Source organism: Pseudomonas asplenii, from assembly GCF_001293465.1.
Lineage (GTDB): Bacteria > Pseudomonadota > Gammaproteobacteria > Pseudomonadales > Pseudomonadaceae > Aquipseudomonas > Aquipseudomonas fuscovaginae_B.
Genome location: NZ_JSYZ01000007.1, coordinates 55,972 through 111,385, shown reverse-complemented (window position 1 = coordinate 111,385; position 55,414 = coordinate 55,972). Strand labels below are relative to the sequence as shown.

The 55,414-nt window shown below is 64.3% G+C and carries 54 protein-coding genes (1 of these 54 cut by a window edge); 27 read left to right on the top strand and 27 right to left on the bottom strand.

Annotated features, from left to right (window positions below):
* The first annotated feature begins 279 nt into the window (after window positions 1-279).
* From PF66_RS10250 to gabP, 6 genes are all read left to right on the top strand, one after another.
* On the top strand, window positions 280-1,335 hold the full coding sequence (locus PF66_RS10250; protein WP_054060787.1) for an NAD(P)-dependent alcohol dehydrogenase: 1,056 nt from the start codon (window positions 280-282) through the stop codon (window positions 1,333-1,335).
* Between the two features lie 227 nt (window positions 1,336-1,562).
* Complete coding sequence (locus PF66_RS10245; RefSeq protein WP_241494330.1) at window positions 1,563-3,569, top strand: ATP-binding cassette domain-containing protein; 2,007 nt, start codon at window positions 1,563-1,565, stop codon at window positions 3,567-3,569.
* 8 nt (window positions 3,570-3,577) lie between these two features.
* Window positions 3,578-4,624, top strand: a complete 1,047-nt coding sequence (locus PF66_RS10240; protein ID WP_054062600.1) for a glycine betaine ABC transporter substrate-binding protein — start codon at window positions 3,578-3,580, stop codon at window positions 4,622-4,624.
* Entirely contained in the window at window positions 4,621-5,532 is a 912-nt protein-coding gene (locus PF66_RS10235; RefSeq protein ID WP_054062599.1) for a homocysteine S-methyltransferase family protein, read from the top strand. The genes PF66_RS10240 and PF66_RS10235 overlap by 4 nt, the downstream gene beginning before the upstream one ends.
* Window positions 5,529-5,987: a peptide-methionine (S)-S-oxide reductase MsrA gene (gene msrA / locus PF66_RS10230; protein WP_054059664.1), complete on the top strand. Its 459-nt coding sequence runs from the start codon at window positions 5,529-5,531 to the stop codon at window positions 5,985-5,987. The genes PF66_RS10235 and msrA overlap by 4 nt, the downstream gene beginning before the upstream one ends.
* A gap of 264 nt (window positions 5,988-6,251) precedes the next feature.
* Complete coding sequence (gene gabP / locus PF66_RS10225; protein ID WP_054059663.1) at window positions 6,252-7,658, top strand: GABA permease; 1,407 nt, start codon at window positions 6,252-6,254, stop codon at window positions 7,656-7,658.
* A 67-nt stretch (window positions 7,659-7,725) separates the two neighbouring features.
* Here gabP and traD read toward each other — a convergent pair whose 3' ends face one another.
* On the bottom strand, window positions 7,726-9,828 hold the full coding sequence (traD, locus tag PF66_RS10220; protein ID WP_054059662.1) for a type IV conjugative transfer system coupling protein TraD: 2,103 nt from the start codon (window positions 9,826-9,828) through the stop codon (window positions 7,726-7,728).
* 178 nt (window positions 9,829-10,006) lie between these two features.
* On the opposite strand from traD, the gene otnI reads away from it, so the two are divergent.
* A complete protein-coding gene (otnI, locus tag PF66_RS10215; protein WP_054059661.1) occupies window positions 10,007-10,792 on the top strand; it encodes a 2-oxo-tetronate isomerase in 786 nt (261 codons plus the stop codon).
* A 15-nt stretch (window positions 10,793-10,807) separates the two neighbouring features.
* Here otnI and PF66_RS10210 read toward each other — a convergent pair whose 3' ends face one another.
* The 5 genes from PF66_RS10210 to PF66_RS10190 form a co-directional block, all read right to left on the bottom strand.
* A complete protein-coding gene (locus tag PF66_RS10210) occupies window positions 10,808-11,827 on the bottom strand; it encodes a DNA topoisomerase IB (RefSeq protein WP_054062598.1) in 1,020 nt (339 codons plus the stop codon).
* 70 nt (window positions 11,828-11,897) lie between these two features.
* On the bottom strand, window positions 11,898-12,986 hold the full coding sequence (modC, locus tag PF66_RS10205) for a molybdenum ABC transporter ATP-binding protein (protein WP_054062597.1): 1,089 nt from the start codon (window positions 12,984-12,986) through the stop codon (window positions 11,898-11,900).
* Window positions 12,987-12,989: 3 nt separating this feature from the next.
* Window positions 12,990-13,670 (bottom strand): molybdate ABC transporter permease subunit, encoded by a 681-nt coding sequence (gene modB / locus PF66_RS10200; RefSeq protein ID WP_054062596.1) that lies wholly within the window; start codon window positions 13,668-13,670, stop codon window positions 12,990-12,992.
* Entirely contained in the window at window positions 13,671-14,438 is a 768-nt protein-coding gene (gene modA, locus PF66_RS10195; RefSeq protein ID WP_054062595.1) for a molybdate ABC transporter substrate-binding protein, read from the bottom strand.
* A gap of 134 nt (window positions 14,439-14,572) precedes the next feature.
* Window positions 14,573-15,637, bottom strand: a complete 1,065-nt coding sequence (locus tag PF66_RS10190) for an NAD(P)H-dependent flavin oxidoreductase (RefSeq protein ID WP_054062594.1) — start codon at window positions 15,635-15,637, stop codon at window positions 14,573-14,575.
* Window positions 15,638-15,835: 198 nt separating this feature from the next.
* On the opposite strand from PF66_RS10190, the gene PF66_RS10185 reads away from it, so the two are divergent.
* Together PF66_RS10185 and PF66_RS10180 are read left to right on the top strand one after the other, a co-directional pair.
* Complete coding sequence (locus PF66_RS10185) at window positions 15,836-16,471, top strand: TetR/AcrR family transcriptional regulator (protein WP_054062593.1); 636 nt, start codon at window positions 15,836-15,838, stop codon at window positions 16,469-16,471.
* Between the two features lie 47 nt (window positions 16,472-16,518).
* Window positions 16,519-17,502: an MDR family oxidoreductase gene (locus tag PF66_RS10180; RefSeq protein ID WP_054059666.1), complete on the top strand. Its 984-nt coding sequence runs from the start codon at window positions 16,519-16,521 to the stop codon at window positions 17,500-17,502.
* On the opposite strand, the gene alkB is transcribed toward PF66_RS10180, so the two are convergent.
* Genes alkB through PF66_RS10170 form a run of 3 tightly spaced genes read right to left on the bottom strand, consistent with a single transcriptional unit; the run spans window position 17,492 to window position 18,689 of the window.
* Window positions 17,492-18,157, bottom strand: a complete 666-nt coding sequence (gene alkB, locus PF66_RS10175; RefSeq protein ID WP_054062592.1) for a DNA oxidative demethylase AlkB — start codon at window positions 18,155-18,157, stop codon at window positions 17,492-17,494. The genes PF66_RS10180 and alkB overlap by 11 nt on opposite strands.
* A gap of 31 nt (window positions 18,158-18,188) precedes the next feature.
* Window positions 18,189-18,350: a hypothetical protein gene (locus PF66_RS33110; RefSeq protein WP_162491336.1), complete on the bottom strand. Its 162-nt coding sequence runs from the start codon at window positions 18,348-18,350 to the stop codon at window positions 18,189-18,191.
* A gap of 33 nt (window positions 18,351-18,383) precedes the next feature.
* Entirely contained in the window at window positions 18,384-18,689 is a 306-nt protein-coding gene (locus PF66_RS10170) for a DUF1883 domain-containing protein (protein WP_017906757.1), read from the bottom strand.
* 211 nt (window positions 18,690-18,900) lie between these two features.
* Here PF66_RS10170 and PF66_RS10165 point away from each other — a divergent pair, with 211 nt between their 5' ends.
* Window positions 18,901-19,260, top strand: coding sequence for a hypothetical protein (locus PF66_RS10165; RefSeq protein WP_054059653.1), 360 nt, complete (start codon window positions 18,901-18,903; stop codon window positions 19,258-19,260).
* Window positions 19,261-19,280: 20 nt separating this feature from the next.
* Here the strand turns inward: PF66_RS10165 and PF66_RS10160 are convergent, their stop codons facing one another.
* Together PF66_RS10160 and PF66_RS33140 are read right to left on the bottom strand one after the other, a co-directional pair.
* Window positions 19,281-19,562, bottom strand: a complete 282-nt coding sequence (locus PF66_RS10160; RefSeq protein ID WP_054059652.1) for a hypothetical protein — start codon at window positions 19,560-19,562, stop codon at window positions 19,281-19,283.
* A 19-nt stretch (window positions 19,563-19,581) separates the two neighbouring features.
* Window positions 19,582-19,758 (bottom strand): hypothetical protein, encoded by a 177-nt coding sequence (locus PF66_RS33140; RefSeq protein ID WP_192842751.1) that lies wholly within the window; start codon window positions 19,756-19,758, stop codon window positions 19,582-19,584.
* Window positions 19,759-20,038: 280 nt separating this feature from the next.
* Between PF66_RS33140 and galU the strand changes: the two genes are divergently transcribed.
* The 6 genes from galU (at window position 20,039) to PF66_RS10135 (ending at window position 25,080) form a co-directional block, all read left to right on the top strand.
* A complete protein-coding gene (galU, locus tag PF66_RS10155; RefSeq protein ID WP_054059651.1) occupies window positions 20,039-20,878 on the top strand; it encodes a UTP--glucose-1-phosphate uridylyltransferase GalU in 840 nt (279 codons plus the stop codon).
* 131 nt (window positions 20,879-21,009) lie between these two features.
* Complete coding sequence (gene gorA, locus PF66_RS10150; protein WP_054059650.1) at window positions 21,010-22,368, top strand: glutathione-disulfide reductase; 1,359 nt, start codon at window positions 21,010-21,012, stop codon at window positions 22,366-22,368.
* A gap of 2 nt (window positions 22,369-22,370) precedes the next feature.
* Window positions 22,371-23,138 carry an AraC family transcriptional regulator gene (locus PF66_RS10145; RefSeq protein ID WP_054059649.1) on the top strand — a complete coding sequence of 256 codons (768 nt, stop codon included), beginning with the start codon at window positions 22,371-22,373 and terminating at the stop codon, window positions 23,136-23,138.
* 105 nt (window positions 23,139-23,243) lie between these two features.
* Entirely contained in the window at window positions 23,244-23,417 is a 174-nt protein-coding gene (locus PF66_RS31915) for a DUF1427 family protein (RefSeq protein ID WP_017906538.1), read from the top strand.
* Window positions 23,418-23,451: 34 nt separating this feature from the next.
* Window positions 23,452-24,411 carry a quinone oxidoreductase family protein gene (locus tag PF66_RS10140; protein WP_054062591.1) on the top strand — a complete coding sequence of 320 codons (960 nt, stop codon included), beginning with the start codon at window positions 23,452-23,454 and terminating at the stop codon, window positions 24,409-24,411.
* Between the two features lie 210 nt (window positions 24,412-24,621).
* A complete protein-coding gene (locus tag PF66_RS10135; protein ID WP_054056451.1) occupies window positions 24,622-25,080 on the top strand; it encodes a DUF2214 family protein in 459 nt (152 codons plus the stop codon).
* Window positions 25,081-25,090: 10 nt separating this feature from the next.
* Here the strand turns inward: PF66_RS10135 and PF66_RS10130 are convergent, their stop codons facing one another.
* Window positions 25,091-25,636 (bottom strand): DUF4946 domain-containing protein, encoded by a 546-nt coding sequence (locus PF66_RS10130; protein WP_054056452.1) that lies wholly within the window; start codon window positions 25,634-25,636, stop codon window positions 25,091-25,093.
* Window positions 25,637-26,124: 488 nt separating this feature from the next.
* Here PF66_RS10130 and PF66_RS10125 point away from each other — a divergent pair, with 488 nt between their 5' ends.
* Window positions 26,125-27,402 carry a serine/threonine transporter gene (locus PF66_RS10125; RefSeq protein ID WP_054062590.1) on the top strand — a complete coding sequence of 426 codons (1,278 nt, stop codon included), beginning with the start codon at window positions 26,125-26,127 and terminating at the stop codon, window positions 27,400-27,402.
* A 387-nt stretch (window positions 27,403-27,789) separates the two neighbouring features.
* Here the strand turns inward: PF66_RS10125 and PF66_RS10120 are convergent, their stop codons facing one another.
* Window positions 27,790-28,614, bottom strand: a complete 825-nt coding sequence (locus PF66_RS10120; protein ID WP_054056454.1) for an aspartyl/asparaginyl beta-hydroxylase domain-containing protein — start codon at window positions 28,612-28,614, stop codon at window positions 27,790-27,792.
* 296 nt (window positions 28,615-28,910) lie between these two features.
* Here PF66_RS10120 and PF66_RS10115 point away from each other — a divergent pair, with 296 nt between their 5' ends.
* The 4 genes from PF66_RS10115 (at window position 28,911) to PF66_RS10100 (ending at window position 32,564) form a co-directional block, all read left to right on the top strand.
* Window positions 28,911-29,570, top strand: a complete 660-nt coding sequence (locus PF66_RS10115; RefSeq protein WP_054056455.1) for a ribonuclease T2 family protein — start codon at window positions 28,911-28,913, stop codon at window positions 29,568-29,570.
* A gap of 117 nt (window positions 29,571-29,687) precedes the next feature.
* Window positions 29,688-30,386: an AzlC family ABC transporter permease gene (locus PF66_RS10110; protein ID WP_054062589.1), complete on the top strand. Its 699-nt coding sequence runs from the start codon at window positions 29,688-29,690 to the stop codon at window positions 30,384-30,386.
* Window positions 30,386-30,697, top strand: coding sequence for an AzlD domain-containing protein (locus PF66_RS10105; protein WP_162491338.1), 312 nt, complete (start codon window positions 30,386-30,388; stop codon window positions 30,695-30,697). Before PF66_RS10110 ends, PF66_RS10105 begins: the two co-directional genes overlap by 1 nt.
* Before the next feature lie 265 nt (window positions 30,698-30,962).
* Window positions 30,963-32,564 carry an ABC-F family ATP-binding cassette domain-containing protein gene (locus PF66_RS10100; RefSeq protein ID WP_054062588.1) on the top strand — a complete coding sequence of 534 codons (1,602 nt, stop codon included), beginning with the start codon at window positions 30,963-30,965 and terminating at the stop codon, window positions 32,562-32,564.
* Window positions 32,565-32,567: 3 nt separating this feature from the next.
* Here PF66_RS10100 and PF66_RS10095 read toward each other — a convergent pair whose 3' ends face one another.
* From PF66_RS10095 to PF66_RS10085, 3 genes are read right to left on the bottom strand one after another with little or no spacing between them, the layout of a single operon-like run.
* The gene (locus PF66_RS10095; protein WP_054062587.1) at window positions 32,568-33,869 is read right to left on the bottom strand and encodes an NAD(P)/FAD-dependent oxidoreductase; all 1,302 of its coding nucleotides are present in this window, start codon (window positions 33,867-33,869) and stop codon (window positions 32,568-32,570) included.
* On the bottom strand, window positions 33,866-34,954 hold the full coding sequence (locus PF66_RS10090) for a polyamine ABC transporter substrate-binding protein (RefSeq protein WP_054062586.1): 1,089 nt from the start codon (window positions 34,952-34,954) through the stop codon (window positions 33,866-33,868). Before PF66_RS10090 ends, PF66_RS10095 begins: the two co-directional genes overlap by 4 nt.
* Before the next feature lie 45 nt (window positions 34,955-34,999).
* Complete coding sequence (locus PF66_RS10085) at window positions 35,000-36,358, bottom strand: glutamine synthetase family protein (RefSeq protein ID WP_054056461.1); 1,359 nt, start codon at window positions 36,356-36,358, stop codon at window positions 35,000-35,002.
* Window positions 36,359-36,530: 172 nt separating this feature from the next.
* Here PF66_RS10085 and PF66_RS10080 point away from each other — a divergent pair, with 172 nt between their 5' ends.
* Window positions 36,531-37,433, top strand: coding sequence for a helix-turn-helix domain-containing protein (locus PF66_RS10080; protein WP_054056462.1), 903 nt, complete (start codon window positions 36,531-36,533; stop codon window positions 37,431-37,433).
* Window positions 37,434-37,440: 7 nt separating this feature from the next.
* On the opposite strand, the gene PF66_RS10075 is transcribed toward PF66_RS10080, so the two are convergent.
* Both PF66_RS10075 and ampC read right to left on the bottom strand, forming a co-directional pair.
* A complete protein-coding gene (locus PF66_RS10075) occupies window positions 37,441-37,842 on the bottom strand; it encodes a hypothetical protein (protein WP_054062585.1) in 402 nt (133 codons plus the stop codon).
* A gap of 43 nt (window positions 37,843-37,885) precedes the next feature.
* Window positions 37,886-39,055 (bottom strand): class C beta-lactamase, encoded by a 1,170-nt coding sequence (ampC, locus tag PF66_RS10070; protein ID WP_152972997.1) that lies wholly within the window; start codon window positions 39,053-39,055, stop codon window positions 37,886-37,888.
* A gap of 207 nt (window positions 39,056-39,262) precedes the next feature.
* Between ampC and PF66_RS10065 the strand changes: the two genes are divergently transcribed.
* Window positions 39,263-40,135, top strand: coding sequence for a LysR family transcriptional regulator (locus PF66_RS10065; protein WP_054056465.1), 873 nt, complete (start codon window positions 39,263-39,265; stop codon window positions 40,133-40,135).
* 219 nt (window positions 40,136-40,354) lie between these two features.
* Here the strand turns inward: PF66_RS10065 and PF66_RS10060 are convergent, their stop codons facing one another.
* Entirely contained in the window at window positions 40,355-40,981 is a 627-nt protein-coding gene (locus PF66_RS10060) for a hypothetical protein (RefSeq protein WP_054062583.1), read from the bottom strand.
* 396 nt (window positions 40,982-41,377) lie between these two features.
* On the opposite strand from PF66_RS10060, the gene PF66_RS10055 reads away from it, so the two are divergent.
* On the top strand, window positions 41,378-42,733 hold the full coding sequence (locus PF66_RS10055; RefSeq protein WP_054056466.1) for an MATE family efflux transporter: 1,356 nt from the start codon (window positions 41,378-41,380) through the stop codon (window positions 42,731-42,733).
* An 11-nt stretch (window positions 42,734-42,744) separates the two neighbouring features.
* Here the strand turns inward: PF66_RS10055 and PF66_RS10050 are convergent, their stop codons facing one another.
* The gene (locus PF66_RS10050) at window positions 42,745-43,959 is read right to left on the bottom strand and encodes an MFS transporter (protein WP_054062782.1); all 1,215 of its coding nucleotides are present in this window, start codon (window positions 43,957-43,959) and stop codon (window positions 42,745-42,747) included.
* 217 nt (window positions 43,960-44,176) lie between these two features.
* Here PF66_RS10050 and PF66_RS10045 point away from each other — a divergent pair, with 217 nt between their 5' ends.
* Window positions 44,177-44,788 carry a LysE family transporter gene (locus tag PF66_RS10045; protein ID WP_054062582.1) on the top strand — a complete coding sequence of 204 codons (612 nt, stop codon included), beginning with the start codon at window positions 44,177-44,179 and terminating at the stop codon, window positions 44,786-44,788.
* A gap of 66 nt (window positions 44,789-44,854) precedes the next feature.
* Window positions 44,855-45,835 carry an arsenic resistance protein gene (locus PF66_RS10040; protein ID WP_054062581.1) on the top strand — a complete coding sequence of 327 codons (981 nt, stop codon included), beginning with the start codon at window positions 44,855-44,857 and terminating at the stop codon, window positions 45,833-45,835.
* 7 nt (window positions 45,836-45,842) lie between these two features.
* Here PF66_RS10040 and PF66_RS10035 read toward each other — a convergent pair whose 3' ends face one another.
* Both PF66_RS10035 and PF66_RS10030 read right to left on the bottom strand, forming a co-directional pair.
* Complete coding sequence (locus PF66_RS10035; RefSeq protein ID WP_054062580.1) at window positions 45,843-46,241, bottom strand: hypothetical protein; 399 nt, start codon at window positions 46,239-46,241, stop codon at window positions 45,843-45,845.
* A gap of 227 nt (window positions 46,242-46,468) precedes the next feature.
* Window positions 46,469-47,914: a SulP family inorganic anion transporter gene (locus PF66_RS10030; protein ID WP_054056470.1), complete on the bottom strand. Its 1,446-nt coding sequence runs from the start codon at window positions 47,912-47,914 to the stop codon at window positions 46,469-46,471.
* Window positions 47,915-48,100: 186 nt separating this feature from the next.
* Here PF66_RS10030 and ggt point away from each other — a divergent pair, with 186 nt between their 5' ends.
* A complete protein-coding gene (ggt, locus tag PF66_RS10025; RefSeq protein WP_054056471.1) occupies window positions 48,101-49,828 on the top strand; it encodes a gamma-glutamyltransferase in 1,728 nt (575 codons plus the stop codon).
* Between the two features lie 55 nt (window positions 49,829-49,883).
* Here ggt and PF66_RS10020 read toward each other — a convergent pair whose 3' ends face one another.
* The 5 genes from PF66_RS10020 to PF66_RS10000 form a co-directional block, all read right to left on the bottom strand.
* Complete coding sequence (locus PF66_RS10020; protein ID WP_054056472.1) at window positions 49,884-50,408, bottom strand: DUF2867 domain-containing protein; 525 nt, start codon at window positions 50,406-50,408, stop codon at window positions 49,884-49,886.
* A 96-nt stretch (window positions 50,409-50,504) separates the two neighbouring features.
* Window positions 50,505-52,070 (bottom strand): ArnT family glycosyltransferase, encoded by a 1,566-nt coding sequence (locus PF66_RS10015; RefSeq protein ID WP_054062579.1) that lies wholly within the window; start codon window positions 52,068-52,070, stop codon window positions 50,505-50,507.
* Complete coding sequence (arnT, locus tag PF66_RS10010) at window positions 52,067-53,758, bottom strand: lipid IV(A) 4-amino-4-deoxy-L-arabinosyltransferase (protein ID WP_054062578.1); 1,692 nt, start codon at window positions 53,756-53,758, stop codon at window positions 52,067-52,069. Before arnT ends, PF66_RS10015 begins: the two co-directional genes overlap by 4 nt.
* Before the next feature lie 282 nt (window positions 53,759-54,040).
* The gene (locus tag PF66_RS10005; RefSeq protein ID WP_239687877.1) at window positions 54,041-54,631 is read right to left on the bottom strand and encodes a histidine phosphatase family protein; all 591 of its coding nucleotides are present in this window, start codon (window positions 54,629-54,631) and stop codon (window positions 54,041-54,043) included.
* Between the two features lie 370 nt (window positions 54,632-55,001).
* Window positions 55,002-55,414: the 3' portion of a CBS domain-containing protein gene (locus PF66_RS10000; RefSeq protein ID WP_054056475.1), read on the bottom strand. It continues 31 nt past the right edge of the window; 413 of the gene's 444 nt are visible here — the last part of the coding sequence; its start codon lies beyond the right edge, outside the window — the gene reads right to left on this strand; it ends in the stop codon at window positions 55,002-55,004.

The window sequence follows — 55,414 nt, the reverse complement described above, 5'->3', positions numbered from 1 at the left end:
CTGGCCTGCTGCCTGTGCAGCAGCGCCGTCCCGGTTCATGCCGGGCCTGCCCGGGCAGGAGAAGATTTTCGACCCGTTGTGGCGGATCAGGACCTGCGCTCCATGCCGATCGGCCGATAGTCCAGTGTCCTCTCCGGTCTTGCCTGTGCTATCGAGAGGATCAGGCAAGAATACGACCGGATTGCGCTACTGCGGTCCGCCGCCTCCCTGTGAATATGGGTAGCCGGGTCGTTGCCGCGTGCAACCGCCCGTTCGATTCACGGCCAGAGGAAAATTCCGATGCAAGTGCATGCCTATGGTGCCCATGCGGGCGATAAACCACTCCAATCCCTGCAGATCACCCGTCGTGCGCCCGGTGCCCACGATGTCCAGATCGACATCGCCTTCTGCGGCGTCTGCCATTCCGACCTGCACCAGGTGCGTTCCGAGTGGGAGGGTACCCGTTATCCCTGCGTACCCGGCCACGAAATCGTCGGTCGCGTCAGTGCGGTCGGCGCCCACGTCAGCGGCTTCAAGGCCGGCGACCTGGTCGGGGTCGGCTGCATCGTCGACAGTTGCAGGCATTGCGCCGACTGCGACGAGGGCCTGGAGAACTATTGCGACGGGATGATCGGCACCTACAACTTCCCGACGCCCGATGCCCCGGGCTGGACCCAGGGCGGCTACTCGGAAAAAATCGTCGTGCATGAACGTTATGTCCTGCGCATCGCTCACCCGGAAAACCAGTTGGCCGCTGTTGCGCCGCTGCTGTGTGCCGGCATCACCACCTATTCGCCGTTGCGGCACTGGAATGCCGGGCCCGGCAAGAAGATCGGTGTGGTCGGTATCGGTGGCCTGGGGCACATGGGTATCAAGCTGGCCCACGCCATGGGCGCGCACGTGGTGGCCTTCACCACCTCGGCCTCCAAGCGCGAGGCCGCCCAGGCGCTGGGCGCGGATGAAGTGGTGGTGTCGCGTGATGCCCACGAGATGGCCGCCCATGCCAAGAGCTTCGACCTGATCCTCAACACGGTGGCTGCCCCGCACGACCTCGATGCGTTCCTGGTCCTGCTCAAGCGTGACGGTGCCCTGTCGCTGGTCGGCGCACCGGCTTCGCCGCATCCGTCGCCCAACGTGTTCAACATGATCATGAAGCGTCGCACCATTGCCGGCTCGATGATCGGCGGCATCCCCGAAACCCAGGAAATGCTGGATTTCTGCGCCGAACACGGGATTACCGCCGACATCGAACTGATCCGCGCCGACGAGATCAACGATGCCTACGAGCGCATGCTCAAGGGCGAGGTGAAGTACCGTTTCGTCATCGACAACGCCACCCTGAACCCGCAGCGCTGATCGCCGACTGAAGTGCAAACGCTGTTCGCCAGCCAACAGTTGGTGGGCAGCGATGCTGGTTTAGCAGCAGGCGCGTTGCGCTGATATGTTGGCAAGTCATTGTATTTCAATGATTTTATGGTTGGCATGAAGTCTGCCATGTACACCTGGAAAGTTCATGAATTCCAGGGGCACACGTGAGCGCTAGTGAATACCAACTGATTGCCAGGGGCCGGGAGAGTGCCGCCGTGCCGGTGCCTTCCCACGCGCCAACCCTCTCCCCGCTGCCGTCCTCGGCCTGCGATATCGCGTTGGAGTTCCGCGGCGTGACCAAGTGCTATGCCGGCAATGGGCGGCACACCTCGAACAATGCCGTGGAGCACGTGAGCCTGGCGGTACGGCGCGGCGAAGTGCTGTGCCTGATGGGTACATCGGGCAGCGGCAAGTCGACACTGTTGCGCCACGTCAACCGGTTGATCGAACCGAGCAGCGGCGAGGTGCTGATCGAGGGCACGGCCCTGGGCAGCCTGTCGGCCCAGGCGCTGCGCGAGTTGCGCTCGCAGCGCATCGGCATGGTGTTCCAGCATTTCGGCCTGTTGCCCCATCGCAGCGTGCGTGACAACGTGGCCCTGCCCCTCGAACTGCGCGGCGAGCCGGAGGCCGCCCGGCTGGCTGCGGCACAGCGACAATTGCAGGCGGTGGGGCTGGCGGAGTGGGGCGAGCATTTTCCCCATGAGCTGTCCGGCGGTATGCAGCAACGGGTCGGACTGGCGCGGGCGTTGGTGACCGAGCCCGACATCCTGCTGATGGATGAGCCGTTCAGCGCCCTGGACCCGACCATCCGCCGCGACCTCCAGGGGCGCTTCCTGCAACTGGTACGTGAGCGCGGCATCACCACCTTGCTGGTCACCCATGACCCGGGCGAGGCCCTGCGCCTGGCCGATCGCATTGCCGTGTTGCGCGCTGGCGAGCTGATCCAGGTCGGCACGCCGCAGGAACTGCTCGAACACCCGGCGGATGCCGGCGTGGCGGACTTCTTCGATGAGCGGCCGCGCGCTGCCGCGCCGTTGGCGGTGCCCGGCGCGCCAGAGGACGCAGCACCGGCGCACGTGACGCAGACCGTATCGGGCAAGACGGGCCTCACTTCCTGGCTGCTGGGCCCGGCTGCGTTGGCCGCGGTCGGACGCAATGGGCTGTTCTGGCTGGCACTGCTGATCGAACTGGCATCGTTGGCATTGCTTGGCGGCAGTTGGCGCAGCGGTTCCAGCGTGGGCGTGGCCGTTGCCCTGGCCGTACTGCTGGGCAACCGCGCCGCCAGTGCCGGGTTGAGCCGTCACGCTCAGGGCCGTGCGCCGCACGCCTGGGCATTGCCCGCAGCCGCGGCCGGTGTCTGGCTGCAGTTTCCGGCCGACCGCGACAGCATGCTGGCGATTGCGGGTGGCATCGACCGGTTGATCGGCTGGTCCCAACTGACCTTCGAAAGCGCCTTCGTCGGGGTGATTGTCGCGGTGCGCTCGGTCATCGAGGGCGTGGAAGGCGCATTGAGCTGGATCCCCTGGCCGGTGCCTGCGCTGGCGCTGGTCTACCTGGCCTGGCGCAGCGCCGGTGCGCCGCTGGCCCTGACCTGTGCCCTGGCTCTGGGCTATATCGGCCTGTTCGGCTTCTGGGAACACACCGTCTCGACCATCGCCCTGGTTGGCGCCTCCGTGCTGCTGTCGCTGCTGATCGGCATTCCCACCGGCATCCTGCTGGCCAAGCGGCCCCTGGCGCGGCGCCTGATCACGCCATGGCTGGACGTCATGCAGACCCTGCCGACCTTCGTCTACCTGATTCCGGCGGTGGCGTTCTTTTCCGTGGGCAAGACGCCTGCGGTCATCGCCACGGTGGTCTTCGCCCTGGCACCGATGATTCGTCTCACCGCTCTCGGCATCCAGGAGGTGCCCAAGGCGGCGGTGGAGGCAGCCGTGGCCCATGGGGCGACACCCTGGCAGACGCTGACCCGGGTCGAGTTGCCCCTGGCGGCCGGTTCGCTGCTGCTGGGCGTCAACCAGACCATCGTCATGAGCCTGTCGATGGTGGTCGTCGCAGCGCTGATCGGCGCGGGCGGCCTGGGCTACGACGTCATGACCGCGCTGCGCAACATCAAGGGCGGTGAGGGCGTTCTCGCCGGCATCGCCATCGTTTTTTGTGCCCTGGTACCGGACCGGATCATCCAGGCTTCCCTTCGCAAACGTCATCGTTTCATTCAGGAGTAACCCCGTTCATGCCCAAGTTCCTCTCCCGCGCCCTGGCCGGCGCCGCTCTGCTGGGGGCCTTGCTGCCGGCCACGGCAGCACTGGCCAAGGACAAGATCGTCATCGGCGAGCAGAACTGGACCGGCGCCGTCGCCATCCAGTACATCCTCGGCGACATTATCAGTTCCCGGCTCGACGGCGATGTCTCCTATCTGGCCGGTGACGTGCCGGTGCTGTTCGCCGCCGCGGCCAAGGGCGATGGTTCGGTCGACGTGCTCACCGACATCTGGCTGCCGAACCAGTCGGCGGCATGGGCCAGGTACGTCACCGGCGGTACCCGTTCGCTGGTCCCCAACAAGCAGCCTTACCTTGGTGTGCAGGGCTTCTACATTCCCGGCTACATCCAGGACAAGTACGGTGTGAAGTCGGTCTATGACCTGCGCAAACCCGAGGTGGCCCAGCTGTTCGCGCCGCCCGGCGGTGGCCAGGCGCAACTGCTGGTGGGGCCGGCCGGCTGGGAGTCGACCTACATCGGCGAGATCAAGGCCAAGGACTTCGGCTTCGCCAGGAACTTCGAGTCGGTCTCCACCGAGGCCGCGGTCACCTACGCGCGCCTGGATGCCGCCTACAAGGCCGGGCGTGGCGTGGTGTTTTATGCCTACACCCCGGACTGGATCTTCTCCGCCTATGACCTGCGTCGCCTGGATGAGCCGCCGTTCGACGGCTACGCCCAGGACAACAAGAAGGGCGACCCGCTGTACAAGGCCGACGGCTGCTGGAAGTTCATCAGCCCGACCGTCGATACCGACTGGCTGAACAAGAGCAGCATCACCTGCGCCTATCCGGATGCCAAGGTGCACATTCTCGCATCCGCCAGCCTGCGCCAGCGCGCGCCGCGTATCGCCGCGTTCCTCGAGAACGTGAGCATCGACCCGACCTCGCTGAACGAACTGATCCTGAAGATCGAGCGTGAAAAGCAACCGGCCGAAAAGGCCGCCAAGGCCTGGGTCGCGGCCAACCCGGCGACCGTCAACCAGTGGCTGCAGGCTGCTGGCGACAAGGTGGCGGCGCAATGAGCCGGCGCGCATTGACGCTGCTCGACGGCGGCATGGGGCGCGAACTCAAGCGTATCGGAGCGCCGTTCCGGCAGCCGGAGTGGTCGGCGCTGGCGCTGTTGCAGGGCCCGGAGCATGTGACCCGGGTACACCGCGCCTTTATCGAGGCCGGTGCCCGGGTGATCACCAGCAACAGCTACGCGGTGGTGCCGTTTCATATCGGTGAGGCGCGTTTCGCCAGCGATGGCCGTGGGCTGGCGGCGCTGTCCGGCCGACTGGCGCGGGAGGCGGCCGAGGGGACCGATGTGCGGGTGGCCGGTTCGCTGCCCCCGGCGCTGGGTTCCTATCGGCCGGATCTGTTCGACCACCAGCGTTCGCTGGCCATTCACCGTGAGCTGATTGCCGGCCTGGGCCCGCATGTCGACCTGTGGCTGGCGGAAACCCAGAGTTCCCTGGCCGAGGCCCGGGCGGTACGCGAGGCGCTGGGCCGTGACGACAAGCCGCTGTGGCTGTCTTTCACCCTGGTGGACGCCTTGCCAGACGATGTACCGCGCCTGCGCTCCGGCGAAAGCATCGAGCAGGCGGCGCAGGTGGCGCTGGAACTGGGTGCCAGTGCGCTGCTGTTCAACTGCAGCCAGCCCGAGAGCATGGGCCCGGCGTTGATCAGCGCGCGACAGGCACTCGCGGCGCAGGCCGGCGAACTGCAACTGGGGGTCTATGCCAACGCGTTTGCGCCGGTCAGCGAAGACGCCCAGGCCAACGACACCCTGCTCGATATTCGTGCCGACCTGGGCCCGGCGGCCTACCTGCAATGGGCGCAGCGCTGGGTCGATGAAGGCGCGCTGATCGTCGGTGGCTGCTGCGGTATCGGCCCGGAGCACATCCGGCAATTGAACGAGCACTTGCAAGCAGGGGAGGTGAGCTCATGAGCGGGTTACAACAGGCCACCTTCGGCGCGGGCTGTTTCTGGGGTGCCGAAGCGGCCTTGCGCGAGCTGCACGGAGTGGTGGACAGCCGGGTCGGCTACGCGGCGCAAGCGGGTCGCAGCGAGCCGCTGATCGAGGTGGTTCAGGTCGATTTCGATCCTGGCGTCATCGACTATCCGGCGCTGGTCGAGGCGTTCTGGGGGCTGCATGACCCGACGTCGCGGGACCGTCAGGGCGATAATATCGGGGTGAAATATCGTTCGGCGATCTTTGTCCACTCGCCGCAGCAGGCGGCCATTGCCGAATTGGCACGGGCGGAACTCGAGGCTTCGAGGCGGTTCAACCGGGCCATCGCCACGGTCGTCGTGCCGCTGGGAACGTTCGAGCTGGCGGCAGAGGACCAGCAGCGTTATCTGGAGAGAAACGGTCTGACGGCCTGCTCGATCAGCCACGCCTGAACCTTTTGCAGCTGTTGCTGCTCCTGCTGCCAGAGCCTCTGGAGGCTACAGGATCCGGCTCTGGCGGGCGGCCGAATCAATGGCTCGGGATGTTTCCGCTGACCCCGTTCGTGAATGAATCCGGACGCCGGATCGCCGGCTCCAGGCACGATCGTTCCATGTCGAAATCAGTTCGATGAGCGACGTGCTCAGGACATTTGCCTGTCGCTCAAAGTCCGTAAAGTGGCGTGCCGTCTCGTTGCGACGCTTTAGGGAAGAAAAACAATGCATAGCCTGAACCCCAAGGATTCCAACGGCCAATTGGCGCAGGGCTTCAAGCCGCGCCATGTCACGATGCTGTCTATCGCAGGGATCATCGGTGCAGGCCTGTTCGTCGGTTCGGGGCATGCCATTGCCGCGGCCGGTCCCGCCGTGCTGTTGGCCTATCTGTTTTCCGGGCTGCTGGTGGTGCTGGTGATGCGCATGCTCGGCGAAATGGCCGTCGCCAATCCCGACACCGGTTCCTTCTCCACCTACGCCGACCAGGCCATCGGCCGCTGGGCCGGCTTCACCATCGGCTGGCTCTACTGGTGGTTCTGGGTGCTGGTGATCCCGATCGAGGCCCTGGCCGCCGGACATGTGCTCAACCAGTGGTTCCCGGGGATCGATGCCTGGCTGTTCGCCCTGCTGTCGATCGTGCTGCTGGTGGTGACCAACCTGTTCAGCGTGTCCAAGTACGGCGAGTTCGAATTCTGGTTCGCCATGGCCAAGGTCGTGGCGATCATCGGTTTCATCGGCGTCGGTTTCGCCGTGCTGATGGGCTGGGTTCCCGAGCGCGAGGCCAGCGGCCTGAGCCGGCTCATGGCCGAGCACGGTGGTTTTGCGCCCAATGGCCTGTCGGCGGTGGTCGGTGCATTCATCACCATCATGTTCAGTTTCATCGGTACCGAGGCGGTGACCATCGCCGCAGCCGAATCCAACGATCCGTCGCGCAACATCGCCAAGGCGACCCGTTCGGTGATCTGGCGGATCGGCGTGTTCTACCTGCTGTCGATCTTCGTGGTCATCTCCGTGGTGCCCTGGAACGATCCGCAACTGACGACGGTGGGCTCCTACCAGCGGGCACTGGAACTGATGAACATTCCCCACGCCAAGTTCATGGTGGATGCGGTGGTGCTGATCGCCGTGGCCAGTTGCATGAACTCGTCGATCTATATCGCCTCGCGCATGCTGTTCTCGCTGGGCAAGCGCGGTGATGCGCCCCGGCCACTCAAGCGAACCTCGTCGGCCGGTGTGCCGCGTGCGGCGGTGATCGCCAGCAGTGTGCTCGGTGCCGGCGTGACCCTGTTCAGCTACTTCGCCCCGGCTGGCCTGTTCGATTTCCTGCTGGCCAGTTCCGGTGCAATCGCGCTGCTGGTGTACCTGGTGATCGCGATCTCGCAGTTGCGCATGCGTCGGCGCCTGCAGCGGCAGAACATCGAGCTGGCCTTTCACATGTGGCTGTTCCCGTGGCTGACCTACCTGGTGATCGCCTTCATCTGCGCGGCACTGGGGGTAATGATGGCAACGCCCGAGCACCGCACGGAAGTGACCTCGACCATCGTCCTGGCGTTGGCGATTTCCTTTATCGGGTTGGTGACGGCCCGTCAGCATGGGCAGCCGGAAAAGGCCAGCCTGCTGAGCGATGCCTGACAGGGTTGGATCAACTGCTGTCGCAGGGGTATTCGCAGGCTGTACGTCGCGCACTCTGCGACATCGCTCAGGACGAGCCGGGCGCCGTCGAGGCGCTCCACCATTCGCCACCGCCGTCGGCGTAGCGCCTGCGCATGTGGGCGGCCAGGGCCTGCAGGTCCCTGGGCATGCTCTCGTCCGGATCGGGGGCGGGCAGGGGCATGCGGACCTTCCACAGGTTGGCGCCCTCGATCAGGGCGAAGGCCTGGCCCTTGGGCAGGCTGACGACGTGGGCCGGCTCGATCAGCGGCACGCAGGTCGAACTGACCCGGTCCTGGGTGTTGCTGGTGAAGTCGGTGCTGCCCGACGCATCCGAGCTGTCGGTGGCACCGCTGACCAGGGTGGTCGAGTACACATCGACCTTGGGCAATTGTCGGGTCAGCAGTTCCGCCGTGGCGGTCTCGCGTACCCGCAGCATGAACAGATTGTTGAAGTTGCCGACCACCTGGCCGGCCTTGGCACGGTTGCCGAGCCGGGCCTCGATGTCGCTGAGGGTCTGGGTGTAGGCGGTGACCTGGATGCCGGCGCCGCCGCCCTTGTTGATCATCGGGATGAACTCCTCGCCCATCAGTTCGTTGAATTCGTCGGCGTGCAGGTTGATCGGGATCTTCTGTTCGCGGTCGGCGTGGGGCAGGCCGTCGTCGACGCCGAACTTGTAGATATGCCCGGCCACCGAGACCAGGTCGGCGAACATCGAGTTGCCCACCGCCGCGGCGACCTCCGGGTCGGACAGCGCATCGAGCCCGACATACACCACTGCGCGCTTGCGGATCACCTGCATCCAGTCGAAGATCGGCCGCGGATCGTCGAGGGCGCCGTAGTCCGGCGAGATCAGTTCGGCCATGCGTCCGGTGGTGAGTTTTTCCAGCAGCGGCAGCAGCGAGGCGACGATCTTGTCGAAGTAGGTCTTGTCGTAGCGTACGGCGGAGCGCAGGCCGTCCATCACCGGGTCGGCGACCCGGGTGCGCGACAGGTACTGGTCGATGGCCGTGACCCGTGGCTGGCGGCCGCGCATGTTGTGCGGGGTGGTCTTTTCGTTGAGCTTGCCTTCGAGGCCGGCGATCAACTCCCAGGCATCCGGGTCATGACGGGCGAAGTAGTGGTGGCTGTAGTCGATGAACAAGGCATCGATATTGATCACGTGCTGCTGGATCTTCAGGTAGTCCGGGCGGCTGCCCAACTCCACCAGGGCCCGGGCGATGATATTGACGAAGCGCCAGGCGAACTCGCGGAACGCGGCGCTGCTGCCTTCGCCGGACAGTTGCCCGGAGATCCGGCTGGCCACCTCGGAGATCCGGTCGAAGCGGCCGACGGCATTGTAGCGGGCTGAAATATCCGGCCAGCCGAGGTGGAACACATGGAATTCCTTGTCGCGTCCGGCGCGGCGCGCTTCCACGTACATGCGTTTGAGCAGGTCGGCATCGCCCTTGGGGTCGAAGACGATCACCGGTTCGAATTCCGTGCGCCCCTCGATGCGTTTGACCCGGCGAATGTCCTGGGTGATGAACAGCTCGGCCAGGCGAGTCTTGCCGACCCGGGTGGTGCCCAGCACCAGGCTGTGGCCGACGCGTTCGCCGAGGGGCAGTGACACCTCGACTTCATCGGGCTCCACGCCATGCAGGCGGGGCGAGCCGCCTACCGGTGGCAGCGGCCGTACCGGGTTCAACGGACTGTCCCAGGCGGTGAGGCGAGGCAGCAGGCTCAGGGGCAAACGCGCCTGTTCCAGGCGTCGTTCCAGTCGGCGGGCCTGCAGGAACAGCGGCGAAGGCTCGACATAGCGACGGAATTCCGGGCGGTAGGTCTGCATCAGGCGCTGGGTATGCCGTTGCTCCCATTTGAAACCCGCACCGACGAACAGCCGCTGGTGACTGACCGGGATGCGCTGGCTGGTAATGACATAGCGCGGCAGGCGCCGGATATTGCGGCGAAAGCGCAGTACCATCAGTGCCTGGCGCAAACGTATCCAGCCCAGCAGCAGATAACCCAGTGCCGTCAGTGCACCGAACAGCGGTGTCAGGCCAAGTACCCAGGGCGCGAACAGGCACAGCCCGATGCAGCCGGCGCAGACGGCGACGGTGTACAACTCCACGGCCGGGCGCAGCAGCACCTCGACCGTATGCTGTTGGGTCATGGGAGTGGCGCTCCGTGGTGATCTCGAAGGCCTAGGGTGGCAGGGTGGGAGGCCCTGCGCTGCGGTAAAACCGGAACGGGCCGGGCGGGTTTGGCCGTTCGCGGCCATCATGTGTCATTGCCCGATCCGCCAACCTTGTGTATTGCTACGCCTTTCGCCACGGACACCGAGAATTCCCATGCCCCGTTTTGCTGCCAACCTGAGCATGCTCTACCCGGAACACGACTTCCTGGATCGTTTCCAGGCCGCCGCCGCCGATGGTTTCGAGGCGGTGGAATACCTGTTTCCCTACGACTATCCCGTGCAGGAACTGAAACAACGCCTGGACGACCATGGCCTTCACCAGGTGCTGTTCAATGCACCGCCGGGCGACTGGGCGGCGGGAGAGCGCGGTATCGTTTCCTTGCCCGGCCGTGAGCAGGCGTTCCGCGACGGTTTTGCCAGGGCCCTGGAGTACGCCAGCGTACTGGGCAACCGGCATATCCATGTGATGGCCGGCCTGTTGCCCGCCGATGCCAGCCGCGAACGCCATCAGGCGACCTACCTGGAAAACCTCGCCCATGCCACTTCGGCGGCCGCCAAGGTCGGGGTGACGGTGCTGCTGGAGCCGATCAACCCACGGGACATGCCCGGCTTTTTCCTCAACCGCCAGGACCAGGCCCATGCCATTCGCGAGGCGGTCGGCGCAGCCAACCTGCAGGTGCAGTTCGACTGCTACCACTGCCAGATCGTCGAAGGTGACCTGGCCACCACCTTGCGCCGCGACCTGGCCCATATCGGCCATATCCAGATCGCCGGAGTACCGGATCGCCACGAGCCGGACCTGGGCGAGGTGAACTACCCCTGGCTGTTCGAACTGATCGACCAGTTGGGCTACCAGGGCTGGATCGGTTGCGAGTATCGCCCACGGGGCAACACCTCGGCCGGCCTGCAATGGCTGCGGGACTGGAAGGCCCGGCACTGACCGACGGGGGCTGTGTCACGCCTGGCGTTGCAGAAACATCGCCAGGCCGACTTCCTCCAGGTGCAGGCCCTTGCGCAGCCTCGGCTTGGGCAAGCTGGCCAGCTCACCGAGGACGAAGGCCTCGAGGACGCCGGGATGGATGTAGCACTTGCGGCACACGGCCGGGGTATTGCCCAACTGCCTGGCGACGCTCTTGACCGTTTCGACGATCTGCCGTTTGGCCTCGGCCTCCGGTTCCCAGTGCAGTTCACGCAGCACCGTCAGGGCCATGGCGCTGCCGGCCCAGGTGCGGAAGTCCTTGGCGGTGAAATCGGCACCGGTCAGTTCCTGCAGGGAGGCGTTGACGTCCGAGGAGCTGACGACATGCCGCTCGCCGTTTTCGTCCAGATACTGGAACAGGTGCTGGCCGGGCAGTTCCAGGCAGCGCTTGAGTACCGTGGCCAGGCGCCGGTCCCTGACCGTGACCCGGTGCTCGACGCCGCTCTTGCCACGGAACTGGAAGACGATGGCGCTGCCGTTGATCGCGACATGCCGGTTGCGCAGGGTGGTCAGGCCGTAGGAGCGATTCTCCCGGGCGTAGCGGCTGTTGCCGATGCGGATCAGGGTGGTGTCGAGCAGGCTGATCACCGTGGCCATGACCTTGTCGCGGTTGAACCCCGGTTTCGCCAGGATCGTTTGCAACTGTTGCCGCAACTTGGGCAGCGCCTTGCCGAAGGCCAGCAGCCGGGCGTACTTGTCCTGATCGCGGATCTCCCGCCAACGCGGGTGATAGCGGTACTGCTTGCGGCCCCGGGCATCGCGCCCGGTGGCTTGCAGGTGGCCTTGCGGATCGGCGCAGATCCACACGTCGGTGTAGGCCGGGGGTACGGCGAGGGCGTCGAGGCGGCGGATCTCCTGCGGGTCGCGAATGCGCTCGCCCTCGGCATTGAAATAGGCGAACCGCTTGCGCCATTTCCTGCGGCGGATACCTGGCTGGGTGTCGTCGACGTAATGCAGGTCGGGTGACAGCTCGGCGGGGGCTGAAGCATCGGGCATGGCGGCGTCCTTGAAGGAGAATCAGACGGTATGACCGATTGACCGCGGCCGTGCCCGGAGGTGCCTTTTATCAGGCCAGTACCGCCACCGCCTTGATCTGTGCCCAGAGCCGCTGGCCGGTCCGCAGTTGCAACTGGTCGCGCGAGTAGCGGGTGATCCGCGCCAGCAGCGGGGTGCCGTCGGCATCCAGCCGCACCAGCACATGGGCCTGGTTGTCCGCGGCGGTTTCGCCGGTGACGGTGACCGGCAGGCGGTTGAGAATGCTGCTGTGTTCTTCCACCTGCAGGCTGAGGCTGACGTCGCGCGCCTGGACCTTGCAGCGCAATTGCCTGCCGATGGCCTGCGGGGTGTGCGCCACGCGGATGTTCGATGGGCTGCCGGGCAGTTGCAGGGTCACGAGCTGATAGTGCGGGTCGTAGGCGCTGACCTGGCCGGCGATCACCACCCCGGCGTCGTCGCCCAGGGCCAGGGGCAGGTCGAGCCGCGCCAGGGTGGTGCCGATCGGCCCGCTGGCCAGCGCCTTGCCGGCGGAAAACAGGACGATGTGATCGGCCAGGCGGGCGACCTCGTCCTGGGAATGGCTGACGTAGAGCAGCGGAATATCCAGCTCGTCATGCAGGCGTTCCAGGTACGGTAGGATCTCGGTCTTGCGCTGGCTGTCGAGCGCGGCGAGGGGTTCGTCCATCAGCAGCAGGCGAGGGCTGGTGAGCAGCGCCCGGGCGATGCCGACACGCTGGCGTTCGCCGCCGGAGAGGTGTTGCGGGTGACGCTCCAGCAGGTGGCTGATGCCCAGCAGCTCACAGGCCTGGCTCATGTCCACCCGCCGCTGGGCCCGGGGAATGCGGCGCAGGCCGAACTCCAGGTTCGCCCGCACCGAGAGGTGCGGGAACAGGCTGGCTTCCTGGAACACGTAACCCAGGGCGCGCTTGTGCGGGGGCACGAAGCGTTGGCGGTCGCTGTCCTGCCAGATTTCGTCGTTGACCTGGATGAAGGCCTGCGGGGCTTTTTCCAGGCCGGCGAGGCAGCGCAGGCAGGTGGTCTTGCCCGAACCCGAGGGGCCGAACAGCGCGGTCACACCGCGGCCGGGCAGGCGCAGGTCCAGATCCAGGGCGAAGCCCGGGTAGTGCAGTTTCAGGCGGGTCTGTATCGAGGCGGTCATGGCTCAGCTCCAGCCCATCCTGGTTTTTCTGCTCGAGTACAGCGCCAGCAGGACAAGGAAGGAGAACACCAGCATGGCGCCGGCCAGCCAGTGGGCCTGGAGGTATTCCATGGCCTCGACGTGGTCGTAGATCTGGACCGAAACCACGCGGGTCCGGTCCGGGATATTGCCGCCGATCATCAGCACCACGCCGAACTCGCCGACGGTGTGGGCGAAGCCGAGAATCGCGGCGGTGATGAAACCGGGACGCGCCAGCGGCAGGATCACGCTGAAGAAGGTGTCCCAGGGGTTGGCGCGCAGGGTCGCGGCCACTTCCAGCGGGCGGGTGCCAATGGCGCTGAAGGCGTTTTGCAGCGGCTGGACCACGAACGGCATCGAGTATATCACCGAACCGATGACCAGGCCGGTGAAGCTGAAGGTCAGGGTGCCCAGGCCGATGGCCTGGGTGAAATGCCCGATGAAACCGTGAGGGCCGAAGGCCAGCAGCAGGTAGAAGCCGATTACCGTCGGCGGCAGCACCAGCGGCAGGGCCACCACCGCGCCGATCGGCCCGCGCAGCCAGGATCGGGTGCGCGACAGCCACAGGGCGATGGGGGTGCCGACCAGCAACAGGATCACCGTGGTCAGCGACGCCAGTTTCAGCGTCAGCCAGATCGCGGCGAAGTCGGTACTGTCGAGCGGCATTTACAGGGCGTAGCCATAGGCGTGGATGATGGCCGCAGCTTTCGGGCCCTTCAGGTATTCCACCAGCGCCTTGGCGGCGGCATTGTCCTTGCCCTTGTTGAGGATCACCGCGTCCTGCCTGATCGCTTCATGCAGGTCGGCCGGGACGATCCACGCCGAACCGCTGGTGAGCTTGCCGTCCTTGTAGACCTGCGACAGGGCGACGAAGCCCAGCTCGGCGTTGCCGGTGGACACGAACTGGTAGGCCTGGGTGATGTTCTGGCCGGTGACCAGCTTGTCCTTGACCTTGTCGGTCAGGCCCAGCTTGGCCAGGACCTGGGTGGCGGCCAGGCCGTAGGGGGCGGCCTTCGGGTCGGCGATGGACAGGTGCTGGTAGTGATTGTCCTTGAGCACCTGGCCTTTGGCATCGACGTAACCGTCCTTGGCCGACCACAGGGCCAGGGTGCCGACGGCGTAGGTGAAGCGCGAGCCGGCCACGATGTCGCCTTCCTTCTCCAGTTTGGCCGGGGTGGTGTCGTCGGCGGCGAGGAACACTTCGAATGGCGCGCCGTTCTTGATCTGGGTATAGAACTGGCCAGTGGCGCCGTAGGCGGCGATCAGCTTGTGCCCGGTGTCTTTCTTGAAGTCGCTGGCGATCGCCTGGATCGGCGCGGTGAAGTTGGCGGCGACGGCCACCTGGACTTCGGCGGCCTGGACCGGGGCGAAGGCGAACACGCCGAGCAGGGCGGCGAGGCAGGTCGGGGCAAGGCGTGAGGCACGAGTGATCATGAAGCGGCTCCGTTCAAGGGGTGGGACGGGCGTCGCTTGCTATAGGACGTGTGCGGCGCCGGCTGGGATGAAACGCTATATAGGGAAATATATAGCGATTTCATGGCCATGGCGAGTGGGCCATCCCCCCACGATCAGCGGCCCTGCAACCTGGCCAGTGCCTGCTGCGCCAGTTGCCGGGTCAGTTCCTCGGCAGGCAATTGCACCCCCAGCCGCAGGGCCTGGCCCGACCACAGGTTGCTGAAGTCCGCCTCGGCCTTGGCCCGCAGGGGCATGAGCGCGCCGCCGGCCAGCGGGAACGCCGGCGCCATGTCGCTCATCGGTCCCAGTTCGCGCATGACCCGGTTCATGATCCCGCGCGCCGGGCGGCCGGTGAACAGGTTGGTCAGGGCCGTCTCGCTTTCCTTGGCGGTGCGCAGCGCCTGGTGGTGAGACGCCGAGACCTTCGCCTCCGGGGTGAACAGGTAGCTGGTGCCCAACTGCGCCGCGCTCGCGCCGAGCATGAAGGCCGCCGCGATGCCCCGTGCATCACCGATGCCGCCGGCGGCGATCACCGGGACCTTCACCGCGTCGACAATCTGCGGAACCAGGGCCATGGTGCCGACCTGGGTGTTGAGGTCGTTGCTCAGGAAAATGCCGCGATGGCCGCCGGCCTCGACCCCCATGGCGATGATCGCGTGGCAGCCGCGTTCCTGCAGCCAGAGGGCTTCATCCACGGTGGTGGCGCAGCCGACGAGGGTCGCGCCGGTGGCCTTGACCCGGTCGAGCATGGGCTGGGGCGGCAGGCCGAAGTGGAAGCTGACGATCTCCGGACGCAGTTCTTCCACCAGTTGGCAACTGCCTTCGTCGAAGGGCGCACGGCTGGACACCGGTGTGGGGGCGTTGAAGTCCAGGCCCTGCTCGCGGTAGTAGGGCGCCAGGCGTTCCTTCCAGCGCTTTTCCCGCTCCGGGTCCGGGGTGGGCATCGGGTGGCAGAAGAAGTTGATGTTCAGGGGAGCCTGGACCGCGCGGCGAAACGCCTCGGTGTGCTGGCGGATCTGTTCGGCGGTCAGCATGGCGGCGGGCAGGGAGGCCAGGCCGCCGGCCCTGGCGACCCCCACCAGCATCGCCAGCGTGGTCACCCCCGCCAGGGGGCCCTGGATGATCGGTTGCTGGATGCCGAACAGCTCAAGCAGACGGGTGTCGGGCCAGTTGCTCATGACGACTTCTCTCCGGGCAGATAAGGGAATGGCGACGGGAACAGCACAGGTTTGTATCAGGAATGCCATCGGCCAGGCCAGTGACTTCTGCGCCTGAGCAGGCTCGGTAGCGTTGCGAAAGCCTCGGCCTGGTCGATCGAGCCGATATCACGACCCGGGTCGGATGCATTTTTGAGACGATCGGTCTATATTGTTCCCATGACGACCCGCAACGTTGTGCCACGCAAGCCCGGCCGCCCGCCGAAGGTGCCTCGGGAACACCAGCAGACCCGCGAGCTGCTGGTGCGCTGTGGCACGGAAATCCTCACCGAACAAGGCTTCATGAGCACCGGTATCGATGTCGTGCTCAAGCGGGTCGGGGTGCCCAAGGGCTCGTTCTATCACTACTTCCACAGCAAGGAAGCGTTTGGCCAGGCGGTGCTGGCCAATTACGCCGGCTACTTCGCGCGCAAGCTCGACCGCTGGTTTTTGGACGAATCGCTGTCGCCCTTGCAGCGTCTGCGCGGTTTCGTCGATGAGGCCAAGGCCGGCATGGCCCGACACGCTTTTCGCCGCGGCTGCCTGGTGGGCAACCTGGGCCAGGAAGTGACCCAATTGCCGGACAGCTACCGTGAGCAGTTGGAGGCGGTGCTGCGCAGTTGGGAGCAGCGCCTGAGCGTTTGCCTGCAGGCGGCGCAACAGGCCGGTGAGCTGGCGGTGACCGCCGATTGTCCGGCCCTGGCGACTTTCTTCTGGATCGGCTGGGAAGGCGCGGTACTGCGGGCCCGGCTGGTGGGAAGCGAGGCTCCGCTGGAGACCTTCATGCAGGGGTTCATGGGCAGCCTGGCGCGGTAGTTTTTTCAGGACTATTTCTAGACGATCGGTCTAAATTGGAGGTGAGCATGTTCAGCGGCATCCTGATCGAAAAGGACGAAAGCGGTTACCGGGCCAACCTGGCCTCTCTCGATGAAACACAATTGCCGCCAGGCGATGTGACGGTGCGGGTGGCCTACAGCACTCTGAACTTCAAGGACGGGTTGGCGATCACCGGGGCCAGCCCGGTGGTGCGCAGTTTCCCCATGGTGCCGGGCATCGACCTGGTGGGGACGGTGGAGCACAGCAGTCATGCCGACTATCAGGCCGGCGACTGGGTGCTGCTCAATGGCTGGGGTGTCGGCGAAGGGCATTGGGGTGGCCTGGCGCAGAAGGCCAGGCTCAGCGGCGACTGGCTGATCCCGCTGCCCAGGGGCTTTACCCCGGCGCAGAGCATGGCCGTCGGCACCGCCGGCTACACCGCGATGCTCAGTATCCTGGCGCTGGAGCGCAGTGGCCTGACGCCGGACCAGGGCGAAGTGCTGGTGACCGGCGCCAACGGTGGTGTCGGCAGCTTTGCCGTGGCGCTGCTGGCCCGGCTCGGTTATCGGGTGGTGGCCTCGACCGGGCGCACCTGCGAGCATGATTATCTGCAACGGCTGGGCGCCGCCGAGATCATCGATCGCCAGACCCTGTCGCAACCGGGCAAGCCGCTGGCGAAGGAACGCTGGGCCGCCGCCATCGATTCGGTGGGCAGCCATACCCTGGCCAATGTCTGTGCGAGCACCCGCGCCAATGGCACCGTCGCCGCCTGCGGCCTGGCCCAGGGCATGGACTTTCCGGCAACGGTGGCGCCGTTCATCCTGCGTGGCGTGACCCTGGCCGGGATCAACAGCGTGACCCAGCCCAGGGCGCAGCGCATCCTGGCCTGGGAGCGCCTGGCAAGGGACCTCGATCTCCAGCAACTGGCATTGATCAGTCACGAAATCGGTCTGCAGGAAGCCCTGGAGGTCGCGCCGCGCCTACTCGCCGGGCACGTGCGTGGACGAGTGGTGGTGGACGTCAACCGTTGAGGGCGGCACGGCGCAGGGTGAAGTTGATGCGCTGGGCCCCCAGTACTGGATGGTGACCGTCCTTGACCGGCAGGATGCCGTGAAAGCGCAGGCGGTCGACGCCACCCCAGACCACCGCATCGCCGTGCAGCAGCGGGATGCGCTGGCTCCTGTCGGCGCGTTCGTGGCCGCCGAACAGGAACATCGCCGGCAGCCCCAGCGAGACCGAGACCACCGGGGCGCCGAGATCGCGCTCGTTGCGGTCCTGATGCAGGGACATCTTCGCTCCCGGCACGTAACGGTTGATCAGGCAGGCATCGGGTTCGAAGTCTTCGAAACCCGCTGCCCTGGCGGCGTCGACGGCCAACTGCCGAATCACCTCGGGCATCGCCGGCCAGGGCTGGCCGCTTTGCGGGTCGACGGCGCTGTAGCGATAGCCGTCGCGGTCACTGGTCCAGCCCCAACGGCCACAACTGCTCAGGCTGGCCGACATGGTGAAGCCGCCGGGGGTGACCATCTGCCGAAGCGGCGCCTGGCGCAACACCTCGCGCAGGGCCGGGAGCAGTTGCTCGATCCGGGGCAGGGCAAAGCCGCGCAGCACCCACGATTGCTCGCCGATCCGCTCGTGGCGTTCGGGTTGGCGCAGTTCGTCGTCGGCAAACAGATCAAGGGTCATGCGCTGCTCGCGGCATTGTCCGGCGCGGCGCTTACAGCGCCTTGCTGACTTTCACGTCGGCAATCACATCGTCCTTGCCATGCACGGCTTCCAGCGCGGCACGGGCCTCGGCCTCTGTGCCGTTCTCCAACTGGGCGAACTCGAAACGGCGTTCACCGTTGAGGGTGTACTTGATGACGTATTTGGTAGTCACGGTCATTCCACTCACTAAAAGGAAAGGGGAGATTCAGCGCAGCTTCGAGGCGGAGCGACGGATGATGCGGATCGAATGCTTGAGGTTCGGCTTGCGGGTGACGCTGATGGCGCGCTTGGTCACCACGGTGTCCAGGGTGATGTTCCAGAAACCGGTGCTGGGCACGGTGATCCGGGCCGGGAAGGTGTCGAAGGCGCCGCCGTGGTAGGTGTGGCGGCCGCCGTTCTTGAAGCTGCGGAAGTTGGCGTCGCTCATCAGGCGGATGTTGCAGGTCTGGGAGCATTCGATCACGACGATGTCGTCTTCGTTGAGGTGCTCGCGCTGGTGGATGAATTTCATGACCGCCTCCAGAAGGCTTTTTCTACAAAATCAAAAAGATAGCATGTGGCGCAGCCTGGTTTTATCGCTGCGATGGATGGATTCTGCGGGTAGGGTGACAAGTCTGACGGATTACACCGGCTTGTCGCCATAAAAGTTGGATTAAATTCCTCTTCGCAACGGAGAAAAATCGCATTGATGCTGTCGGAGCGTCTTTATTGGAGGGTTTTTCATGAAGTGGGGCGCTTGGGTCGCTGCGATGTTGGCGTTGGGCGGATGTGCAAGTGTTTCGGAAATCCAGCAGACACCGCCGACGCTGAATGTAATTTCGGGCAAGAAGCCCAATGAATATGCCAACTGTGTGGACACGATTCTGAACAAGAGCCGCGGTCCTTCGTTGCTGACCCCGCACAAGAGCGGGATCAGGATGGTGGTGCGCGATCGTCTGTCGAGTTCGCCGGCGGCCCTGCTCGATATCGAGGAGCGTTCGGGGGGCAGCAGCATCCGCCTCTATGAAAGCATGTCGAACAACCCGCTGCGTTCCAGCGCGGTGCTCGATGCGGCGACCCGCTGCATTTCAGGCCAGCCCTGAGGCCGGCCCGCCCACGCCGGTCACTTGCAGATCACGACCACGGTGCGGCTCTTGAAGTTGCCGACGTCCACGCCCAGGGTCTTGTCGCTTTCCTTCGGCTGCGGCGTGCCATCGGTGCCGACGATGGTGTAGCCGGTACCCGCGCAGGAGTCATCGGCCTTTTCGTAGCATTTGGCCCAGGACATCGCTTCGCCGGAGCAATCGATTTCCAGGCCTTGCTGGCCGTTGTCCAGGTAGGTTTTGGAGGCCGTTGCGCATCCCGCCAGGGCCAGTACCGCGAGCAATGCCAGAAAACCCTTCATGTCGTTCAGCCCTTTATTTTTAGCGGCGCTTGGCCGTTGGGGCGGGGGTATCCTCGAACACCGAGGCCACTTCGCTGGCCAGGGCCTCGGTCGCGAACGGCCCGGCAATCTGCTCGCCGTCGACACCGGCCACCCACCATTGGCCATCGGTGGCCTGGGTAATCAGGTAACCGTTCACTTTCTTCGCTGCCGACATCGCTTCGTCTCACTGGTTGGGGAAATGTCACGATGATAGCGCAGAACCCGGCGCGAGCCGCTATCAGCAGCTAGAATCAGGGTTTTGAAGGTGGGGCAGGAGGGGCTCATCAGTCGCCTCGAATACCGGGCGTCAGACTATTTGTCGATGCCTTGGAACTATCTGCCGTCGTTTTTCTCTATGTTGGCGTCAGGATGCTATCAGCGGGGCATTGTAAGGTGACCGCCGCCTGATTAGACTGCGCCGAAACTCGTACACACCGCCCTTTTTAAGGACTCATATGATCAAGAAATGCTTGTTCCCAGCAGCCGGTTACGGTACTCGCTTCCTGCCAGCGACTAAGGCCATGCCCAAAGAAATGCTGCCGGTGGTGAACAAGCCACTGATCCAGTACGGCGTCGAAGAAGCGCTGGACGCTGGCTTGAACGAGATCTCGATCGTCACCGGCCGCGGCAAGCGCGCGCTGGAAGACCACTTCGACATCAGCTACGAGTTGGAAAACCAGATCAAGGGCACCGACAAGGAGAAATACCTGGTCGGTATCCGCCGCCTGCTGGACGAGTGCTCGTTCTCCTACACCCGCCAGACCGAAATGAAAGGCCTGGGCCACGCCATTCTGACCGGTCGTCCGCTGATCGGCGACGAGCCGTTCGCGGTAGTGCTGGCGGACGACCTGTGCGTCAACCTGGAAGGCGACGGCGTCCTCAAGCAGATGGTCAAGCTGTACAAGCAGTACCGCTGCACCATCGTGGCGATCATGGAAGTCGACCCGCAGGAAACCAGCAAGTACGGTGTGATCGCCGGCGACCTGATCGGTGATGACCTGTACCGCGTACGCAACATGGTCGAGAAGCCAAAACCTGAAGATGCGCCGTCGAACCTGGCGATCATCGGTCGCTACATCATGACGCCGGACATCTTCAACCTGATCGAGCAGACCGAACCGGGCAAGGGGGGCGAGATCCAGATCACCGACGCCCTGATGAAGCAGGCCCAGGACGGTTGTGTGATTGCCTACAAGTTCAAGGGCAAGCGTTTCGACTGCGGTGGCGCCGAAGGCTATATCGACGCGACCAACTTCTGCTTCGAGAACTTCTACAAGACTGGCAAGGCCTACTAAGCGCCTTCAGCTTCGTAGCGTTCCAGAAAAAGCCACCTTCGGGTGGCTTTTTTGTTATGCGCCCTTATGTAATGGCTAACTGACCTGAGAGGCTACAGCGAGTATGCTGTGTGCCTGCCGAGGAGATAGACATGGCCTACGATTTTGATCTGTTTGTGATTGGCGCCGGTTCCGGCGGTGTGCGGGCGGCGCGGTTTGCCGCCGGTTTCGGAGCCAAGGTGGCGGTGGTCGAAAGCCGCTACCTGGGCGGCACCTGCGTGAACGTCGGTTGCGTACCCAAGAAGCTGCTGGTCTACGGATCGCACTTCGCCGAGGATTTCGAGCAGGCCAAGGGTTTTGGCTGGTCCCTGGGCGAAGCGAACTTCGACTGGGCGACCCTGATCGCCAACAAGGACAAGGAAATCAACCGCCTCAACGGCATTTATCGCAACCTGCTGGTCAACAGCGGCGTCACCCTGCTCGAAGGCCATGGCAAGCTGGTCGACCCGCATCAGGTCGAGGTCAACGGCCAGCGCTACAGCGCCAAACACATCCTGATCGCCACTGGCGGCTGGCCACAGATCCCCGACATTCCGGGGCATGAGCACGCCATCAGTTCCAACGAGGCGTTTTTCCTCAAGGCACTGCCCAAGCGCATCCTGGTGGTGGGTGGCGGCTACATCGCCGTGGAGTTCGCCGGCATCTTCAACGGCCTGGGCGCCGAGACCCAGCTGCTGTATCGCGGCGACCTGTTCCTGCGCGGCTTCGATGGCGCGGTGCGCAAGCACCTGGCCGAGGAACTGACCAAGCAGGGCCTGACGCTGCAGTTCAACAGCGATATCGAACGTATCGACAAGCAGGCCGATGGCAGCCTCAAGGCCACCCTCAAGGACGGTCGCGAGCTGGTGGCCGACTGTATTTTCTACGCCACCGGGCGGCGTCCGATGCTGGACAACCTGGGCCTGGAAAACACCGGGGTGAAACTGGACAAGAAGGGTTTCATCCAGGTCGACGAGCAGTACCAGACCAGCGAACCGTCGATCCTCGCCCTGGGCGACGTGATCGGCCGTGTGCAATTGACGCCGGTGGCCCTGGCTGAAGGGATGGCCGTCGCCCGGCGGCTGTTCAAGCCCGAGCAGTATCGCCCGGTCGATTACAAGCTGATCCCCACCGCCGTGTTCAGCCAGCCGAACATCGGTACCGTCGGCCTGACCGAGGAGCAGGCGCGGGAGCAGGGCCATGAGGTGACGATCTTCGAGAGCCGCTTCCGGCCGATGAAGCTGACCCTGACCGATTGCCAGGAGAAAACCCTGATGAAACTGGTGGTGGATGCCCGTAGCGACAAGGTCCTGGGTTGCCACATGGTCGGACCGGACGCTGGCGAGATCATTCAGGGGCTGGGGATTGCGCTGAAGGCCGGGGCGACCAAGCGTGACTTCGACGAAACCATCGGCGTGCACCCGACGGCGGCCGAAGAATTCGTCACCCTGCGTACGCCTGTCGCGGGCTGACCATGGCCCTGGCCGCGCCGCCCGACCTGAGTGACACCGACCGGCCGGTGCAACCGCTGGCACGGGCCTACCCGCGGGGCTTGTTCATCGAGCCCCACGAGCATGCCTGGGGGCAGTTGCTGTATGCGATGTCCGGGGTGATGTGGGTCGAGACGCCCCATGAGGCCCTGGCGGTGCCGCCGCAGCGGGCAGTCTGGCTGCCGCCGGGCGTCTCCCACGGGATCCGGGTGGTGTCGGACCTGCAGATGCGCAACATCTACCTGCGTCCGGCCCTGGCCGCGACGCTGGAAAGCACGGTGCAGGTGATCGAGGTCGGCGGCCTGCTGCGCGAATTGATCATCGGCCTGGTGGCGCAGGCCGACGAGACCCAGGGCGAGTACTACGACGCACTGACCCGCCTGGCCCTGCTGGAGCTGCGGCGGGCGCGGCGTTCGATGTTGAAGATCGCCCTGCCTTCCGGCAGCGACCGGCGCCTGCTGACGGTGTGCCAGGCGGTGATGAGTGCCCCGTCGCTGGCGATTTCCTTCGACCAGCATGCCGAGACCGCCGGGGCCAGCGTGCGCACCCTGGCGCGGTTGTTCCAGGCGGAACTGGGCATGGGCTTCGCCGAATGGCGGCGCCAGGTGCAGTTGGCGACCGCAGTGGCCGAGCTGATCCAGGGCGTACCGGTCAGCCGCATCGCCCGGTCGCTGGGGTATTCGCCCAGCAGCTTCAGCGACATGTTCCGTCGGGCCCTGGGCATCTCGCCCTCGCATTACCCGGTGAACTGAACCCCTTTCTCCCTCGCTTGACCGATATCCAGAAGCCTTTGGCCGACAGCCCGTGTTTGTCGGCCATAAACTGCAGGCATTCCCTTTCGGAGCCTGGATTTCATCATGAGCTACCTGATTTCTCTCGTTATCGGTCTTGCTGTCGGGCTGCTGTACGGCGGGCTCGATTTCCGTTCCCCGGCGCCTCCCGCCGTGGCCCTGGTGGGCTTGCTCGGCATGCAGTTGGGCGAGAAGGCCTGGCCGCTGGGCAAGCAACTGGTGGCTGGCTGGTTGTCCTGAACCCCTTTCCGTTCCCTGTCTGGATACGCACTCCATGAAAGCTCTGCAATTTTCGAAAACCGGTGATCTTTGCGCCCTGCAATGGGTCGACCTGCCCATGCCCGTGCCCGCCGCCGGCGAGGTGCTGGTACAGGTCAAGGCTGCCGGCCTGAACCCCAGCGATGTGAAGAACGTACTGGGTCGTTTTTCCTACACCACCTTGCCGCGGGTACCCGGGCGGGACTTCGCCGGAGTGGTGGTCGAGGGCCCGCAGGCGCTGCTCGGCCAGGAAGTCTGGGGCACCGGCAAGGAACTGGGCTTCACCGGCGACGGTTCCCATGCGCAGTACCTGACCCTGCCGGCCGAGGGGGTGGCGCGCAAGCCGGCGCATTTGAGCTTTGCCCAGGCGGCCAGCCTCGGTGTGCCGTACACCACCGCCTGGGATGCCCTGGAGCGTAGCCTGGTGAAGGCCGGGACCCGGCTGCTGGTGATCGGCGCCAATGGCGCGGTCGGCAGTGCGGCGATCGCCCTGGCGAAGATCCGTGGGGCGCAGGTGCTGGCGGCAGTCCGTCGGCCGGAGCAGGCCCTGGCGTTGCAGGCGCGGGGGTTCGAGACGGTCGTGCTGGGCCAGCCCGAAGACCTGGCAGCCTCGGTCAATGGCGTGTTCCCCGGGGGGGCCGAGGTGATCTTCGATACCACCGGCTTCTGGCTGCCGGCGGCGGTCGGTGCCTTGGCGACATTCGGCCGTATCGCGATCATCGCCGCACCGGTCGACGGGCATGTGCAATTGCCGGCGCTGGCGCTGTATCGCAAGGGTGGCTCGGTGGTCGGGATCAATTCGCTGCTCTATGGCACTGCGGCCTGCGCGCGGATGCTCGAACAGTTCGGGCGTTTCTTCGATGAGGGGCTGCTGGAGCTGCCGTCGGGCTTGCGCGAATCGCCGCTGGCCGAAGGGCCGACGCGCTATGCCGAGGTCAACCAGGGCAGCAGCGAGAAGGTGATTCTGTTGCCTTGAGATGATGGAGTCGTACACCGAAATGCGTACGAAGGACCCGCTGTAGGAGCAGGGCTTGCCCGCGAAGAGGCCCTTGAGGTCGCTGAAAGCTTCGCGGGCAAGTCGGATCGCCGCACCGCCGGCTCCTACAGGCGCTCATCAGCAGGAAGTCATCGGCAGAGATCGGGGGAGTGAGCTACAACTGTGGTGTCCAACAATGGAGACACCACCATGCTCGTCCACTGGTTCCTGGCCGCTCTTCACCTCCTGGCCTACGGCATTGCCCTGGCCGCCGTGTTCGGTCGGGGCGGTGCCTTGTTGCGTCTTGGCGGCAGCGCTGCGACCGATCTGCGCCCGGTCTTCGTCTGGGACAACCTGTGGGGGATCAGTGCCGCGGTGCTGCTGATCACCGGTGGTCTGCGCGCCTTCGGCGGTTTCGAGAAGGGCAGTGACTATTACCTGCACCAGCCGCTGTTTCACCTCAAGCTGACGCTGTTCGTGATTGTCCTGCTGCTGGAGCTGACACCGATGATCAGCCTGATCAAGTGGCGCATCGCGCAGAAGAAGGGCGCCTCTATCGACATTCGCCGTGCCCGGCTGTTCGCCCGGCTGAGCCATGTCGAGGCGCTGCTGATCATGCTGATCGTGATCGCTGCCAGTGGCATGGCCCGAGGCTTCCTGGCCGGTTGAAGGCCGTGGTTCAGGGCTCCAGGTGCAGGCTGGCGCGGATGCCATTGACGGTCGCTTCCTGGGCCTTGTAGCCATCCGCGGAGCCGGCGTACAGCAGGGAGTAGGCCTTGCCCTCACGCGCCGCGGCCACCAGGGTCTGGGTCATCACGTGGCCGCCGTTCTGGGTGATGGTGCAGGTGGTTTCCACCGCTGGCATGCCGCCCAGGGTGCTGTCGTGGATGCGGTTGCAGACGCTCATGAAACCGCGCTCGACGAAGTTCTTCTGGACCGCCTTGCGCATTTCCAGCAGCACGCCGGGCAGGTTGACCTGATGCCCGGGCGTGAGGGCGGACTGGGTCAGTTCCATGACCATCAGCGGGTCGCCGTTGGCATCGTTCTTCACCGCACGCTGGCGCAGACCGCTGATTACCTCGCCCACGGCGTTTTGCGCGGGTGGCAGGGTCTGCACTTCCCAGTCGCCTGGCCAGGTGATCATCAGGTCATCGGCGAGGGCGGACGAGCCGCCCAGCAGCAGGAGCAGGGCGGTGAAACAGACACGACATTGCACTGGGATCATGGAGGGTACTGGCAAGGGAGGATGAAATGGGTTGTTACAGTGTATCAATAGTTGGGCGCCACAGGCCGATTCTTCTGCGGGGCCGGGTGGGGAGAGCGCCTTCGGGTGCCCGACGGGGCGCGCCCCTGGGTATTTTTATCGGAATTTCCATTTTTCCTGCTGAATCAGCAACTTAATCCGAACCCGCCGTTGAGCGCCAGGGTGGATCCAGGCTCCATGCGCGATTGCGTGGGCTATTGCCGGCAAGTTCAAGGAACGTACGGCTTTTCAGCGCTGTGACGACAGGTCGCAACCAGGGCGTACAGGCCGTCAGGCAACGGCACAGACGCCCCCGGAAACCCCGGCACAGGCAACCGTTGCTCAGCTAGCCCTTTGCTTCTCAAGCGTTATCCCGGACAATCGCGCCCCTCTTATGGCCGGGGCGCTGCCAATAAGCTGTTTTCCGCCCCGGTCGCGTGGTAATGACCGGCTAACGGAGACTCGACCGGATGAATGACCAGGCCAACAGCGTCGACGAACGCTATGAATCGGCTCCCGCTGCACTGAGCGGCTGGAGCCGCCACGACACCACCTGGATGCTGGGCCTGTTCGGCACGGCGATCGGCGCCGGAACCCTGTTCCTGCCGATCAATGCGGGGCTGGGCGGCTTCTGGCCGCTGCTGATCCTGGCGTTGCTGGCGTTTCCGATGACGTTCTACGCGCACCGCGGCCTGACCCGCTTCGTGCTCTCCGGGCGCGATGGTTCGGACATCACCGAAGTGGTCGAGGAGCATTTCGGCCTGACCGCCGGTGCGCTGATCACCCTGCTGTACTTCTTCGCGATCTTCCCGATCCTGCTGATCTACAGTGTCGCCCTGACCAACACCGTGGGCAGCTTCCTCGAACACCAGTTGCACATCGCGCCGCCGCCGCGGGCGATCCTGTCCCTGGCGCTGATCCTCGGCCTGCTGGCGGTGGTACGGTGTGGTGAGCAACTGATCGTCAAGGCGATGAGCATGCTGGTCTATCCGTTCATCGTCGCCCTGGCGCTCCTGGCGGTGTACCTGATCCCGCACTGGAACGGCGGCATTCTCGCCACCGCCAGCAGCCTGCCGGAGCCCTCGGCACTGCTGCACACGCTGTGGCTGGCGATTCCGGTGATGGTGTTCTCGTTCAACCACTCGCCGATCATCTCGGCCTTCGCCGTGGACCAGAAGCGCCGTTACGGGGCGCACGCCGAAGAGCGCAGCAGCCAGATCCTGTCCCGCGCCCACCTGCTGATGGTGGTGATGGTGCTGTTCTTCGTGTTCAGTTGCGTGCTGACCCTGTCGCCGGCCCAACTGGCCGAAGCCAAGGCGCAGAACCTGTCGATCCTGTCTTACCTGGCCAACCATTTCAGCAACCCGACCATCGCCTTCGCCGCGCCGCTGATTGCCTTCGTGGCGATCGCCAAGTCGTTCCTGGGCCATTACATCGGTGCCAGTGAAGGACTCAAGGGCCTGATCATCAAGAGCGGCCGCAAGCCCGGTGCCAACGCCCTGGACCGCATGACGGCGGCCTTCATGCTGGTGGTCTGCTGGCTGGTGGCAACGCTGAACCCGAGCATCCTGGGCATGATCGAGACCCTGGGTGGGCCGATCATCGCCGCGTTGCTTTTCCTGATGCCGATGTATGCGATCCGCCGCGTTCCCTCGATGCGTCAGTACTCGGGCAATCTGTCCAACGTGTTCGTCACGCTGGTCGGTCTGGTATCGATTTCGGCGCTGATCTACTCGCTGGCCTCCTGATCCAACACCCCCTGCAGGAGACGGTTGCTGGCGATGGCCTCAACGCGGTAGGGCTTAAAACCGCGTTGTCCGGATCGCCAGCAGGCCGGCTCCCACCTCAAGGCTTCAGATAGAAATTCTTGCGGTGCAGGCGCACGGTCTGCGGGAACTGTTCATTTCCTTCGCCGTGGCCTTCGCCCAATGGCCATGCGGCAGCATGTGCGCCGTCTTGTGCTAACGCTCGCTCAATCCCTCGCAACCCGGCTGAAGGCCGTCTGGATATGCCGGCGGACCTCGGCCGGGCCGTTTTCCACCGTCAGGCAGCGGGGTGGGCAGGTAGTAGTAGGTGGTGTTTGAGCAGGAGGGCCCTGGGCGAGCGGATACGCGGTGCCCAGGGTGGGGCGGGGCTTACTGGATCAGCTTCCAGTTCTTGTAGAACACCCGGCGCAGGGCGAACACGGCACCGGCGAAGCCGGCGATCACGCCGCGCAGGATGAACGGCGTGCGGGACGGCCGCACGATGTCGATGAACAGGCAGTAGCGCTTGGTGTCGTTCTTGTTGAACGAGGCATGCAGCAGGGTGTCGTCGAAGATGAACAACGGGTCGTCATGCCAGAAGTGCTTGTCCTTGCGGCACTGGATGTAGACACCGTCATGATGCGGTGCCGGCGCCATGTTGTAGAGCACGCGGAACATCATGCGCAGCGGGCCGAAGTGGAACGAGGTCGACTGGTTGGCGTTGAACACCGAGACGCCGACGGTCTTCACATAGGGGAATTTCTGCTGCAGTTCGCGGATGTCCAGTTCGGTGTCGATCTTGCGCCCGTACCACTGGAAGAACAGCATGCCGCGCTTGTTCTGGGCCATGCGGCCGTCGAGGTACTGGATGATCTCGTCCTTGTGGTCCATGGCCCGGTCGATGACCTGCTGCAACTCGCGCTGGCAGTCTTCGGGCAGGTCCTGCATGCGATAGACGCCGCGGTTGCGCCGGCTCACCAGGTCGAACAGGGTGTTGAACGGCGACAGGACCCAGGTATTGCGGCCGTTGCCGATGAAATATTTCTTCGCCAGTTCGGCGGTATAGATACCATTGCGCAGGAAATCGTAGATACCGCAGATCACCACCAGCGCCAGGAAGCCGAACACGGTTTTCGGGAAGCAGTAGATGACCAGAAGCACGCCCAGCGTCCAGAGGAGCGAGACGACTTTCTTGCGGATGTTGCGGATACTCATGAACCGGGGCTCCCTTAGAGCGATTGCAGCAGGTAGTGGCGGGCGCCGGATGGCGCGTTGGAACCCAGGAAAGCACCGTGTTCGGGTGCGCAACCGTCCGGGGCGACGGTTTGCCCGAACCAGCAGGCCGGGCAGGTCAAGCGATGCCTGCCATGATAGAAGTTCGGGCGAGGGATAATCGTATCAAATGTTACTGTTTTGTAAGGTTTCTTAACAATTTATTTAACGGGATTCGTGTAGAGCCATCATTGACATCGGGGATCGATGTCCAACCTAACCAGGAGCAGGGAGTCAGTATGAAGTGGATTTGCGTGGTATTGGCCGTGCTGATGTTGTCGATGGGCGGCGCACAGGCGGATCAGCAGTCTTCATCGGGAAAGAACAGGCAGAAGGGGCAGGCTGGCGAGTTCGACTATTACCTGCTGAGCCTGTCGTGGTCGCCGACCTTCTGCCTGACCCATGCCGGTAATGAACAGTGCAAGGGCAAGGGTTACGGCTTTGTGCTCCACGGACTCTGGCCGCAGTATGCCAAGGGCGGCTGGCCGCAGTTCTGTGCGCCGTTGACACCGCTGACGGCTGCCCAGCGCCAGCAGGGCAGCACGATGTTCCCGACGGCCAAGCTGCTCGAACATGAGTGGAGCAAGCACGGTACCTGCAGTGGCCTGGGCGCCGACCGCTACCTGCAGACCACCGACCAGGCCCTGGGCAAGGTGCACATCCCCGATGAGCTGCAGCCGTCGACCAGCGTCCGGGAGTACTCCGCCGCAGAAATCGTCCAGCTGTTCCAGCAGGGCAATCCGGGCCTGCCGGCCGATGGCGTCACGGTGGGTTGCAGCGGTCCGCAACTGTCGGAAGTCCGGGTGTGCCTGAACAAGGACCTGGGTTTCGAGTCGTGCGGCAAGGGCGTGAAAACCCAGTGCCGCGACGGCAAGGTACGTCTGCCGCCGATCCGCTGAGCGCGGTTCGCATCCTGAGCGGTGCCGGCTGGCGCCGCTCAGCGTTGCAAGATTGTTCAAGACACGGCGCAAAGGGCCTGCCACAGTCGGCAGCCCTTTACTGACGTCCGAGCTTCCATGTCCGAACATTCCTTGCCCCGCAGTGCATTCCTGCGCGGTGCCGTGGCGATCATGCCGCTTTCCCTGGCGACCGCACCCTGGGGGCTGCTGGCCGGCTCCATGGCCATCGAGGCCGATCTGACCCCTCTGCAAGGCCAGGGGCTCTCCGGCATCGTGTTTGCCGGCGCCGCGCAACTGGTGGCTATCGGCATGCTCAAGGGCGGGGCGGGGATCTTCTCGATCCTGCTGACCACCGCGCTGCTGACCTCGCAACACCTGCTCTACGGCATGAGCATGCGCTCGGTGATCGCGCCGCTGCCGGGACGCTGGCGCCTTGGCCTGGGGTTTCTGCTGACCGACGAGCTGTTCGCCCTGACCAGCCAGCACGACCGACACCAGTTCGATCGCTGGTACGCGCTGGGGGTGGGGCTGACGTTCTATATCGCCTGGAATCTGTTCACCCTGGCCGGAATCGTGCTGGGCAGCAGCATTCCCGGGCTGGAACACCTGGGGCTGGATTTCTCCATTGCCGCCACCTTCATCGCCCTGATCACGCCGGTGGTACGCAACGTGCCGACGGTGGTGTGCGTGGCGGTGTCGCTGTTCTGTTCGGTGCTGTTCAGCTACTGGCAGTGGGGGTCGGCGCTGGTGCTGTCGGGGCTGGCGGGGATGGCGGCGGGTTTCGTCTGCAACAAGCTGTATCGGGGGCGTGAATGATGGTCTGGGCCGTGATTGTCGGAATGGGGCTGCTGGTGTTCCTCAACCGCTATGTGTTTCTCGAACCGCGCCTGCCGTTGCGCCTGAGCAGCAATGCCCGGCAGTTTCTCGGTTTTGCCGTGCCGGGGATGCTGACGGCGATCTGCGGGCCGATCGTGTTCATGCCGGACCGGCAGTTGAACCTGCAGTGGGACAATCCCTACCTGATCAGTTCGCTGGTGGCCGTCGGCCTGGTGCTTTATACCCGCAACACGCTGCTCAGCATGTTGCTGAGCATGGCGTTCTTCTTCCTCTTGCGCTGGTGGCTGTAGCTCCTGGAAACGGTGGTTCAGCCCCAGGGGCTGCGAGCGTGCCGACGTCGCCTTCCTTGACGATCCGGGTCACCTGTGACGGCCGCAGCGATTTCTGCGCGTTGGCATAGGCTTGTCAGGGGGCGTCGGTCACGGTGATACTGACGGCCCATTGCTTTTTTCGAGGTGTTCGTCCAATGCGCAATTGATGCCGCCGTCTGTTCCGACGGCCAGTCTCCGCACCCCCTGCTGCAGGGTGGAGTCCATGGCATTGATGGGAGTTCGCATGACGAATTCGTACCTGGCGCTGGAAAGCGTTTCCTATGTCCTGGCCGATGGCCGGGTGCTTTTTTCCGGGCTCGATGCCCGCTTCGATGGACAGCCGACGGCGATTGTCGGGCGCAATGGCGTCGGCAAGAGCGTGCTCGCACGCCTGCTCGCGGGGCAGCTATCGCCGGCCGAAGGGTATTGCCGGCGTGGCGGCAAGGTCCACTATCTGGCCCAGCAGCTCGACCCCCATGCCTCGATCGCGACATTGCTCGGCGTGCAGGAACTGCTGGCAGCCCTGGAGCGTATCGAAGCCGGTGGTCTCGATACGGCCGATTACGACCAGGTCGGCGAGCGCTGGGATATTCGCCAGCAACTGCAGGCCGAACTGGAGCGCCATGACCTGAAGGGGCTGGACATCAGCCGTCCCGTCGCCAGCCTGAGCGGTGGCGAAGCGATGCGCGTGGCGCTGGCGGGAGCCAGCCTGTCGGATGCGCAGACGCTGATCCTCGACGAGCCGAGCAATCATCTCGATCGGCCTGCGCGTCAGGCCCTGATGGAGCAACTGCGGCGCTGGCCCCGTGGCCTGATCGTGATCAGCCATGACCGGGAGCTGCTGGAGCAGATGAGCCGGATCGTCGAACTGTCCAGCCTGGGCCTGCGCAGCTATGGCGGCGGCTACAGTTTTTACCTGCAGCAGAAGGCCGTCGAGCGCGACGAGGCGGTGCGCCAGTTGGAGCATGCCCGGCTCGAACGCAAGCGTACCGAGCAGGCCCTACGGCTTCAGCAGGCGCGCCAGGAGCAGCGCCAGGCCCGTGCCGAACGGCAGGCCGGGCAGGCCAACCAGGCGCCGATCCTGTTGGGGTGTCGCAAGGGCATCAGTGAAAACACCCGTGGCAAGCAGCAGGCCCAGCAGGCGGCTGTACGTGAAAACCTGGCGCAACAGGTGCGTGAAGCGGCCCGTGCGGTGGAGCAGGAGGTGGCGGTCGTGCTGCAGGCGCCAGCCAGTGCGCAATTTGCGCGACGGCGGGTGCTGGTCCTCGACGACCTGCGCCTGCCCCGTGTACAGGGACAGCTCAGCCTGGTCCTGCATGGGCAGCAGCGGATCGGCGTGGTGGGGCGCAACGGCAGCGGCAAGTCCACCCTGCTCAAGGTCCTGGCAGGGCAACTACCGACGACTGGGGGTGACTTCGTGGTCAATGGCACGCTGGCCTATCTTGACCAGGCCCTGTCCGCTGTCGATCCGCAGCGTTCGATCCTGGAACAGTTGCGAGCGGTGAATCGGCATTCGAGCGAAGGCGAGTTGCGTAGCCGTCTGGCGCAGTTGGGCCTGGGGGCCGAATGCGTCATGCAGCCCAGCGGCCTGCTCAGCGGTGGCGAACGACTCAAGGGTGCGCTGGCCAGCGTGCTCTACGCGGACGAGCCGCCGCAGCTGCTGTTGCTGGACGAGCCGAACAATCACCTGGACCTGCCGTCGCTGCAGGCCCTGGAAAGCATGCTGGTGCAGTTCCACGGTGCGCTGCTGGTGGTGTCCCATGACCGGCGTTTTCTCGATCGGCTCCAACTGACCGAACGGTTGCAGGCCGGCGTCGATGGCTGGCAACTGCAACCCTGGGCGTGATGCTCAGCCCAGCACCTCGCGCAGCCGGTGCCAGAGCATGCCCAGCGCCAGCAACGGCGAGCGCAGGGCCTTGCCGCCGGGGAAGGTCATGTGCGGGACCGCGCTGAAGATGTCCATGCCCTGGCTCTGTCCGGCGTGAATCGCTTCGGCCAACAGCCGGGCGGTCCAATGGGTGACATTGACGCCGTGACCGGAATAGCCCTGGGCATAGAACACGTTCGGCTGCTGGCGCAGGCGGCCGACCTGGGGGAAGCGGTTGGCGGTGATGCCGATCTTGCCTCCCCACTGGAAGTCCAGGCGCACATCCGCCAGTTGCGGGAACACCTTGAGCATCTTCGGCCGCATGTAGGCGCCGATATCCGCCGGATCCCGCCCGGAGTAGTGGCAGGCGCCGCCGAACAGCAGGCGGCGGTCGGCGGACAGTCGATAGTAGTCCAGGCCGACCTTCTGGTCGCACAGCGCCAGGTTTTGCGGGATCAGTTCGGCGGCCAGCGCCGCGGTCAGCGGTTGCGTCGCGACGATGTAGCTGCCGGCCGGCAGCACCTTGCCACTCAGGCGCGGTTCGAGATCATCGAGGTGGGCATTGCAGGCCAGCACCAGGCTGTCGGCGCGCACGCTGCCGTGGGCGCAGCGCACCCGCACGCGGCTGCCATGCAGCAGTTCGAGCACCGGGCTCTGTTCGAAGATCCGTACCCCCAGCGACTCGGCTGCCCGCGCTTCGCCCAGTACCAGGTTGAGCGGATGCAGATGCCCGGAGCCCATGTCGATCAGGCCACCGGCATACGCGCTGGACGCCACCACCTGGCGCATGTCCCGCGATTCGACAATTCGCGTTTGATGTGCATACCCCAGTTGGGCCAGGTGTTCCTGCTCGGCCTGGAATGCCGCGAACTGCGCCGCGGTGTTGGCCAGTTCGCAGAAGCCCCAGCGCAGGTCGCAGTCGATGGCATGTTCGCGGATCCGTTCGCCAACCAGCGCGACCGAGTCGATGCCGGCCCGCTCCAGGTAGCGCACGCCGCCCGTGCCGACGTAGCGGGCGAAGCCGCTGACATCATGGCCGATGCCACGGATCAGTTGGCCACCATTGCGCCCGCTGGCGCCCCAGCCGATGCGCCGGCCTTCGAGCAGGACCACCGAGAGGCCGCGCTGGGCCAGCTCGATCGCGGTATTGACGCCGGTGAAGCCGCCGCCGATCACGCAGACGTCTGCGACCAGGTCCGACTCGAGCCGGGGGCGGTCCGGCATCGAGTGGGCGGTGGCAGCGTAATAGGAACGGGCATGTTCCATGGTGCTGTCGTGGCTCATTTGTTGGTCTTCACCTTGCTCCAGGAACGGGTCATCAGGCGCATGATTTCCGGGGTCGGCGTGGTCGAGATGTACAGTTTGTCGAGCACTTCCTGCGGTGGGTAGACCTCGGGGTTGTGCACCAGGTCGACGTCCATGTACTGCTGGGCGGCCGGGTTGGGGTTGGCGTAGCCGACCGTGGCGCTGACCTTGGCGATCACCTGCGGATCGAGCAGGTAGTTGATGAAGGCATGGGCCTCCTTGACGTTGGCGGCGTCGGCCGGGATCGCCAGCAGGTCGAACCACAGGTTGCTGCCCTCCTTGGGAATCGAGTAGGCGATGTTGATGCCGTTCTTCGCCTCCTTGGCCCGGTTGGCGGCCTGGAACACGTCGCCGGAGTAGCCGAAGGCAACGCAGATGTCACCGTTGGCCAGGTCCGAAATGTACTTGGAGGAGTGGAAGTAGGTGATGTACGGCCGCAGGGTCAGCAGCTTGGCCTCGGCCTTCTTGTAGTCCTCGGGGTTGGAGCTGCGTGGGTCCATGCCCAGGTAGTTGAGGATCGCCGGGAAGGTCTCGTCCGGCGAGTCCATGAACGAGACACCGCATTGGCTGAGCTTCTTCAGGTTCTCCGGTTCGAACAGCACCGCCCACGAGTCGATGTGGTCGATACCCAGTACCTGCTTGACCTTGTCGACGTTGTAGCCGATGCCGTTGGTGCCCCACAGGTAGGGCACCGAGTGCGCGTTGCCCGGATCGTTCTTTTCCAGCAGCTTGAGCAGTTGCGGGTCGAGGTTTTTCCAGTTCGGCAATTGCGCGCGGTCGAGCTTGAGGAACGCCCCGGCTTTCACCTGGCGGCCGAGAAAATGGTTGGAAGGCACCACCACGTCATAGCCGGTCCGGCCGGCGAGCAGCTTGCCTTCCAGGGTTTCGTTGGAGTCGAACACGTCATAGATCACCTTGATCCCGCTTTTGGCCTGGAAGTCGGCGAGGGTGGTCTCGCCGATGTAGTCGGTCCAGTTGTAGACGCTGACGGTCGGTTCGGCGTGAGCCGTGGCGCCGAACAGCAGCGCCAGGGTGAAGGGGACCACGGATTTCAATAGACGCATGTCGACACCTCGTTGAGTGGTTGTGGGTGAGGTCGGGTTGGGGGATCAGACGCTGAGCAGGAGGAATTCACGTTCCCAGGAACTGATCACCCGCTTGAAGTTTTCGTGTTCGGCGCGCTTGACCGCCACGTAGCCGCGCACGAACTGGCTGCCCAGGTAGCGGTCGAGGGTCGGGCAATCTTCCATGTGGGCCAGGGCATCCTCGATGGTGATCGGCAGGCGCAGGTTGCGCCGCTCGTAGGCGCGGCCTTCCACCGGCGGGTTGGGCTCGATGCCTTCGACCATGCCCAGGTAACCGCACAGCAGGCTGGCGGCGATTGCCAGGTAGGGGTTGGCGTCGGCGCCCGGCAGGCGGTTTTCCACGCGCATGGCCTCGGGGCTGGAGGTTGGCACCCGCAGGCCGACGGTGCGGTTTTCCTCGCCCCACTCGACGTTGACCGGCGCCGAGGTGTCCGGCAGGAAACGGCGGAACGAGTTGACGTTGGGGGCGAACATCGGCAGCACCTTGGGGATGTACTTCTGCAGGCCGCCGATGTGGTGCAGGAACAGCTCGCTCTTGGAACCGTCCGCGTTGACGAAGATCGGCTTGCCGGTGGCGATGTCGACCACGCTCTGGTGCAGGTGCATGGCACTGCCAGGCTCGTCGGCGATCGGCTTGGCCATGAAGGTCGCGGTGACGTTGTGCTTGAGCGCCGCTTCGCGCAGGGTGCGTTTGAACACGGTGATCTGGTCGGCCAGGTCGAGGGCATCGCCGTGGCGGAAGTTGATTTCCATCTGCGCCGGGCCGTCTTCGTGAATCAGCGTGTCGAGGTCCAGGCCCTGGGCTTCGCACCAGTCGTAGACGTCTTCGAACAGCGGATCGAATTCGTTGGCGGCGTCGATGGAGAACGACTGCCGACCGCTTTCGGCACGGCCCGAGCGACCCAGCGGGGCCTTGAGCGGCAGGTCCGGGTCTTCGCAGCGCTGGGTCAGGTAGAACTCCATCTCCGGCGCGACGATCGGCTGCCAACCCTTGTCGGTATAGAGCTGCAGGACCTTCTTGAGGACGTTGCGTGGCGACAGCTCGATCGGGTTGCCCTGTTTGTCGAAGGTGTCGTGGATGACGATCGCGGTCGGTTCGATGGCCCACGGCACCAGGTAGATCGACGAGGCGTCGGGGCGGCAGATCATGTCGATGTCGGCCGGGTCGAGCAGGTCGTAGTAGACATCGTCCTCGACGAAGTCCCCGGTTACCGTTTGCAGCAGCACACTTTCCGGCAGGCGCATGCCTCGCTCATGCAGGAACTTGTTGGTGGGTGCGATCTTGCCGCGGGCGATGCCGGTCAGGTCGCTGACCACACATTCCACTTCGGTAATCTTGTGTTCTTTCAGCCATGAGGACAGCTGATCGAAAGGGGCGTTCATAAGGACCTCGTCGTTGGTTTCATCGACGCCAGGTTGGGCCTTCCGCTTGCCTGAAAACGGCGGGAGGCTTCCCCTGCAGCGCGTTGGCGACTATCTTGCTGTCAGCTGCGCGGTTCCATCTATCCACTTTTCCCATACCAAGATGCACCATAAAGGTGCGCAATGGTCTCCCATGACAGAGCCTAATTCCTTGCGGGTCCAGGCGTTCAAGACCGCCGACGTGACCGAACAGATCCGGGCGACACCGGGTTGGGTCCAGCATTACCAGCAGATGTCGCCGGGGCATTTCGCCGGGCAGATTCGCTACCTGGACCTGCAGGGCGTGGAAATCTACGAGGAGTGCATGAACACCCGTGTGGAGCAGAACTTCAGTGCCCCGTCGGGCGCGCTGGCCTTCTGTTTCGACCGCAGCGACAATGCCCTGTATATGCTCAATGGCGAGAGCCGCAACATCTGGATCACACCGGAGAACTACCAGGAAGTGGCGGTGGTGTTCGGCCCTGAGTTCGTTCGGCATCACGGCCTGGACATCGCCCGGCTCGACGGCCTGTTCATGGCGCCGCTCAACTCGCAGCAGAATGCGTTGTTCGGCCGCTGGCTCAGCGCAACCCTGACTCGTCTGAGTCAGGCTGGCGATCCGCCAAGCCGGGAGGCCCTGAGCCAGCAGTTGCTGGAGGATTGCCTGTACCTTCTCGATAACGCCTGCCTGGACCGCGGCTCGTGGCAACGGCGCACGGAAGAGCGCGGCATCATGAAGCGCATTGGCGAATGGGCGGCCGATGCCCCCGAGGAAACCCTGAACCTGCTGGAACTTGCTCAGGTGGCCGGCGTGTCGCTGCACCAGTTACAGCATGCCTTCAAGGCGTTCACCGGGATGACCCCGACCCAATGGCTGCGCTTGCGCCGTCTGAACGGCGCGCGCCACGAACTGCTGCACGGCAAGGCGCGGAGCACCGTCGCCGAAGTGGCGATGCATTGGTCGTTCTGGCACCTGGGACGGTTTTCCAGCAGCTATCGGGCGTTGTTCCGCGAGTTGCCGAGCCAGACCCTGAAGCGTCGGCAGATGAGCCGCTGAGAGGGGTTCACAGACCGTCCAGCAGGTCGTGGGCGTTGAGCAGTTCGTAGGCGATTTCCGGACGTTTTTCCAGGCCGCGGCGGATCGCTGCCGGGATCGACTGGCGGGTCTTGCGACACAGGCCCGGCAGCTCTTCGATGTGAATGCCGATACCGCGCATGGTCCGCACTTCGTTGGGGCCAGGAGCGATGGTCAGGCGAATGCCCAGTTGCTCGTACATCCGCTGTTGCAGGCGTTCGAGGTCGGCCAGGCTCTTGAGGTCTTCGAGGCGTTCGAGCAGGATTTTCTCTTCCTGGCGGGTCAGGCGCAGGATGCGGATGTCGCTACCGGGTGTCTCCAGCAGCCGTTCCCGCTCGCAATTGCAGGCGCCGGGAGGACAGGGCTGGCGGATCGGAGGCAGGGTGTTCATGACCTCCGATCATAGCCAAGTGCAAGGGCTTTTGCCCATGGGGTTACTGCATGTCTTGCACGGCACTCAGTACCTGGTAGGCGGCCTTGACCCGCACCGGGTTGGGGTAGTTCTTGTTGGCCAGCAGCACGATGCCGATGTTCTTCGCCGGCAGGTACGCCACGTAGGCGCCGAAGCCATTGGTGGCGCCTGTCTTGTTGACCCAGCTATCGGCCTGCGGTGATTGTGGGGTCTTGAACCGGGTGATGTCCTGCGGTTCGAGCATCTTGTACGAGGTGCCCTCGAGCAGGGTGTCCAGCTTGACCGGGGAGGGGTAGAACTCCCAGCCCAGGCCCTGGGTGGTGTCGCCGAACCGGTAGTAGCCACTGTGGGTCAGGCTGATCGCCTGTTGCAGGGGCGCGTCGAGTTGCCGGGGCCGCATGTTCACCTGGACGTAGTGCAGCAGGTCGCTGGCGGTGGTCTTGATGCCATAGGCCTCGGAATCCAGCGCGCCAGGGCCGACCCGGGAGGGTTTGTCCTCCTTGGTGTAGCCCTGGGCGTAGCGGCTCATCTGGTCCTTGGGAACCCTGAGGTAGGTGTGCTTTAGCCCCAGCTTGGGCAGCAGGGTCCTTTCCATCAGGTCGTCGTATGGCTGGCCGAGGCTCCTGGCGGCCACGTAGCCGAACAGGCCGATGCTCGGGTTGGAATACTGGCGGCGCTCGCCGACAGGGTAGATCGGCTTCCAGTGCTGGAAGTAACCCATCATCTTGTCGGTGCTGTCCGCCTCGTTGGGAAACTGCAACGGCAGGCCGCCGGGGGTGTAGGTACCGAGGTCGAGCACGCTGATCCTGTCGAAGGCGCTGCCCCGCAGCTCGGGCAGGTAGTGGCTGGTGTTTTCCGCCAGCGACAGTTTGCCCTGGGCTACGGCATAGGCCGCGAGTGTGGCGTTGAAGGTCTTGCTGACCGAACCGATCTCGAACAGGGTGTTTTCTGTTACCGGCTGTTTGTCCGTCTTGGAGGCAACACCGTAGTTAAAGTAATGTGCCTGGCCGTTGACCAGGACCGCCACGGCCAGGCCGGGGACGCCCTGTTCCTGCATGATCGGTTCAATCGCGGCATCCACGACGGCCTTGAGCGGGTCGACGGGTGTCTGGCCGGCAAAGCTGTTCCCGGTGCTGAGCAGGCACAAGAGGCTGGTGAGTAATTTGTCACGAATTGTGAGTCTTATCGGCATAATCTGGCTTTTTTCCATGATTTTGATTGTTTGTCCGCATCCTGTCGGGCTGTTTTCTGGACCGTCGTCCATGTTCCGGCCCATGGCGTGAGGCTTGCCTGGTCCACGGCGCAGTTGCGGGGCGAAGCTCAATCTAGGGGATGAGTCGGCCCCTCGACAAACGATGAAATTTCGGATTAGCCATTAGAAAAACTAGGAGCAAACGCCATGGTCCGTCCTCATTTGCCACTCAATGCCCTGCGGGCTTTCGAGGCCTCCGCGCGGCACTTGAGTTTTACCCGGGCAGCGGTCGAGTTGTGCGTGACTCAGGCGGCGGTCAGCCATCAGGTCAAGAGCCTTGAGAGCCAGTTGCAGGTCGCTCTGTTCAAGCGCCTGCCCCGTGGCCTGATGCTGACCGCCGAAGGCGAGAGCCTGCTGCCGGTGCTGTGCGAGTCGTTTGACCGGATTGCCCAGGCCCTGGGCCGGTTCGAGGGTGGGCACTACCGGGAGGTGCTGACGGTGGGGGCGGTGGGCACGTTCGCCGTGGGGTGGTTGTTGCCGCGGCTGGCGGATTTTCGCGAGAGCCACCCGTTTATCGACCTGCGCCTGTCCACCAACAACAACCGGGTGGATGTGGCGGCCGAGGGGCTCGATTTCGCTATTCGTTTCGGTACGGGAGCCTGGCATGGCGTCGACGCCATGCGCTTGCTGGAGGCACCGCTCTCGGTGTTGTGCACTGCGCAGGTCGCCGAGCAATTGCAGTCTCCGGCGGATGTTCTGAAACAGACGCTGTTGCGTTCCTACCGCACCGATGAATGGCCCGAGTGGTTCCAGCGTGCCGGCTTGCCGAGCAACAGCCTGGTGGCCGACAGTGTGGTTTTCGATTCGTCGCTGGCGATGATGGAGGCTGCATTGCAGGGAGCGGGGGTGGCGCTGGCGCCGCCGATGATGTTCTCTCGCCAATTGGATACCGGTGATATCCGGCAGCCTTTCGATATCGGTATCGTCACGGGCAGCTACTGGCTGACCCGCTTGCAGTCGCGTGCCGAAACGGCGGCGATGGCGGCCTTTCGCAACTGGCTGGTCGAGCAATTGCGTTGATGGGAACTCAGGTGTGAATCAGCGCAACGGCGAAAGAGACTACGATTGCGCAGGCAATGGCCAGGTTCAGGTTCATGGTGGAGCATCCGACGGTTGAAAGGTGACTTATCCTGTCGGGAACCGAGGCAAATAAAAAATTCCGTTTCACGATTTGAATGATCAATTGAAATGATGATTCGGTGCCTGGAGTCAGTGGCACTCGTCTTGTGGCTGGCCGGCTCAGCGGGTCAGCAGGTCGAACGCCAGCTTGAGCAGCGGTATCGCGACACAGATGAGGATCAGGCCAATCTGCCAGCGCATCACGTTGATCTGTGCCTGCAACCCGGACATCGACAACCGGAGGTCCGCGCCCTGCTGCTGCATCAACAGGCGAAGCTCGCTGCCTTGTTCGTGGCTCTGCGTGCGGAGTTCGGCACGTTGCTGGAACATCAGGGTACGCAACTCGTGGTTCTGTTCCTTGAGCAGGGTACGCAGCTCATGGGCCTGTTCTTTCATCGTGGTGCGCAGTTCGTGAACCTGCTCGTTCATCGTGGCGCGCAGTTCGTGAGCCTGCTCGTTCATCGTGGCGCGCAGTTCGTGAACCTGCTCGTTCATCGTGGTGCGCAGTTCGTGAACCTGCTCGCTGATCGTGGTGCGCAGTTCATGAACCTGCTCGCTCATCGTTGCGCGCAGGTCCTTGCCCTGCTCGGAGATCGATGCCTGCAGGCGTTCCTCGGTCTGTCGCAGATCGGATCCTGACGCAAGATTCTGCATTTCGGCCTCCCAGGCATCTGCCGCTGCCTTGGCTTTATCGGGGGGAGCGCTGGCGGTGGTCAGCGCCTCGTATAGGCTCAGGGATAAGTTCATCATTGCTCCTGCGATAGACGATAGCGATCCAGGTGCGATAGTCGATTCAAACTGGCAGTGCCTGATAGTCAGTTCGTTCTTCAGATTTTGTGGGCAATTGCCTAGCTTGTTGCCTGCCATTCAACGATGTCCGCTGTGCAGTCCAGGCACTCTCACAGGCGAGTGCTGAAACACCTTTTAGTGATCCGGGCAGCCCTGTATTCGGCTCAGGCGCAGTCTGGTGCGCGTCACCCACGTCGATCCCGGGCAGGCGAGGCCGGACCCGCAATGGCTGGACAACGTCAGGGAAATCCCTTCGCCCTGAAGCTGGGCAGGTGACAAAAATCCCTCACGAATCTTCTATAGGTTAGAGTCGGCGCCTACGTCGATGTACCTCATCCGAGATCCGAGTCCTACATGCAGCCACACCCGCAGCGTCCTCTCTGGCAGGTCTATCTGGTTTTCCTCGCACCGATGGTGCTGTCCAACTTCCTGCAGTCGTTTTCCGGCACGCTGAACAGTATCTACATCGGTCAGATGTTGGGCACCGAAGCCCTGGCGGCGGTGTCCGGAATGTTTCCGGTGGTGTTCTTCTTCATTGCCCTGATCATTGGCCTGGGAGCCGGCGCCTCGGTGCTGATCGGCCAGGCCTGGGGCGCGCGTGAACTGCATGCGCTCAAGGCCGTCGTGGGCGCGACCCTGACCCTGGGCATGCTGATCGGACTGGTGGCGGCGGTACTCGGTAGCATTTTCGCCCGGCCGGCCCTGCAGGCGCTGGGTACGCCCGCCGATGTCCTGGACGACGCGGTCGGCTACGCGCAGGTGATGATGCTGACCATGCCGCTGTTGCTGATTTTCATCCTGTTCACCCAACTGTTGCGCGGTATCAGCGACACGCTGTCGCCCCTACTGGCCTTGCTGGTGTCCACCGGTATCGGTCTGGTCATGACGCCGGCACTGATCCGTGGCTGGTTGGGACTGCCGCAGATGGGTATTCAGAGCGCGGCCCTGGCTAGCCTGGCGAGTACGGCCTGTGCGATGGCGTTCCTGGGGTTGCGTCTGCGCCAGCAGGACAGTGTCATGGCACCGGACCGCGAAATGCTGGCGGCGATGCGCCTGGACCGGGCGATCCTCGGCAAGGTACTGCGTATCGGCCTGCCGACCGGCCTGCAGATGATCGTGCTGTCGTTGTCCGAGCTGGTGATCCTGGCGCTGGTCAACCAGCACGGTTCCCAGGCCACCGCGGCCTATGGCGCGGTGACGCAGATCGTCAACTACGTACAGTTCCCGGCGCTGTCGATCGCTATCACCGCCTCGATCCTCGGCGCACAAGCCATCGGGGCAGGGCGCCTGGAGCGGATCGGGCCGATCCTGCGCACGGGCATGCTGATCAACACCGGCCTGACCGGTGGGCTGATCGCCCTCGGATATGGTCTTTCCCATTGGCTGCTGGGCCTGTTCATCACCGATCCGGCGACCAGGGCCACCGCCGGCCACCTGTTGCACATCCTGCTCTGGAGCCTGTTGATATTCGGCTTCCAGGCGTTGATCGGTGGCATCATGCGGGCCAGTGGCACGGTGATGGCGCCGGTATTGATCATCATTTTCTGCATTGTCGCAATTGAGCTGCCGGTGGCCTATCTGCTCGATGCCCGTCTGGGCCTCGAGGGCGTATGGATGGCTTTCCCGGCGGCCTATATCGGCATGCTGTTACTGCAGGCCGTCTATTATCAGCTGGTCTGGCGGCACAAGCGGATCGAACGGCTGATCTGATCGTCGGGCGCTCAGGCCGGCTTGCGTGGCGAGCGTCGTCCCGCCGGGAAACCGTGGCGGCGGGCAGCCCAGGCAATCAGCCAGGCCGGCAGCAGCCAGGCCAGCAGCGACCAGGGAATCGACGCCGCGCCGAAGGTGTCCAGCAGCAGTGCGCCCATCACGCCACTGGCGGCAAACGCCAGGTTGAAGGCGGTCACCAGCATCGACTGAGCCGTATCGGCAGCCTCGCCGGCCGCATCGGCCAATGCGGTCTGCAGCAGGGTTGGCGCGCCGCTGAAGCTCAGGCCCCAGAGTGTTACGCCCACATACAGCACGGCCGTCGAGGCGCCGTTCAGACCCAGAGTCAACGCCACGGCGGCGAAGATGCCCAGGCTGAGCAGGACCAGCCGGCGCAGCCAGCGATCGACCAGCAGGCCCACCAGCCAGATGCCCAGCATGGCCGAAATGCCGAAAACCAGCAGCACACGTTCCAGCGATACGGCCGGGCCGGCACTTTCCAGGAAGGGGGCGATATAGGTGTAGAGGCTGTAGTGCGCCATGATCCAGAGCCAGACCACCAGCAACACCGGCCGTACGCCCGGCGTGTTCAGCACCCTGCGCAGGGGCAGGCGGGCAATGGGTCCTGGCGTATGGGTTTGGGGAATTCCCAGCCTTACCCAGAGCATCAGCACAAGGCTCAACCCCGAGAGCAGGGCAAAGATCGTTCTCCACTCAACCCAGTGGGTGAGCCAGGCACTGAGCGGTACGCCCAGCGCCAGGGCCAGCGGAATGCCGAGCATCGCCAGGGCCATGGCACGGCCTTGCAGGGGCACCTCGACCATGCTCCGTGCGCAGCCGGCGAGCAGGCTCCAGGCCAGGCCGGTGGCCGCGCCGATCAGCAGACGGGCAAGCAGGGTCAGGGCATAGGAAGACGACAGGGCGCTCAGGGCATTGCCGAGAAAGAACACGGCGAGGGTCAACAGCAGCAACGAGCGTCGTCCGAGACCACGGGTGGCGAGCGTCAGCGGGATCGCCGCGAGCCCCGAGCCCAGGGCGCAGAGTGTCACCCACTGGCCCGCCAGGGCTTCGGAAACATCGAGCCCCCGGGCGATCTGCGGCAGCAGCCCGGCCGGGACGGTTTCGTTGGCGGTGGCGATGAAACTGGTCATGGTCAGCGCCAGCAGGCGCGCAATCGGCAGGCGGGCAGCCGTGAGCGTAGGCTGGCTGGCGAGCAGGGAATGGTTCATGTCCGGGACTACCTTCCAGGGTGGATTCGGGATCGCATCGGCGAGGGCGGTAATCTGCGGCATCGCGGGGCATTTGATAATGGGCCGGTTCCTTGATGAACTTTCAACGCCAGATTGAAAGTGACCACCGTGCTGGGCAAGGGCACCTCGACCTGTTGCTTCTTTGGCGGGGGATGCGCATGCTGGTGCCTCGTGGAACCGAGGAGGCGTGCAGGTGATGCTGGGTGTCAGTAACTACGGGGCGTTCGTGCTCGCGTTCGTGATTCTGCTGTTGATTCCGGGGCCGGGAAATTTCGCCCTGATCACCTCGACCGGCAAGGGGGGTGTGCGCGCAGGGCTGGCGGCGACCGTCGGGGTGATCCTCGGTGACCAGGTACTGATGTGGCTGGCGGTCGCGGGCGTGGCTTCGCTGCTCAAGGCCTATCCGGCAGCGTTTCACCTGGTGCAGTGGATGGGCGCGGCGTACCTGCTCTATCTCGGCAGCCGACTGCTGTTCGCCAAGTCCGGCACGGCGATGCCCTTCGAGATGAAAGCCCGCCAGTACCTGCGCCAGACCATGATCATCACCTTGTTCAACCCCAAGGCGATCCTGTTCTACATGGCGTTTTTCCCACTGTTCATCGACCCGGCCCAGCATCCGGGTGTGCTGACCTTCGCCTTCATGGCGGTGACCGTCTCGTCGCTGACCTTCCTCTATGGCCTGGTCGTGGTGCTGCTGACGCACTTCTTCGCCGAAAAGGTACGATCCAGCCGCAAGCTGACCACGGTGCTGGAAAAGGTCGCCGGCATGTTCCTGATCGGCTTCGGCATCCGTGTGGCGGTCCAGTAATTCGCCGCTCGACGAACGTCCCGCCGTTGCATGGGCTTACCCGCTCTTGCGGCAGGGGGACGTGGCTTGAATCGGGACGCACTTGAGCGCAACCAGATACCGCTCTACTTCGTTGCAGTGATCATCGCGATACTGCTCGGGCTGATGGCTCCCGGTATCGCCCGGCGCCTCGATGCCCTGGTGACGCCGGCGATCGCGGTGCTGATGTACGCGATGTTCCTGCAGATTCCCTTCCTCGACTTGCGCCAGGGCCTTGGCCACAAGGGCTTCATGTCGGCGTTGCTGCTGGCCAACTTCGTGCTGGTGCCACTGCTGGCCTGGGCGTTGAGTCGCGGCCTGGTGGCGCATCCGGCCATTCTGGCAGGGGCACTGCTGGTCCTGCTCACGCCCTGCATCGACTACGTGGTGGTGTTCACCCATATCGGCAGGGGCGATTCGCGGCGGGTACTGGCGGCGACGCCGATCCTGTTGCTGCTGCAACTGATACTGCTGCCGGTCTACCTGGCCTGCATGCTGGGTGGTCAGTCCGCGGTGGTGATAGCGGTCGGGCCGTTTGTCGAAGCCTTCCTCATGCTGATCGTCGCGCCATTGCTGCTGGCCCTGACGACCTCGGCACTGGCCCGCCGTTCGCGAGTGGTCACGGCCTGGAACGACAGCTGGGCCTGGCTGCCGGTACCGGCGATGGCCGCGGTGCTGGTGGCGGTGATCGGATCGCAGATCGCCGGAGTGGTGCGCGATATCGAGCGTCTTGCGCCGGTGTTGCCGGTGTACCTCGGCTTCCTGCTGCTGGCACCGCTGGCGGGTGCACTGGCCGCGCGCCTGTGCCGACTGCCGGCGAGCGCGGCCCGTGCCGTCGTCTTCAGTGCCTCCACGCGCAATTCCCTGGTGGTGCTGCCGCTGGCCCTGGCGTTACCCGAGGATATCCGCAGCCTGGCAGCTGCCGCCGTGATCACCCAGACCCTGGTCGAGCTGGTGGGGGAGCTGATCTATGTGCGTGCCATTCCGGCGCTGGTCTGGCGCAATCGCCCGGATGACTCCCAGGGCTGACGCCCTTCTACAGTTCCTCGATGGCGGCCCGGATCTGATTGGCGACCGGCTGCTCCAGGGTGCTGTAGAGCTGGGCCAGGACCCGGCCGCTTTTCGAGCGATAGACATGCGGGCCGGCCAGGGCCCGCAAGGCATGAAAGTGCTCCTGCAGATGATCGCAGTATTCGCGGGTCTCGCAGACGAAGAACTGGCCGCCCTTGGGCGCGATGCTGGGGAATGCCACTTCCACCCGCTCCTTGTAGGTGTTGGGCAGCAGGCTCAGGGGCTTGCGCTTCGGGTAGCTCACGGCCCCGAAGGGCACCCCGTTGGCCTTCAGGGCCTCCAGCACCGCATTGGCGGTTGGCGGGGTGTCGCTGCCGCAGGCGACCAGGGGCAGGCCGGCGATCATCAATAGAAGGGCTTTCATCCTGACACTCCTTGTTCCATGTACGCTTTCTCAATCGGTGACGACCGATGGGAACGGACAGCCGGGTAGGCTGTTTCTCCATCTTCGCAGATTGTGCAGGCGTGCTGTCCCGAGGTTTGTCAGTTGTGTCCCGATATTTCCAAGCCATTATTCCGCTTGTTGTCAGCCACTTCGTATACCGGGCCGGGGTGAATAGACGGCGCGGCGATCAGGCAGAGACCGGATGCCTATCCGTGTTGCACTCCCGCCCGCTTGAGCAGCTGCTTGCAGCGTTCCGACAGATGTTCGACCCGCAGGTGCTTGCCGGCCTTGGCGTAACGTTCCCGCAGGCTTTTCAGTGCGGCAATCGCCGAGTAGTCGACGAAACTCAGGTGGCGGCAGTCCAGCACCACCTTCTGTGGGTCGTTGGCCGGATCGAACAGGTTCTGGAATGGCGTGGTCGAGGCGAAGAACAGCGTGCCGTGCAAGCGGTACAGCTTGCTGCCGTCGGGCTCCTGATGGGTATCGGCGTACAGTTCGCGGGCATGCTGCCAGGCGAAGTTCAGCGCAGCGATCACGATCCCGCACAGCACCGCCATCGCCAGGTCGGTCAACACCGTGATCACCGTGACCGCGATGATCACCAGCACATCGTTCACCGGCACCTTGTTCAGCACCCGCAGCGAAGCCCAGGCGAAGGTCTGCTGGGACACCACGAACATCACTCCCACCAGTGCGGCCAGCGGGATACGTTCGATCAGCGGTGACAGGAACAGCACGAACAGCAGGACCATCAGCCCGGCCACCACGCCGGACAGTCGGCCACGGCCACCGGAACTGAGGTTGATCACCGTCTGGCCAATCATCGCGCAACCGCCCATGCCACCGAACAGGCCGGAAACCATGTTGGCCACGCCCAGTGCGGTGCACTCGCGATCCGGGTAGCTGCGGGTTTCGGTGATCTCGTCGGTGAGGTTGAGGGTCAGCAGGGTTTCCAGCAGGCCGACCAGGGCCATCAGCACCGCATAGGGGGCGATGATCTGCAGGGTTGCCAGGTTCCACGGCACTTGCGGCAGCGTGGGCAGCGGCAGGCCGCCGGCGATGTGGGCCATGTCGCCCAGGGTGCGGGTCGGCAGGCCGCACAGGTAGACCAGCAGGCCGACCCCGAGGATCGCCACCAGCGCCGGCGGTACGCTGCGGCTCAGGCGCGGTAGCAGGTAGACGATGGCCATGGTCAGTGCCACCAGGCCGAGCATCACGGCCAGCGGTTCACCGCGGATCCAGCCCTCGCCGTCCTTGAACTGCTCCAACTGGGCCAGGGCGATGATGATCGCCAGCCCGTTGACGAAGCCGAGCATCACCGAGTGCGGCACCATCCGCACCAGCTTGCCCAGGCGCAACAGGCCGAAGGCGACCATGATCAGGCCGCCGAGCACGACCGTCGCCAGCAGGTATTGCACGCCGTGCTGCACCACCAGGGCGACGATCACCACCGCCATGGAACCTGCGGCACCGGAAATCATGCCCGGCCGGCCGCCGAACAGCGCGGTCAGTGTGCAGATGATGAAGGCGCCATACAGGCCCATCAGCGGGTTGAGATGAGCGACCAGGGCAAAGGCGATGCACTCGGGCACCAGGGCGAAAGCGGTGGTGAGTCCGGCCAGGACATCGGCGCGTAGGCGGGCGGGTTTCATGGTGTACCTGAGATGGGGGCCAGCGGGGGAGCAAGCGAGGGCTATATGAAAGGCGGGAAATGTTACGGAAATGTAACAGGTCCTGCAAAAAAGTCGGTAACGGGCATTCGCAGCGGCTACCTTGTCAAGGGCCTGCGCAGACAGGCGTCTGCGTTCCCAGCAAATAAGAAAAAGAGAATTCGGCTCATGAAATTCGAAACCCTTGCGCGCTCGCTGCTGGCGACGGCGCTGATTCTGGCTGTTACCCCTGTCCATGCGGCGTCCCAGGCACCGGTCGCCGGGGAGAACGGCATGGTCGTCACCGCGCAACACCTGGCCACCCACGTCGGGGTGGATGTGCTCAAGGCGGGCGGCAATGCGGTGGATGCCGCGGTGGCGGTCGGTTACGCCTTGGCGGTGGTTTATCCGGCAGCCGGTAACCTCGGCGGTGGCGGCTTCATGACCGTGCAGTTGGCCGATGGCCGCAAGACTTTCCTCGACTTCCGTGAAAAGGCGCCGCTGGCCGCCACGGCCAACATGTACCTGGACAGGGACGGCAACGTCGTCCCCAACCTGAGTTCGAAAGGACACCTGGCGGTTGCCGTGCCGGGCACGGTTTCCGGCCTGGAACGGGCACTGGAAAAATACGGCACGAAAAAGCGCGCCGACGTGATCGCCCCGGCCATCAGGCTGGCCGAGGAGGGGTTCGCACTGGAGCAGGGCGACATCGACCTGTTGCACACCGCCACCGACGAGTTCCGCCAGGATATCCACGACTCCGGTGCAATCTTCCTGAACAGGGGCGAGCCGCTGCAGGTCGGCGAGAAACTGGTGCAGAAGGACCTGGCGAAAACCCTGCGGGAAATCTCCGCCAAGGGTACCGACGGCTTCTACAAGGGCTGGGTGGCCAAGGCCATCGTCGACTCCAGCCAGGCCGGCAAGGGCATCATCACCCAGGATGACCTCGACAGGTACAAGACCCGCGAGCTGGCCCCCATCGAGTGCGACTACCGCGGCTACCACATCGTCTCGGCACCGCCACCCAGCTCCGGTGGCGTGGTGATCTGCGAGATCCTGAACATCCTCGAAGGTTATCCGATGCAGCAACTGGGCTATCACTCGGCCCAGGGCCTGCACTACCAGATCGAGGCCATGCGCCACGCCTATGTCGATCGCAACAGCTACCTGGGCGATCCCGATTTCGTCAAGAATCCGGTGGCGCACCTGCTGGACAAGGCCTATGCCGAGAAGCTGCGGGCCGCGATCGATCCGCACAAGGCCGGACTCTCCCGGGACCTCAAGCCGGGTGTGGCGCCTCATGAAGGCAACAACACCACCCATTATTCGATCGTCGACCAGTGGGGCAACGCGGTGTCGGTGACCTACACCCTCAACGACTGGTTTGGCGCCGGGGTGATGGCGAGCGGGACCGGGGTCCTCCTCAACGACGAGATGGACGACTTCACCGCCAAGGTCGGCGTGCCGAACATGTACGGCCTGGTGCAGGGCGAGGCGAATGCCATCGCGCCTGGCAAGACGCCGCTGTCGTCGATGAGCCCGACGATCGTCACCAGGGATGGCAAGGCGGTCATGGTGGTCGGTACGCCCGGTGGCAGCCGGATCATCACCGCAACACTGCTGACCATCCTCAATGTCATCGACTACCGGATGAATATCCAGGAAGCCGTGGATGCGCCACGTTTCCATCAGCAATGGCTGCCGGAGGAGACCAATCTCGAGACCTACGCGATAAGCCCGGACACGCAGAAGATTCTCGAAAGCTGGGGGCACCGGTTCACCGGCCCGCAGCCGCTGAATCACCTGGCGGCGATCCTGGTCGGCGCGCCGTCGCTCGATGGCAAGCCGGTGGGCAACAACCGCTTCTACGGGGCCAATGACCCGCGGCGCAATACCGGCCTGTCGCTGGGCTACTGAGTGCTCGCCGGCGGCGGCCCTGGCGCGTTGCGGGCGTCCGGGGCCGCTGGCCGGTTCAGCGGCGGCCGGCGTTTCGCAGGGTGAGCGGCACGATCAGCCGGTGAAACGGCGCCACCGGCAGCATGTACAGGCGGCCCAGCCGATTGTGCGTGTGGACCACCGTCGACAATGTGAGGGTGCGCGTACCCTCTGGGGTGACGGGCGAGCGGTGCAGCGTCAGATAGACATCGAGGTGCCTGTCGCGGTCGGCCAGCATCACTTCATCCGGCTGGTTGGAGACCAGCGTGAAGATCCCGACGCGATCGTTCTCCCGGTAGTCGGCATCCGCCCGCGCCAGGTCGATGCGGGTCAGGCGCCCCAGGTCCTTGAGCCCGAACAGGCCCACAAGGCGATTGCGCAACTGCATCAGCCCGTCGATCCAGGCCGGTGTCGTCGCCATCATGTTCAACGCATGGCGCAGGGCCGTGCGGTCGAGATGGCTATCGCTGATGCACTGGCTGTCGACGAAGTCGGCGTTGGCCAGCAGGCGGTTGATACTCGAGTCGGGTGGTACCGGGCAGCGGTGCACGGCGGGCTTCATCAATGGCGATCCTTGCGGGAAATGAATGGAGCCCCGAGCCATGTCGGGGTCTCCACTCTACGTGAACCGGCCGCTGCATGCATCCGGCCCGATCCGCTATTGCGGGCGGCCCACGGTTTCCAGCGGGCCTTCACGCCGCGGGATATAGGCGACGCTGCCATCCTCGCGGGTATGGGCGAGCCGCGCACCGTTGGTGGGTTGGGTCAGCACGACGTCATGATCGGCCGCGAGGTAGTTCAGGGGCAGCGGGTCGCCGGCCCGGAAGCTGGTGACGATCAGCGTCCGCGTCGGGTCCCAGCGGCGGCCGCTGGTTCTTTCCAGCCAGTCGATCAGGTCGTCGCTGTCGCCGTTGCGCGGGTAATCCTGGTTTTCCTGCACGTAGTAAAAGGGTCTGCCCTGGTTGTTCAGGTACATCGGCAGCTTGTTGTCGACCTCGATCATCACCATCTGCCATTCGTCCCACGGCGCCCGCTGGCTGGCCTTGGCCTGGACATCGTCGGCGAAACGCATGGCACCGCCACCGCCATTGCTCCACGGATAGGCGATGCCAACGACCAGCAGCACGAATCCTGCCGCCGCCGCGAAACCCTTGGCCCAGCCGGGGCCGCTGACTTTGCCGTCGGCGCGTCTTTGCGCCATGCTTCGGGTCACCCACCAGGCCGCCAGCAACTGGGCGAACGGCACCAGCGGCAGCACGTAATAGCTGCGGCGGCTGCCGCTGGCGGTGAAGAACACGAACAACAGGCCCAGGCCCCAGACCAGCCAGCGGGTATTGGGCTCGATCCGTTTCCATTGGCGCAGTGCCAGCCACAGGCCCAGCATCCAGCAGGGAGCCCAGGGCAGGGTGTAGGCCGGCAGGTAGATCAGGTAGGTGTAGATCGGGCCCATGTGGTCGAAAGGATCGAAAAAGCGCACGACGTTTTCCCTGAACACCAGTGCCAGACCACTCTCGCCGTAGGTCGGCGCACCGTACAGGTTCGACAGCACGAAGGGCACAGCGTAGAGCGCGAGGGCGGCCAGCAGGGCGGTCGGCAGCCGTAGGTTGAGATGGCGCTTCCAGCGGCCCCCGGCCAACAGGTGTGGCAGCAATAACAGTCCCGGCAGTACGAAGCCGATCAGGCCCTTGAGCAGCGAGGTCAGTGCCAGCATCAGGAAAAACATCGCGTAGCGTCCCAGGCGCGTGTCATCCGGGTCGCGCCAGTACCACCAGACAGCGGCCAGTACACCGAACACCGTGAGGATATCGGCGGTGGCCACGCGGGCCCAGAACACGAAGTAGAAGGTCGTCGCCAGCATCCAGCCGGCCACCAGGCCGGTACCCTTGCGCCACAGGCGCTCACCGATCAGGTAGACCAGCCACACGCTCAGCCAGGCGGCAATCACCGAGGACAGGCGCAGCGAAACGTTGCACAGTCCCCCCAGCAGCTTGGCGCTGGCGGTGATCAGCCAGTAGGAGGGCAGGGGCTTGTCGTAGTAGGGCAGCCCCTTGAGATACGGGTCGAAATAGTTGCCCGACTGCAGCATCTGCAAGGCGATGTTTGCCCAGCGGGTTTCCGCGCCCCACAACTCCCGCGAGCCCAGGCCCGACAGCAGAAGCAGGGCCGAAACGCCGAGCAAAAGGGCCAGGGCGCCTCTGTCGGTTTTCCAGTGGCTCAGGTTCATGGCCGGGTCTGCGGGAAGATAATGATCTCGCTGTCACCCTTGTGGTAGCGCTTGCCATCGGGTGGCAGTAGTCCGAGCTCCTCCATTTGCGCAGTGTCCCTGACGCGCATGACCACCCCCACCGAGCCTTGCCTGCGGGCTTCGCTCATCCACTGCCCGACGCTTTCGAGCGTGACCTGGCGCCCCTGCGCATCAGGGTAATCCAGGCCATATTTCAGTTCGCCGACGGTGTTGAACAAATCGACCTGTGGACGTTGCAGGCGCCAGGAGAGCGCCGCGGCAGTGCCCAGCTCGTTGCTCAGCAGGCGCCTGGTCTGGCGCAGTTCATCCAGGTGTTCGGCGATGAACTGGTCGGGCATCTTGTGGTTCACCACGCTGGCCGGCATGCCGGCCGGCAGCAGGCTTACCAGCAGGGCGATACCCAGTGCCGGCATTGCCCAGAACGCCACGGGGCGCAGAACCTGCAGGGCATTGGCGATGATCCAGACCATCAGCATGATGAACACCAGCGACAGGCTGAACACCTCGGCATGACTGTTCGCATAGAGGCCGCGTGTCGCCTGCAGCACGAGCAGGCCAGCCAGCGCCACCACGCCCAGGGTCAGGTTGAGTATGCCGTTGAGGCGCAGGATGCGGCCTTCGGCATGGGCCACCCGATCGATCAGCGCATGGCCCATCATCAGTGCCAGCGGCAGCAGGCAGGGCATGATGTAGGTCGGCAACTTGCCCTTGCTCAGGCTGAAGAACGCCAGCGGCAGGGCGAACCACAGCCAGAGGAAGCCGATGCCGGCCTGGCGCCTTTGCTGCCAGGCCTGCTTGAACGTCGGCACCAGCAGCACCGACCAGGGCAGGCACGACACCACCAGCAACGGCAGGTAGAACCACCAGGGTTGTGCGTGTTGCGCGTTGTTGCCGGCAAAGCGCTGGATGTGCTCGTGCCAGAAGAAGAAATTCCAGTAGTCGGGTTCCTGGGCGTTGACCGCCATTACCCACGGCAGCGCGACGGCCAGTGCGACCACCACGGCGATCGGACCGCAGCGCAGCAACTCACCCAGGCGGCGCTGCCGGATCATGTAGGGCAGGGCGACCAGCACCGGCAGCAGCAGGGCCAGAAACCCCTTGGTCAGGAACCCCATGCCGCAGGCCAGACCCAGCACGGCCCAGGCCCACAGACGCTGGCGGCGCTGCTGGCTGTCGCTGGCGAACCAGAAAGCGACCAGGCTGAGGTTCGACCACAGGGTAAACTGCGGGTCGAGGTTGGCATAGCCGGCCTGTCCGGCGACCAGGCCGAAGCTCATGAACAGCAGGGCCGAGGCGAAGCTCTTGCGCGGGTCGTTCCACAGGCGGCGGGCGATCAGGTAGGTCAGCAACACGCTGAGCCCGGTACTGAGTGCCGAGGCGACACGCACACCGAACAGGTTTTCGCCGAAGATGGCCTGGCCGATGGCGATCATCCAGTAGCCGGCGATGGGTTTTTCAAAGTACCGCAGGCCCATGAAATGTGGAGCGGTCCAGTTACCGCTAAGCAACATTTCCTGGCTGATCTGGGCGTAGCGGGTTTCGTCGGGGGTCCACAGGCCGTGAAACATCATCGGCAACAGATAGAAGAGTCCGAAGGCGAGTATCAGGGTCGGCAGCGACCAGCGCCTGAGCGTCGCAGGGGAGAGGTGGGGAATGTGAGCGTTCATGAGTCGGCCTTAGCGGTCTCTACCGCCACAAGGGTTTTAACCAGGATTCGCGACAGCGGTTGTCCGACCGGTAACGCTGCAAACCATGGGCGCACGCCTGTCCGGACAGATTCAGGTTCACGACAGGAACCGAGCCTGGGGGGGATTGTGGCGCAGACGTAAATGCCGGATCTGGCAGCGGGCGAGACTTCAACCGAAGTGGGCGAAGCAAGATGCATTCATTTGACGACCCGGTTCCATGGTCGTCTTGTTTAAAATTGCAAAGTGTCCGTTACATGCCGCTCATATCCTGGTGCCGAGGGCGGTTGGCCAATCTTCGGCATTCAGAATGCCGAGCATTTTCAGCTGGCCGTCGGCACCTACCGAGACAAATAACGAACTGGTGTATTCGCTCTTGGCGACGTGGCGATAACCCAGTTGTTTTTCGAGGTCGTCGATGCAGCCGCTATGGGTCACCAGCACCAGGTTGCGATGAGCCGCCTTGTGGGCGAGCGCATCCTGTCCCAGGGTTGGCCCGCAACTGACCAGCCAGTCCGCGGTGATGGCGCTCTTGCCGAACATCGCCTGCGCGGTCTGGGCGGTGCGCGTGGTCGGGCTGCTCAGTACGTCGGTGTTGTTCATGCCGACCTGCTGAAAGGCCCTGCCCACCTGCGCGGCGGAGCGGTTGCCCAGGCGGGTGATGCCATCCTCCGGACCCAGGCAGGGGTTGCTCGAACGGTCGCAGCGCTCGGCGTGGCGTACCAGTACGATCACATCCCCGGCTTTCCATTGCGCATAGACGCCAGTGCTGCGCAGGTGATCCCGAACCGCCAGGTCGATGGGGGTCCTGGGCCACAGGGCAAAGCCGGTGGCCATCAGGGCAGCCAGGGCCATGCCGACTGCCAGCAGTGCCGACCTGACGCGGGGCTTGAGGGGCTGCGGCAACACGGATTGGACGGCAGTAAGGATAACCACGAATTCCCCCATCGACTGGTCTGGCAACTTTGAAAGGGCATCGGCCCGGTAAATGACCCTCGTGATCAGGCGTCCACGGAGGGCTGATCGCGATAGTGGGAATTTAAAGAGGCGCAGGTGGGCGCGAAGTGAAAGCGTTGTGAAAAATTTGGAAGCGCGAATTCCCCCGGATTTACGGGGCTTTGGGCCGTATCCGGGAGTATTTGTGCGAGGGGTTTGCGGGGGGATGTCCGGCATGCCAATGCCGATCGTGGCTGGATCGACATTGGCAACTCAGTGGAAAAAACGGTTATTCGCCGCGGATGTATTGTTCCAGTTGGCGAATCAGGTCGGCCTGTTCGGCAATGGCCTCCTTGACCAGGTCACCGATCGACAGCAGGCCGATCAGCTGGCCGTCTTCCACCACCGGCAGGTGACGCAGGTGCTTTTCCGTCATGATGGCCATGCAGGTCTCGACCCGCTGGTGCGTGTCCACGGTGATGACCGGGGCATTCATGATCTCGCTGACCTTGGTGGTCACCGAGCTCAGCCCGTGCAGGATCACCTTGCGGGCGTAGTCGCGTTCACTGATGATGCCGACCACCTGGCCACTTTCGCTGACCACCGGCAGGGCACCGACGTTTTTCTCGGCCATCTTGATCAGCGCCTCGAACACGGTGTGATCGTTGCGGACGGTGTAAACCTCCTGGCGCTGGCTACCCT

Bases quoted from the DNA above. Each gene is read 5' to 3' on its own strand.
- PF66_RS10250 (WP_054060787.1), top strand. From the start codon at position 280: ATGCAAGTGCATGCCTATGGTGCCCATGCGGGCGATAAACCACTCCAA.
- PF66_RS10240 (WP_054062600.1), top strand. From the start codon at position 3,578: ATGCCCAAGTTCCTCTCCCGCGCCCTGGCCGGCGCCGCTCTGCTGGGG.
- PF66_RS10235 (WP_054062599.1), top strand. From the start codon at position 4,621: ATGAGCCGGCGCGCATTGACGCTGCTCGACGGCGGCATGGGGCGCGAA.
- msrA (WP_054059664.1), top strand. From the start codon at position 5,529: ATGAGCGGGTTACAACAGGCCACCTTCGGCGCGGGCTGTTTCTGGGGT.
- gabP (WP_054059663.1), top strand. From the start codon at position 6,252: ATGCATAGCCTGAACCCCAAGGATTCCAACGGCCAATTGGCGCAGGGC.
- traD (WP_054059662.1), bottom strand. From the start codon at position 9,828: ATGACCCAACAGCATACGGTCGAGGTGCTGCTGCGCCCGGCCGTGGAG.
- otnI (WP_054059661.1), top strand. From the start codon at position 10,007: ATGCCCCGTTTTGCTGCCAACCTGAGCATGCTCTACCCGGAACACGAC.
- PF66_RS10210 (WP_054062598.1), bottom strand. From the start codon at position 11,827: ATGCCCGATGCTTCAGCCCCCGCCGAGCTGTCACCCGACCTGCATTAC.
- modC (WP_054062597.1), bottom strand. From the start codon at position 12,986: ATGACCGCCTCGATACAGACCCGCCTGAAACTGCACTACCCGGGCTTC.
- modB (WP_054062596.1), bottom strand. From the start codon at position 13,670: ATGCCGCTCGACAGTACCGACTTCGCCGCGATCTGGCTGACGCTGAAA.
- modA (WP_054062595.1), bottom strand. From the start codon at position 14,438: ATGATCACTCGTGCCTCACGCCTTGCCCCGACCTGCCTCGCCGCCCTG.
- PF66_RS10190 (WP_054062594.1), bottom strand. From the start codon at position 15,637: ATGAGCAACTGGCCCGACACCCGTCTGCTTGAGCTGTTCGGCATCCAG.
- PF66_RS10185 (WP_054062593.1), top strand. From the start codon at position 15,836: ATGACGACCCGCAACGTTGTGCCACGCAAGCCCGGCCGCCCGCCGAAG.
- PF66_RS10180 (WP_054059666.1), top strand. From the start codon at position 16,519: ATGTTCAGCGGCATCCTGATCGAAAAGGACGAAAGCGGTTACCGGGCC.
- alkB (WP_054062592.1), bottom strand. From the start codon at position 18,157: ATGACCCTTGATCTGTTTGCCGACGACGAACTGCGCCAACCCGAACGC.
- PF66_RS10170 (WP_017906757.1), bottom strand. From the start codon at position 18,689: ATGAAATTCATCCACCAGCGCGAGCACCTCAACGAAGACGACATCGTC.
- PF66_RS10165 (WP_054059653.1), top strand. From the start codon at position 18,901: ATGAAGTGGGGCGCTTGGGTCGCTGCGATGTTGGCGTTGGGCGGATGT.
- PF66_RS10160 (WP_054059652.1), bottom strand. From the start codon at position 19,562: ATGAAGGGTTTTCTGGCATTGCTCGCGGTACTGGCCCTGGCGGGATGC.
- PF66_RS33140 (WP_192842751.1), bottom strand. From the start codon at position 19,758: ATGTCGGCAGCGAAGAAAGTGAACGGTTACCTGATTACCCAGGCCACC.
- galU (WP_054059651.1), top strand. From the start codon at position 20,039: ATGATCAAGAAATGCTTGTTCCCAGCAGCCGGTTACGGTACTCGCTTC.
- gorA (WP_054059650.1), top strand. From the start codon at position 21,010: ATGGCCTACGATTTTGATCTGTTTGTGATTGGCGCCGGTTCCGGCGGT.
- PF66_RS10145 (WP_054059649.1), top strand. From the start codon at position 22,371: ATGGCCCTGGCCGCGCCGCCCGACCTGAGTGACACCGACCGGCCGGTG.
- PF66_RS31915 (WP_017906538.1), top strand. From the start codon at position 23,244: ATGAGCTACCTGATTTCTCTCGTTATCGGTCTTGCTGTCGGGCTGCTG.
- PF66_RS10140 (WP_054062591.1), top strand. From the start codon at position 23,452: ATGAAAGCTCTGCAATTTTCGAAAACCGGTGATCTTTGCGCCCTGCAA.
- PF66_RS10135 (WP_054056451.1), top strand. From the start codon at position 24,622: ATGCTCGTCCACTGGTTCCTGGCCGCTCTTCACCTCCTGGCCTACGGC.
- PF66_RS10130 (WP_054056452.1), bottom strand. From the start codon at position 25,636: ATGATCCCAGTGCAATGTCGTGTCTGTTTCACCGCCCTGCTCCTGCTG.
- PF66_RS10125 (WP_054062590.1), top strand. From the start codon at position 26,125: ATGAATGACCAGGCCAACAGCGTCGACGAACGCTATGAATCGGCTCCC.
- PF66_RS10120 (WP_054056454.1), bottom strand. From the start codon at position 28,614: ATGAGTATCCGCAACATCCGCAAGAAAGTCGTCTCGCTCCTCTGGACG.
- PF66_RS10115 (WP_054056455.1), top strand. From the start codon at position 28,911: ATGAAGTGGATTTGCGTGGTATTGGCCGTGCTGATGTTGTCGATGGGC.
- PF66_RS10110 (WP_054062589.1), top strand. From the start codon at position 29,688: ATGTCCGAACATTCCTTGCCCCGCAGTGCATTCCTGCGCGGTGCCGTG.
- PF66_RS10105 (WP_162491338.1), top strand. From the start codon at position 30,386: ATGGTCTGGGCCGTGATTGTCGGAATGGGGCTGCTGGTGTTCCTCAAC.
- PF66_RS10100 (WP_054062588.1), top strand. From the start codon at position 30,963: ATGACGAATTCGTACCTGGCGCTGGAAAGCGTTTCCTATGTCCTGGCC.
- PF66_RS10095 (WP_054062587.1), bottom strand. From the start codon at position 33,869: ATGAGCCACGACAGCACCATGGAACATGCCCGTTCCTATTACGCTGCC.
- PF66_RS10090 (WP_054062586.1), bottom strand. From the start codon at position 34,954: ATGCGTCTATTGAAATCCGTGGTCCCCTTCACCCTGGCGCTGCTGTTC.
- PF66_RS10085 (WP_054056461.1), bottom strand. From the start codon at position 36,358: ATGAACGCCCCTTTCGATCAGCTGTCCTCATGGCTGAAAGAACACAAG.
- PF66_RS10080 (WP_054056462.1), top strand. From the start codon at position 36,531: ATGACAGAGCCTAATTCCTTGCGGGTCCAGGCGTTCAAGACCGCCGAC.
- PF66_RS10075 (WP_054062585.1), bottom strand. From the start codon at position 37,842: ATGAACACCCTGCCTCCGATCCGCCAGCCCTGTCCTCCCGGCGCCTGC.
- ampC (WP_152972997.1), bottom strand. From the start codon at position 39,055: ATGCCGATAAGACTCACAATTCGTGACAAATTACTCACCAGCCTCTTG.
- PF66_RS10065 (WP_054056465.1), top strand. From the start codon at position 39,263: ATGGTCCGTCCTCATTTGCCACTCAATGCCCTGCGGGCTTTCGAGGCC.
- PF66_RS10060 (WP_054062583.1), bottom strand. From the start codon at position 40,981: ATGAACTTATCCCTGAGCCTATACGAGGCGCTGACCACCGCCAGCGCT.
- PF66_RS10055 (WP_054056466.1), top strand. From the start codon at position 41,378: ATGCAGCCACACCCGCAGCGTCCTCTCTGGCAGGTCTATCTGGTTTTC.
- PF66_RS10050 (WP_054062782.1), bottom strand. From the start codon at position 43,959: ATGAACCATTCCCTGCTCGCCAGCCAGCCTACGCTCACGGCTGCCCGC.
- PF66_RS10045 (WP_054062582.1), top strand. From the start codon at position 44,177: ATGCTGGGTGTCAGTAACTACGGGGCGTTCGTGCTCGCGTTCGTGATT.
- PF66_RS10035 (WP_054062580.1), bottom strand. From the start codon at position 46,241: ATGAAAGCCCTTCTATTGATGATCGCCGGCCTGCCCCTGGTCGCCTGC.
- PF66_RS10030 (WP_054056470.1), bottom strand. From the start codon at position 47,914: ATGAAACCCGCCCGCCTACGCGCCGATGTCCTGGCCGGACTCACCACC.
- ggt (WP_054056471.1), top strand. From the start codon at position 48,101: ATGAAATTCGAAACCCTTGCGCGCTCGCTGCTGGCGACGGCGCTGATT.
- PF66_RS10020 (WP_054056472.1), bottom strand. From the start codon at position 50,408: ATGAAGCCCGCCGTGCACCGCTGCCCGGTACCACCCGACTCGAGTATC.
- PF66_RS10015 (WP_054062579.1), bottom strand. From the start codon at position 52,070: ATGAACCTGAGCCACTGGAAAACCGACAGAGGCGCCCTGGCCCTTTTG.
- arnT (WP_054062578.1), bottom strand. From the start codon at position 53,758: ATGAACGCTCACATTCCCCACCTCTCCCCTGCGACGCTCAGGCGCTGG.
- PF66_RS10005 (WP_239687877.1), bottom strand. From the start codon at position 54,631: ATGGCCCTGGCTGCCCTGATGGCCACCGGCTTTGCCCTGTGGCCCAGG.